Here is a 56,420-nt window from a genome sequence, read left to right on the forward strand (position 1 = left end):
GAACCGCAAACCTTGTTCAGGGTCATGGCCGGTACGGCGTGGGGCAGGCCAGCCTTGATTGCGGCTTGACGTGCCGGGTTCTGGCCAGCGCCAGCGGTGAGCACCTGGCCCATGATCACTTCATCGACCTGCGCACCGTCGAGGCCGGTCTGCTCGAGCAACTGGCGGATCACCGCCGCGCCCAGGTCTACTGCGGATACATTGGCCAGGGAGCCCTGAAAACTGCCGATCGCAGTACGCGTGGCGGCAACAATGACGACGTCTTGCATTTTCGAATTCCTCACTGGGCAGCGAACTGCATTTCCGGTACGTGATCCGGGACGATCAGTTTACCAGCGGTTTTGGCGACGATTTCCTCAACACTGACGCCAGGTGCGCGTTCCTTGAGGACAAAAGCGCCATTTTCGATTTCCAGATACGCGAGGTCGGTCAGCACGCGCTTGATGCAGCCGGCACCGGTCAGCGGCAGGCTGCATTTGGCCAGCAGCTTGGACTCACCATCCTTCGAGGCGTGGGTCATGATGACAATGATGTTGTCGGCGCCGGCCACCAGATCCATCGCGCCGCCCATGCCCTTGACCAGTTTGCCGGGGATCATCCACGAAGCGATGTTGCCTTCGACGTCGACCTCGAACGCGCCGAGCACGGTCAGGTCGACATGGCCGCCGCGGATCATCGCGAAGGATTCGGCGGAATTGAAGATCGACGCGCCGATCCGCGCAGTCACCGTTTGTTTGCCGGCGTTGATCATGTCGGCATCGATGGTTTCTTCGGTCGGGAACGGGCCCATGCCGAGCAGGCCGTTTTCCGATTGCAGCATGACTTCCATGCCTTCGGGGATGTAGTTGGCGACCAGGGTCGGAATGCCGATGCCGAGGTTCACGTAGTAGCCGTCCTGCATTTCGCGGGCGACGCGCTGAGCCATTTGTTCGCGGGTAAGTGCCATGTTGTTGTTCTCCGAAGGCCTGAATTATTTGCGGATGGTGCGCTGTTCGATGCGTTTTTCGAACGTGCCGCAAATGACTCGATCGACGTAGATACACGGGGTGTGGATCTGCGTCGGGTCGAGTTCGCCGGGCTCGACGATTTCTTCGACTTCGACCACGGTGATCTTGCCGGCGGTCGCGGCCAGCGGGTTGAAGTTCTGCGCGGTGTGACGGTAAACAACGTTACCGAAATGGTCGGCCTTCCAGCCTTTGACGATGGCGAAATCGCCGGTGATGGATTCTTCCATCAGGTATTTGCGCCCCTTGAACTCGCGCACTTCCTTGCCTTCAGCAACCGGGGTGCCAACGCCAGTGGCGGTGAAGAACGCCGGAATGCCGGCGCCGCCCGCGCGCATTTTTTCGGCGAGGGTGCCTTGCGGGGTAAGGATGACTTCGATCTCGCCCTTGAGCAGTTGCTCTTCAAACAGTTTGTTCTCGCCGACGTAGGAGGCGATGACTTTGCTGATCTGGCGGTCGGTGAGCAGCACGCCAAGGCCGAAACCATCAACGCCGCAGTTGTTGGAAACCACGGTGAGGTCACGGGTGCCCTTGCGCTTGATCTCGGCGATCAGGTTTTCCGGAATGCCGCACAGACCAAAGCCGCCGGCGATGACGGTCATGCCGTCTTCCAGCCCGGCCATCGCTTCCTCGTAGGAATACACACGCTTGTCGAAACCTGCCATAGGCACCTCTTTTATTATTTGCGGGCGGCTGGCTAGCCGAATGACTGGAGTGTCTCTCTGCTGGATATATTTGTTAAGTTGATTTTTCCGGTTGATTGATTGATAAATCTCACCAATACGCGTTCGGCGATGATCGTTCCCACGCAGGAGCGTGGGAACGATCAGGGCCATCGCATCACGGCTTGCAGCTTGACGCTTGCCGCTCGCAACTGGAGCAAAGCGACATGACCATCAAACAGATCCGGGCCTTTCTCGCCGTGGCTCACAGCCTCAGTTTTGCTGTGGCCTGCGAGCGTCTGCACCTGTCGCAGTCAGCGCTCAGCCTGACCATCAAGGCGCTGGAAGAGGGCCTGGGAGGGCGTCTGTTCAGCCGTAACACGCGTAACGTGGCGTTGACCCCGGAAGGTGAGTCCCTGCTGCCACTGGCGCGCCGCTTGATCGCCGACTGGGACAATGCCGAAGACGAAATGCGCCAGCGTTTCAGCCTGCAGCGCGGACGCGTGACGCTGGCGGCGATGCCGTCGTTTGCCGGCAATCTGCTGCCGCCGATTCTCAAGAGTTTTCGCGCGCGTTATCCGAACGTCAACGTGACGGTCAACGACGTAATCAACGAGCAAGTGCTGGAAATGGTCCGCGATCGTCAGGTTGAACTCGGTGTGGCGTTCGCGCCGATGCAGAGCACTTCGATGACATTCACGCCTTTGTATGTCGATCGCTTTGTCGCCGTGGTGCCGGCCGATTCAGCGCTGGCCGGTCGCGCCGACATCGATTGGCAGACCTTGCTGGAGCAACCGTTCATCACCCTGCAGCGGCCATCGACCGTGCGGGTCATGCTCGAAGAGCATTTGCAGGCGCGCGGAATGAAGTTGCCGGTGGAGTTCGAGAGTCATCAATTGGCGACGGTCGGGCGAATGGTTGCCAGCGGGCTTGGGGTCAGCGCGGTGCCGGCATTGTGCGCGGGGCAAATGCGCGAGCTGGGCGCGCATTGCCTGATCTTGAATGATTCTGTGGAGCGGGCGATTGGCGTGTTGACCGAGCCGGGCAATGAACTGTCGGCGGCGGCGCAGGCGTTGTTCGAGATTCTCAAGGCTGAAGATTTGCAGCGCCAGTTCGATTTCCCCCTCACCCCGGGAGCACGGAAACAGAGCGCCGAACGCTGATTCAGTGTGGGAGCGAGCCTGCTCGCGAAGAAACGATAACGCGGTCTAAACCTTGGCCACGCGCCACAGATACCAGGCCGCGACCGTCCGATAAGGCTTCCACGCCTGGCCAATCTCGATCATCTGTTTGCGCGTCGGCTGCACCTCCAGTCCCTTCAGGCGCCGATAACCCTCGCGCACGCCAAAATCATCCTCCGGCAGGATATCCATGCGCTCGAGGCTGTAGATCAACAGCATCTCCACGGTCCAGCGGCCGACACCGCGCAGGCTGGTCAGGCGTTCGATCAGGGTTTCATCGTCCATCGCCCGTGCAGTCGGGTAGTCGGGGACCACGCCGTCCAGCGTCGCCTGGGCGATCCCTTGAATCGTCGCGATCTTGCTGGCTGAAAATCCGCAAGCGCGCAGTTGCTCGACCTCAGTCGCGAGAATCTGCTCAGGGCGTGGAAACACCTGACCGGGAAACAACCCCACTAAACGCGAAAGGATCGCATCGCCGGCCTTGGCGTGCAGTTGCTGATAGGCAATCGCCCGGACCAGCGATTCATAGGGATCGCGCGCCGGATGTGGCTGATGCAGGCACGGGCCGACGGCGCTGACATGGCGCTGCCAGTCAGTGTCTATCGCGGCCAGAAAAGCGCTGGCCATCTCATACGTGTCAGCCATGTTGCGGTGATTCGAACGTACTCATCGAAATCCCTGTTTGCGCGTGGATTGCATGGCTCAAAAAGCCAATTGTTGAGTCATTTGCAGCGCAGCATTTTCCAGCCTGAGCAGGAATGCCTTGCGCGGTTGTCCGCCACCATAACCGGTCAGCGAGCCGTCTGCGCCGATCACTCGGTGGCACGGGACTACGATCGACAGGCGATTGTGCCCGTTGGCCAGGCCGACGGCACGGCTGGCGCCGGGTTTGCCCAAGCCCGCCGCGATGGCGCCGTAGGTGCTGGTGTGGCCATAGGGAATTTGCAGCAGCGCCGCCCACACCTCACGGGCAAAAGCGCTGCCGGGCAGGTGCAGCGGCACGCTGAACTGAGTGAGTTTGCCGGCGAAATAATCCGCCAGTTGCACCTCGATCTGCTGCAAGTGGGCGTTATGCCCCGGTGCAATCGCGTAGCCGTAACGGTTTTGCAGGGCTTCGACCTCGCGGGTCAGCGCCGGTCGATCGAGAAACTCCAACAACACCAGCCCGCGCCGCTCGGCCATGGCGATCATCGGCCCCAGCGGCGTGGTCAGGCGGGTGAACAGCAACGGCTCACTGTTGGCCGCACGGCCCGGGGTGATGTGGAAGGACTTCTGAAACGCATCGCGAAAACCGCTGAGCGACTCGTAGCCGGAGTCAAACGCCGCGTGATCGATCGATGTGCCTTGCCTGATCCCGCCCAGGGCCATGCCGAGGCGACGTGTGCGCAGCCAGGCGTGGAAGGTCATGCCGAAGTGCTGCTTGAACCAGCGTCGCAGCTTCAGCGGTTCGATACCCTCGGCGAGCAATTGCGCATCGCTCCAGCGCCGTTCGGGATCGGCGTCCACCGCATTGAGCAGGCGCTGCACCCAGTCCGGGGCGATGGCCGCTGCGTCCAGCGGTTTGCAGCGCAGGCAGGCGCGGTAACCGGCGCACAGGCACTCGTCGGCGTGGGCGAAGAATTCGACGTTTTCCGGTTTCGGCTTGCGCGCCGTGCAACTGGGACGGCAAAAGATCCCGGTGGTTTTCACGGCGGTGAAGAACACGCCTTCATAGGCAGTGTCGCGCTCGAGCATGGCGCGAACCATTTCGGCGTGGGGCGGCAGGGCAGCGGCTGGTATGTTCATGGCCAGAGAGTAAATCCGCTTTGTCGATGGCTCCACCGAAAAATCGACAGTGAATTTTTTCCCTTGTGCAGCACAATGGGCGGGTCGCCGCTTTCGAGGAAGCCAACCCATGCATCCGTTTTCCATTCAGCGCATCGATCACATCGTTCTGCGCGTCGCCGACCTGCAACGCAGCATCGATTTCTACGCCAAGGTGTTCGGCGCCGAAGTGGTCAGGCATAACCAGCCGCTGGGGCTGGTGCACCTGCGGGCCGGTACGTCGATGATCGATCTCGTCGATTTGGCGGGCGAACTCGGGCGCAAGGGCGGCGGCGCCGCTGATGCGCACAAGCGCAACGTCGATCACTTCTGTCTGCGCATAGAACCGTTCGACGAAGCCGCGCTCATCGCCCATCTGCAATCGTTCGGGCTGACCGTTGAACAAGCCGCCAGGCGTTTTGGCGCCGAGGGTTACGGCTTGTCGCTTTACTGTTTCGACCCGGATGGCAATCAGGTCGAACTCAAAGGCCCGTCCGAGAGCGATCAGCCAGCGGTTTCCTGAAGCAGCAGCTCGGCCACTTGCCCGAGGGCCGAACGGCCGTTTTGCGGTTGTTCAGACGCCAGGTTGAACATCGCCAGTTGCCGATCGGCGCTGGTGCCGCTGTCGATGATCGTCCGCGCACGTTCGAACAACTGCGCCGCGCCCAATACCTGTGCCGTTTCGGCAAAACGCTGCTCGGCCAGTTCCAGCCATTGCGCGAGCGAACAGTCGCCGTCGATGCCTTCGACCAAAAAGCGCGCATGAATCCCCTGATGTTTGGCCCGCCAGCGATTTTCCTCCAGCATCGAACGCGCGGTCTGGTCGTACAGCAAACCGGGCCGCCGCTGTGCACTGGCATGAGCCACCAATACGCGGAAAAACGCCGCGAGGGTCAGCGCATCATCGACCCGAGGGCAAGCGTCGGTCATACGCAGTTCCAGGGTCGGAAAACGCGCGGCCGGGCGCACGCCCCACCAACACTCGCCGGGCTGGCTGATCGCGCCGATACGCATGAGCAACGCCAAGTGTTCGTCGTAATGGCGCTGATCGGCAAACAGCGGCGGGATGCCCATGCGTGGCCACTCGTCACACGCGGTCTGCCGATAGCTCATGAAACCGCTGGCGGCGCCATCCCAGATCGGCGACGAACAGCTCAGCGCCAGCAGCAGCGGCGTCCACGGCAGCACTTCGTTCATCACGGCGATGCGATCCAGCGGCTCTGCCACCTCGACGTGCACATGCAGGCCCGACAGCACGCTGCGGCGGGCGACATGGCCGTAGCGTTCGAACAGATACTGGAAATGTTCCTCGTCGGTCGGAACCTGCTCGCGCCAGTCGGCCAGCGGATGACTGCCGGCGCTGAGCATGCCCAGAGCAAATGGCTCCAGGGCCGCGCGCAAGGCCTGACGGCTGCCACGCAGAAAATCACTGGCGTGTTCGAAATCGCTGAATACCGGCGAAGCCACTTCGATCTGGCCCTGAAACATCTCCGTGGCAAACCACACACCCAGCGCCGCCCGGCAAGCCTCGATGGCCTGTGGCGGCGGACTGCCGATCATGCGCAGGCTCTGCAGGTCAGTGAGGAAGTACTCTTCCTCAATGCCGAATCGCGGGTGGCTCATGACGGTGCTCGAGCAAGTGTTTCTCTTGAGAACCGTGCGCCGTTGCGGTGGTTCACGCCAGGCGACCAGTGCCCCGCGAATGCACCGTTGGTCTTGTCCATTGCACTTGAGCGGCCAAGGCGTTTCCAAACAAGTCCGATCAACGTGTTCTGGAGGCACACATGAGCAACCCATCCAGCAACGACAAAGCGCTTAACCAAACCGTCAATCCCAACGACGACGGCTTCGCCATCGGCACGGCCGGGCGCGATGAAGACCCCAACGCCACCACCGACTGGGACGTTAGTCGCGATAACGAGGATGTCATGACGCCGGACGATACTCGCGGCCTGCCCGGTTATCCCGGGGCCGAAAAAAACAATCCTTCGAAACCCGTTGTCGACAGCAGCGTACCGGCCAACGGCGATCCATCGGTGCAGAACGACGGCGCTGATTGAGGTGGTCAGCAGTGGCAGGATAATGGCGTCGGTCGAACTTTTCTGATCCGGCGCCACTCTGAACCTGTCATAGGGTCGCAGTTCGACAGAAAAAACGCTTCGGCAGGCAGAAAAAGCCGCGTGGCGTGATAAATTCCCCCCACGTCGAGCCCACCCAGAATGGCCCCTGCCGGGTCCCACCAAGAGCGATCTACATGCAAGCAAAGGCCCGTGAGGTTTATGTGCCACCGGTGCTGCAAGATCTGCGGGCCGGCACAGCCGAACTGCACATCGCACTGGAAAAACGCCTTCCTTTTTTTACCGATACCCTCGATACCCCCGCATTCGAGCGCTTGATGGCGGCCTATTACGGTTTTTATCAGCCGCTGGAACGGGCGTTGCTCGCCAGTGGCGCTGTCCCGGATGATTTCGATCTGACGCCTCGTTTGAAGGCCGAGACCTTGCACGACGACCTGCGCGCACTGGGCGCGACGACCAATGATTTGCCGCTGTGCGAGGACTTGCCGGTGATCGACTCCAGCGCCGCCAGTCTCGGCGTTTTGTACGTGCTCGAAGGCGCGACCCTCGGCGGGCAGATCCTGCGTCGGGAGATCGCCGCGCGGCTGAATCTGGACGCCGACAATGGCGCTGCCTTCCTCGATGTCTACGGCGCGGCCACCGGGCGGCGCTGGCGCGAGTTCATCGAATACCTGAGCAACCGGCCCATGGCGGCCAGCGAACGCGCGGCCGTGGTCAGCGCAGCACAAACCACATTCAGCTGTTTCGAGCAGTGGCTCGAGCGCCAGGAGGTACTGGCATGAACCCGCAAGACCCACAAGCCTTTGAAGAACTGCTGGCCAACTGTGCCGACGAGCCGATCCGCTTTCCCGGCGCTATCCAGCCCCATGGTTTGCTGCTGACTCTGACCGAGCCTGCGCTGCAGATTATCCAGGTCAGCGCCAACGTCGAAACCCTGCTGGCCCGCGCGCCCGAATCCTTGATCGGCCAGCCGCTGCACAGCCTGATCGGCGCCGAACACACCGCGCACGTGCTCGAAGCCTTGCAGCAGGCAGCGTTTTCCGAGGCGGCGCCGCTGCGATTCGAGCTCAACGGCACTGAATTCGAAGGTTTGCTGCACCGCCATCAGGGCGTGCTGATTCTCGAGCTGGAAATTCATGTGAAGAATTTCCAGCCGCGCAACGTCGCCGGGGTCAGCACTCACTTGGGTCGCATGCTCCAGCGCCTGCAAGCGGCGACCACGCTGCAGGCCCTGTACGACATCAGCGTCAAGGAAATCCAGGCGATGACCGGTTACGACCGGGTGCTGATCTATCGCTTCGAGGAAGAGGGCCACGGTCAGGTCATCGCCGAAGCGTCCGATCCGTCGATGGAAGTGTTCAACGGTCTGTTTTTCCCTGCTTCGGACATTCCCGAGCAGGCGCGTGAGTTGTACCGCACCAATTGGCTGCGGATCATCCCCAACGCCGATTATCAGCCGGTGCCACTGGTGCCGAAGCTGCGCCCGGACACGCAGACGCCGCTGGACCTCAGTTTCGCCACGCTGCGCAGCGTCTCGCCGATTCACTGCCAGTATATGAAGAACATGGGCGTGCTGTCGTCGATGAGCATTTCCCTGCTCAAGGGCGACAAGCTCTGGGGCCTGATCAGCTGCGGCAATCGCCAGCCGTTGCACGTGCCGCATGAATTGCGCATGGCTTGCCAGACCATCGGTCAGGTCTTGTCATTGCAGATCAGCGCCATGGAAACCCTTGAGTTGACCCGTCAGCGTGAAGAGAAGGTCGAAGCGCTGGCGCGGCTCAATCAGGCGATGGTCGATTCGCCGCAAAATGTTTTCGACGGCCTCGCCCAGCAGCCAGCGACGCTGATGGCGCTGGTCAATGCCGGCGGCATTGCGATCATCGAAGACAAGCAATTGCACCGTTACGGCAACTGCCCTGAACCGGAAGAGATTCGCGCGCTGCACAAGTGGTTGCAGGCGCGCGGCGAGCCGGTGTTTGCCAGTCATCATTTGTCCAGCGTTTATCCGCCGGCGGCGCAGTATCAGTCTGTGGCCAGCGGTGTGCTCGCCATGAGCCTGCCCAAGCCGGTGGACAACGGTGTGATGTGGTTCCGTCCGGAAGTGAAGGAAAACATCAACTGGAGTGGCGATCCGCGCAAGCCGCTGGATCTGGAAACCTCCGACGCCGGGATGCGCCTGCGTCCGCGTACCTCGTTCGAGATCTGGAAGGTCGAGATGGCCGGGATCTCCACCAAGTGGAGCCACGGTGACCGGTTCGCCGCCAATGACCTGCGCCGTTCGGCGCTGGAAAACGATCTGGCCCGTCAGGTGCGTCGCGAGCAGGCGGCTGTGCAGGCACGCGATGATCTGGTAGCGGTGGTTTCCCATGACCTGCGCAACCCGATGACGGTGATTTCCATGCTCTGCGGCATGATGCAAAAAACCTTCAGTTCGGAAGGCGCGCACACCTCGCGGCGCATCTCCACTGCAATCGACACTATGCAGCAGGCCACGGCGCGGATGAATACGCTGCTGGAGGACCTGCTCGATACCTCGAAAATCGATGCCGGGCGTTACTCCATCACCCCGCAGGCGCTGGAGGTCGGGCACATCTTTGAAGAGGCCCAAGCGTTGCTGTCGCCGCTGGCCCATGACAAGGACATCAGCATTTCCTTCCAGGCCGATCCTGACCTGCGCATCCACGCCGACCCTGAGCGGCTGTTTCAGGTGCTGTCGAACCTGGTGGGCAACGCCATCAAATTCACCCCGCGCATGGGCACCGTGGGCGTGCACGCCAAATCGGTGGGCGACGAGATCGTGTTTATCGTGCGTGACAGTGGCGAAGGCATTCCCAAGGAGCACTTGCCGCATGTGTTCGACCGCTACTGGACGATAAAGGAAGGCAACCCGACCGGCACTGGCCTGGGTTTGTACATCACCCAAGGCATCGTCGAAGCCCATGGCGGCCAGATCGTCGCCGAGAGCGAGCCGGGGCAGGGCAGCGAATTCCGCTTCACCGTGCCGCGCCTGGCCTGAGTGCCCCCTGTAGGTTTTGATCGTTCCCATGCTCTGCGTGGGAATGCCTCTACGGACGCTCTGCGTTCGGCTCTGAATGGGACGCTGAGCGTCCCGGGCTGCATTCCCACGCAGAGCGTGGGAACGATCGGATCAGATTCGCAGCCTCAGGGTCATTTTCTTCAATACTGCAAATCCCCCGCTCGCTACCGTAGCCACCTCGTTCCTCGATTGAAGCAGGTGTGCAATGAGTCTGATTCTTTCCATGGCGGCGTTTGCCCTCGCCGCATCCATCACCCCCGGGCCGGTCAATATCGTCGCCTTGAGCGCCGGCGCGCAGTACGGTTTCCGCGCCAGCCAACGGCACGTGGCCGGGGCGACGCTGGGGTTTGTGCTGCTGCTGGTGCTGATGGGCCTGGGCCTGCATGAGGTGCTGCAATTGTGGCCATTCATGACCCGCGTGGTGCAATGGGCCGGGGTGGCGTTCCTGTTGTTCATGGCCTGGAAACTGGCCAGCGATGACGGCCAACTGAACACCAGCGAGTCCGGCCGTGCGCCGTCGATGCTCTATGGCGCGGTGATGCAATGGCTCAACCCCAAGGCCTGGCTGGCATGCGTGGCCGGCATGGGCGCGTTTGTCGCCGACGGCGAGGCGCGGCTGGTCTGGCAGTTTGCGGCGGTGTATCTGGTGATCTGCTATCTGTCGGTGGGCTGCTGGGCGTATGCCGGGACGTTTTTGCGCGGTTATCTGAGCAATGCCGCCGGGATGCGCTGGTTCAATCGGTTGATGGCGTTGTTGCTGGCGGTGAGTGCGCTTTATTTGCTGTTCACTTGATTGACAGGCCCACCACAACCCCCTGTGGGAGCGAGCCTGCTCGCGAACGCGGTGTGTCATTCAACACTTCACTGACTGATCCACCGCATTCGCGAGCAGGCTCGCTCCCACAAGGGGGGCAGTGTTCAACTTTGAGTATGAAGTCAGCCGCGATACTGCCCCGGCGTTGCCGCCAGATGTTGTTTGAACGCTCGCTGAAAATGCGCCTGATCGGCAAACCCGGCCTGGAGCGCGACATCGGCAATCAATTGGCCGCTGCGCAAGCGCTCGCGGGCGAACTGGATGCGCTGGTTGACCAGGAAGGCATGGGGCGTCATCCCGTAGCGCTGCTTGAACGCGCGAATCAGGTATGACGGCGACAGCTGCGCCGCCGCGCAAATCGCCACGAGGCTGAGCACTTCGGTGCAATGTCCCCGGATGAAATCAGCGGCGCGTTCCAGCTTGAAATTCGGCTCATCGACGGGCTCATCCGCCGGATTCAGGCGGACCTGCAAATCACTGAAAAACTCTACCGCCGCGCTTTGTTTCACCAGCGCCTCCATTTGGTCGTCGAGCAAAACCTCATACAACCCCATCAACTTGCCGAACAGCTCGGCATCAGCCAGATGCGTGTCGCTAAACCGCCGAAATTCCAGCTCCCCGGCAAACCCCAACTGATGTTGCAAATCCGCCAGCCACGGCGTTTCGACATACAACATCACGTACGACCAAGGCTGATCATCGATCGGATTGCAGGCGTGTACATCGCCGGGATTCATCAGCACCACGGTGCCTGCTGCCACTTCATACTGCGCCTGCTCATGCACATAGGTGCTGCGCCCGGCGGTGATTGCGCCGATGGAAAAGTGCGCATGGGAATGCCGCGCATAACAGACTTCACGCCCATCCGCGATGGCCCGCGCTTCGATGAAGGGCAGGGCGTCGTCGCGCCAGAAGCGCGGGGCTTTCTCGGGGTTTTTCGCAGCGGCGTGTTTCATCGTGATTGTCCCGGCAGGTCAGCGCCTGAGTGTATTAGCTCTGGCCGTCGAATGCCCGTTGCAGTGCGGCGACATCAAGTTCTTTCATCTGAAACATCGCCTGCATTGCAGCGCCGACTGTTATAGGCTCTGGGGGGCGTGACACCACGGGCGCGATGGGATTTCTGCCCGCGCTGTGGCTCGTCGGTGTTCAACCGCAGTGTTGATGAGGTCGAGGTGAGCCTCGGCGCGCTGGATGCGCCGGATCAGTTGAAGCCGACCTATGAGAGCTGGATTGTGCGGCGTGAATCGTGGCTGCCGGATTTTCCGCTGGCCAGGCATTACCGTGGTGATCGTGAAGGCGAAGGGCGGGCAGAGGGGTAGGGGATTGATTCAGCCTTCAGCACGCTTGCGATTTCTGTGGGGGCGAGTCTGCTCGCGAAGGCTTGTTGTCAGGCGGTGGGGGTGTTTTTGAGTGGGTACATATCCGTTGCTGCGGTAACGGCTGCTTATGGTTCCGCCCTTACGGCGGGTCACTTTTTCCAAACGCCGAAAAAGTAACCAAAAAGGCTTGCTCCTGCGTTCGGCCCTCGCAGGCTCGGGTTCCTTCGCTCCGGGACTGATCCGGGCGCAGCGGCTCCGGTTTGCTTCGCTGCACCTCCTTCCGCTGAGTCTGGCTGCGCCAGACGGTCGCTGCGCTCCCACGCCCGGATCAATCCCTCCGCTCAGCCTTCCGACGTCGCCGGTGGATCAAGATCAAAAGCAGGCGAGCTGACACTCGACCTAAGGCGAACGCGGAGACTGTAGGAGCTGCCGAAGGCTGCGATCTTTTGCTCTTGCTCTTGCTCTTGCTCTTGCTCTTGCTCTTGCTCTTGCTCTTGTAGGAGTGAGCCTGCTCGCGATAGCTATCTCAAAGATACGAATGAACAGCAGATCTACCCTGATCCCTGTGGGAGCTGGCTTGCCAGCGATGGCGGCCTTCCAGCCGACCAGTCTCTGACGGATATACCCAATCCCAACTGTGGGAGCTGGCTTGCCAGCGATGGCGGCCTTATAGCCGACCAGTCTCTGGCGGATATACCCAATTCCAACTGTGGGAGCTGGCTTGCCAGCGATGGCGGCCTTATAGCCGACCAGTCTCTGGCGGATATACCCAATTCCAACTGTGGGAGCTGGCTTGCCAGCGATGGCGGCCTTATAGCCGACCAGTCTCTGGCGGATATACCCAATTCCAACTGTGGGAGCTGGCTTGCCAGCGATGGCGGCCTTGTAGCCGACCAGTCTCTGGCGGATATACCCAATTCCAACTGTGGGAGCGAGCCTGCTCGCGAAAGCGGAGTGTCATTCGCAGATAATTGGACTGGAGAGACGCCTCGCGGGCAAGCCCGCTCCCACAGGGGATCAGTGTTTGCCAATTGCAGTAAGCCTGATTGAGGCGGTTACCCGCGAATAAACGCCAACAAATCCGCATTGATGGTTTCCGCTTGCGTCGTCGGCATGCCATGCGGAAATCCCGGGTACGACTTCAGTGTGCCGTTGGGCAGCAGTTTCGCCGATAACGGTGCGGAGTTGGCGTAAGGCACGATCTGGTCATCCTCGCCGTGCATCACCAGCACCGGCACGGTGACTTTTTTCAGGTCTTCGGCGAAGTCGGTCTGCGAGAAGGCGACGATGCCGTCGTAATGCGCCTTGGCCCCGCCGATCATGCCCTGGCGCCACCAGTTGGCGATGATCCCTTCCGCCGGCTCGGCGCCCGGGCGGTTGTAGCCGTAGAAAGGTCCGCTCGGCACATCGCGATAAAACTGCGCACGATTTGCCGCCAACTGCGCTTGAAAGCCATCGAACACCGATTTCGGCAAGCCGCCCGGGTTGCTTTCGGTCTGCACCATCAACGGTGGTACGGCGCTGATCAACACCGCTTTGCTGACCTTGTCCTGACCATGTCGGGCGATGTAATGGATCACTTCGCCGCCGCCGGTGGAATGGCCGACGTGGACAACGTCGCGCGTACCCAGATGATTGACCACTGCCAGCACATCGTCGGCGTAGTGATCCATGTCGTGGCCGTCCCAGACCTGGCTTGAGCGGCCATGTCCGCGTCGATCATGAGCAATCACCCGAAAGCCCTGTGCCAGGAAAAACAGCATCTGCGCGTCCCAGTCATCCGAGCTGAGCGGCCAGCCGTGGTGGAAGTGGATCACCGGCGCGTCGCGCGGCCCCCAGTCCTTGTAGAAGATGTCGACGCCGTCTCGAGTGGTGACAAAGCCCATATTCGTTACTCCTGACCTGTGATGGACAACCGCGAGGTTCGCGGGCCGGTTGCGCAGAGATACGACGACTCAGTGCGAGCCGTTATCAACTGTAGGAGCAAAGCCGGGGTCTGCATGACCGCTGGTCACAACGTCTGGCTTGCTGCGCAAATTAGGCTTTGCTGAAAGGGATAAGCGCGGGCGTCCGTAGGTTTTTGCGACCACAGCGACGCCCCTTTGCACCACCGTGAGCCTGAGGAAATCCGCTGATGCTGACCTTGAATATCAATGGCAAGGACCAAGAGCTCGATGTACCCGCCGACATGCCGCTGCTCTGGGTTCTGCGCGATATCGCGCACCTGACCGGGACCAAGTTCGGTTGCGGCATGGCCCAGTGCGGCGCCTGCACCGTGCACGTCGACGGCGCGCCATTACGCTCCTGCATTACCCCGGCGACTGCCGTCGCCCATGGGCAGAAAATCCTCACCATCGAGGGCTTGTCCACCGATGGCTCGCACCCGGTGCAGCAGGCCTGGGCCGAGCTGGACGTGGTGCAGTGCGGTTATTGCCAGTCCGGGCAGATCATGTCCGCCGCCGCATTGCTGGCGAAAATTCCCAAGCCCACCGACAGCGATATCGATCAGGCGCTCTCCGGCAATATCTGCCGCTGCGGCACCTATCCGCGCATTCGTGCAGCGGTCAAACGCGCCGCCGAAATCGGCTGAGTCATTCTCTGGGAGAGGAACGATGAACAGTCCTGTATCGCGTCGCGGGTTTCTCAAGGGCAGCGCACTGTTAAGCGGCGGCCTGATGGTGGGGTTTGTGGTGCCCGGGGCCAACCGCTTTGCCCGGGCGGCAGAAAATCAGAACAAGACCTTCGCGCCCAACGCGTTCCTGCGCATCGCGGCGGACAACAGCGTCACCGTGCTGCTCGGTCATTCGGAAATGGGCCAGGGCATCTGGACCGGCCTGACCATGCTGATCGCCGAAGAACTGGACGCCGACTGGTCGAAAATCCGCGTCGAGCACTCGCCAGCCTCGGCGGCGGATTACGGCTTGCCGGCATTTGGCGGCATGCAGATCACCGGAGGTTCGACTTCGACCTGGATGGAGTTTGACCGCTATCGACTCGCCGGGGCGACGGCGCGGCAGGTGCTCGTGGAAGCGGCGGCGAAACGCTTCGACGTCGCCCCGTCGACAATTCGCACTGAGTCCGGCGTGGTCATCGCCGGGGACAAACGCGCGACCTACGGCGAACTGGCCGATGCCGCCGGGCAACTGCCGGTGCCGGACCCGAAAACCATCACTTTCAAGGAAGCCAAGGACTGGAAAGTCATCGGCAAACCGACCAAGCGCCTCGATACCCCGGAGAAGATCACCGGCCGCGCAAAGTTCGGCATGGACGTGCAGTTTGAAGGCCTGATGACCGCGATGGTCGCCCGCGCGCCGGTGTTTGGCGCCACTGTGAAATCCTTCGAAGGCGCCGCAGCGCTGGCCATTCCAGGCGTACACAAAGTTGTGCAGGTGCCCAGCGGCGTGGCGGTGGTGGCCGAGCATTTCTGGGCGGCGAAGCTGGGCCGTGATGCGCTGAAGGTCGATTGGGACCTGGGGCCGTTGGCCGACATGAGCAGTGAAAAGCTGCTGGAGAGTTTCCGCAAACTGGCAGCGACGCCGGGCACCTCGGCCACGCAGGCTGGAGATGCCAAGGCCAATTTCGGCAAAGCCGCGAAGAAAATCGAGGTCGAATACAGCGTGCCTTACCTGGCCCACGCGCCGATGGAACCGCTCAATTGCACGGTGAAAATCAGCGCCGGCAAATGCGAGATCTGGACCGGTACGCAATTTCAGACGCTGGACCAAATGGTTGCCAGCAAGATCACCGGGCTCAAGCCCGAGCAGGTCGAAATTCACACGGAATTTCTCGGCGGTGGCTTCGGTCGCCGCGCCAATCCGACTTCGGACTTCGTCGCCGAAGCGGTGCAAGTGGCGAAAGCGGCGGACCTGCCGGTGAAAACCGTGTGGGCGCGCGAAGATGACATTCGCGGCGGCTACTACCGCTCGATGTACCTGCACAAGGCGCAGGTCGGACTGGGTGCTGATGGTTTGCCGATGAGCTGGCAGCATGTGCTGGTCGGCCAGTCGATCATGGCCGGGACGATGCTCGAGGCAGCGATGGTCAAGAACGGCATCGATGCCACCTCGGTCGAGGGCGTGGCCGACAGTCCGTACATCAAGGATCTGCCTCATCATCAGGTCGACCTGCATTCGCCGCAGACCGGCATCAATGTGTTGTGGCTGCGTTCGGTGGGCCATACCCACACGGGTTTTGTCATGGAATCGCTGATCGATGAACTGGCGACGGCGGCGGGCAAGGATCCGGTGGAGTACCGACGAACGCTGCTCAAGGCGCACCCGCGCCACCTCGGCGTGCTCAATCTGGCGGTGGAGAAGGCCAATTGGGGCGCACCGTTGCCGGACGGCCATGCCCTCGGCGTGGCGGTGCACGAGTCGTTCGGCAGCTACGTGGCGCAAGTGGCCGAGGTGTCGCAAGACAATCTGGCGATCCGCGTGCATCGGGTGGTCTGCGCGGTGGACTGCGGCATTGCGGTGAATCCGCAGAGCATCGCCGCGCAGATGGAATCGTGCATCACCTTCGGTCTCGGCATGGCGTTGCACAGCAAGCTCACCGTCAAGGACGGCGGCGTCGTGCAGTCCAACTATCACGATTATCAGGTGCTGCGGCTCAACGAAATGCCGGTGGTGGAAGTGCACATCGTCCCCAGCAGTGAAAAACCCGGCGGCATCGGCGAGCCCGGCGTGCCACCGACCGCGCCGGCGGTGGCCAACGCAGTGTTCGCCTTGACCGGGCAACGCCTGCGCGAACTGCCACTGCAATTGTCGGGGGTGTGAGATGAAACGACATCTTGTGTTGGGCACCGTCGTGTTGCTGGGCCTCGGTGGCTATGCCTCGGACCTGTTTGCCGAGGATCAGCAGGCGTTGAAAGCCTTCGCCACGGTGCAGAAAGTCTTTCAGAGCCCGCGCTGCCAGAACTGCCACATCCCCGGCGATTCGCCGTTGCAGTTCGACGCTGGCATCCCTCACGCGATGAATGTAGTGCGCGGCATGGATGGCAAGGGCGCCGCCGGTTTGCCCTGCGCCACCTGTCACGCTGAAAGCAATCCGCCGGCCAGTTATGGCCCCCATGCGCCGCCGGGTGCGCCGCACTGGAGCCTGCCGCCAGCGGCACACAAAATGGCCTGGATCGGCCTGCCCTCGGACAAGCTCTGCGCGATGATCAAGGACCGCGCGAGCAACGGCGATCGGGATTTTGCCGCACTGTTAAAACACGTCAGCGAAGACAAACTGGTGCTCTGGGGCTGGAATCCCGGGGCAGGGCGCGCACCGGTGTCGGTGCCGCACGATATTTTCGTCGCGCAGTTCAAGCTCTGGGCCGATGCCGGCGGGCCTTGTCCGGTGGCGCAAATGTGATGCCCCGACGATTAAGCGCTACGCTGAACGCATGACTGTCTACGGAGTGTGCGCATGCTGGTGCCCGGAAAACCTGCCAATGAAGCTGCACGAATCGACGCCTTGCACGGCCTCAACCTCGACTCGGCGCCGGAGGAGCGCTTTGATCGTCTGACACGCCTGGCCAAGCGCCTGTTCAACGTGCCGATCGCCCTGGTCACGCTGGTCGACAAGGATCGCCAGTGGTTCAAGTCCTGTGTGGGTCTGGATGTCAGCGAGACGTCCCGCGATGTCTCGTTCTGCGGCCATGCGATTTTGCAAAACGAGTTGATGCTGGTGCCCGATGCGCTGGAAGATTTGCGCTTTCATGACAACCCGTTGGTCACCGGCGCACCGAATATTCGCTTTTACGCCGGTTATCCATTGACGGTGCCGGACGGTAACAAAATGGGCACCCTGTGCCTGATCGATACCAAACCCCGCCATCTCGACGACGAAGAGCGTGCCTTGTTGCGCGACCTCGCGGAGATGGCCGAGCAAGAGCTGACGGCGGTGCAGATGGCAAGCATGGATGAACTGACGCTGCTGTCCAATCGCCGTGGTTTCAAGCAACTGGCCCAGCATGCGCTGGATGCCTGCGCACGTTTGAACCGACCGGCGACGCTGTTGTTTTTCGATCTCAACGACTTCAAGCAGATCAACGATCTGTACGGGCATGCCGAAGGCGACAGTGCGCTGAAGACCTTCGCCGATGTGTTGCGCATTGCCTTTCGCGAGAGCGATGTGGTGGGGCGCTTGGGCGGTGATGAGTTCGTCGCGTTGCTGACCGGCTCGAGCCACGTTGAAACCACGCGGATCATGGCGCGGCTCAAGGAAATCCTCGAAGAGCGCAACGCCACGCTGCACCGCGGTTATGCGATTCGTTTCAGCGTCGGCCAGATCGAATACGACCCCAAACGCCACGAAACCGTTGATCGCTTGCTCGCCGATGCGGATGGCGCGATGTATGCGCACAAGCAAGCTCTGAAAGGCTGTTAGTAACGGCCCCATCGCTGGCAAGCCAGCTCCCACAGAGTCCAGTGACGTTAATGAGGTGTGAGTTCACCTTGAATTCCTGTGGGAGCGGGCTTGCCCGCGATGGCGGTGGGTCAGGCAATTTGATGCTGGCTGATGGAATGTCTTTGCGAGCAGGCTCGCTCCCACAGGTCTCGATGGCGCGGAGGATTTTTCAGTTCAGCACCATCTATGTGGGAGCGAGCCTGCTCGCGAACGTGTCAGCCGATCTATCGCCGGATTCGCCAGTGCTCAGCGCTTGGGCGGGCTCAGCTTCTGGTAAAACGCCAGCCATTTCTCGTGACTCGCAGCGGCATCCTCGAGTTCGGGCACGCGCAATGCGTCTTGCAAGGCTTGCGCTTTGAAAGCATCGAACAGATGCCTGACGGCAGTGCTGGCGATGGCGTTGACTGTGTTGGAGGCGAAGGTATCGGGCACGGCGGCGCGCTCCTGTTGCGCCAGGGGGGCGCCCTGAATATCGAGGCGAGTAATGAACGCGTTACAAGTGGCATTCAAGCGAGGCTGGGAGCCGTGCCTGTAGGCTTCGGCGTCGACGGGCAGCGATTTCGCCGCATCATTTGCCCCCGATGGTTTGAGTAATGCAAGGTCGATATCGCGACGCAGCACCACTTCATTCCTGCCAGTGAAAATCTCGAAGACTCTGGCTGGACTCCCACTCAGCAGCGCCAAGATGCCGAATGGCGCAGTGCTGGCGTCAGCCAGCTTGTCCGTGGCTGCCGATACTGGCCGCAGGGCGAGCAGTTCCAGCTCGTGGTCTTCGATGTCGATTCGCTGCGCGAACGGCAAGCGACAGAACGCTTCCTTGAGAAATGCGATATGTGCGTCCTTCATTTGCCTCAGGCGTGCGCTCAGTGCCGCATGGAAGTAGGTCGCCACATTGTGCAGTCTGGGCAACGAGGCAAGCATGGGGGCCAGTTGCAACTGTGCATTGCTCGATTGCCATCCCGCCAGCTTCCCTGTCAGCTTGCCGGCGACATGCAATTCGCTCAGCGAGTAATGCGCTGCAGAGGTCTGCGGGTTGGCGTCTGCAACAAACAGCGCCTTCTCCGTGAGGTAGGGGGAATCGCTGAACACCTTGCGCAGATCGGCCAGGGCAACCGTGACGGGAGTGGGCGGTGTCGAAAGGAACGCCCGCCGATAAAGATCGTTCAACAGGCGATTGTGGTTGCGGAACAGGACATCGGCCTGCTTCAGCGTCGTGGCGTCATAAACAGTCACCGGAAATTCGGCATTGCGCTGGATCAGCCCTCTGGCAACCGCCCAGTCAACGACCAGTGAGGCACAGGAATCCTCGCGCAGAAATTTGTAGAAGTGCGTGGGGGCCGGGCCTTTGGTCAGTTGGTTCAGTTGCTCATAGCTCATCAGGCGTGCCACACCCGGCATTTGGCTTTCGATATACAGCACGACCTGCTTCAGCCTGACCCAACGCGAACAACTCATGTAACAGAGTGATGGCGGAATATGCCGGGTCAGAAACTCCGGCGCTATACCGGACAACAACAGATGGGTCGCCAGCGTTTTGTTTTTTACCGATGCAAGAGCGGGCTGCCGATCAATGAAGCGGCGTACCTCGTCATAGCTGTCGCCCCAGAAATCACGCCCCTCCAGACGTTGCACGACAATACGGTTCAAATCCTCACCCGCGTTCGGCTCCAGGCTGAGAATCAATGCAGCGAGCAACAGGCGATCGCGGTTGGTGGCCAGCAGGCGTTTCTCCTGCGCCGGAGCGCCCAGATTCTTCACCAGCAGATTGCCCAGCGTTTGCGCGAGCGGTGTGATCAGAATACGACTGATCAGGTAGTCGGCTTTTGCCTGGAGCGTTTTGAGCGGCAGATCGGTATCGACACCCTCACTGAGGTAGTCGATCAACGGCGGCGAGTCTACGGGTAAAAACGCCTGTGTGGTGTCGATGATGCTCTGACGCTGTTGCGCCGTGAACCGCTCGGTCTGTGTCCAGGGCTGGCCCAGCAGATACCAGTGATTCATATGTCCGGGACGGGTGTGCAGATTGATCCTGAACCATTTCACCAGCGCGAGGGCTTGCTCGACAGTGTTCGGCAAAAGCAGATTGTAGAAGCGCAACATTTGCCCAAGGGTGACTTTACCGCTTGAACGCAAGGCGCCGCCGGCTTTGCTTGCCTTGGCCTTGAGCTGGTCGCGAAAGAGTTTCAGATCAGCCTGTTTTTCCACCTGCGCCGTCAGGGTGACCCAGCCTTTTACGCTGGCAGTACCGACATGACCGGATTCAGTGACGAGCAATTGACTGTCGGCGGGCAGTCCGTGCTGCTGCAGGATGGCTTGAAAATCCTCATCGGCGCTGAGTGTCTGCAATTGACGCTGGCCATACTTCATCCGTCCCGCCAGCGCAGAATCCGGATGGGGCTCGCTGATTTCCTCGTAATCGATCTTGGCCTTGGGCGCTTTGTTCCAGCTCAGCGCTTCAAGGCGTCGCACGATGTGCCGGTTATCTTCCAGAGCGCCAAATTCTTCACGATAACTGCGGATGGGGTCGTTGCTTTGCACGTAATCGCTGACGTAGGGCAGCGCCGGCCAGCTTTGCTGGCGCAGGCGTTGCGCAAGTGCCCTGGCTTCGCGAGCATCTTGCGGCAACGCAAACTCATAGCGGCCCAGAAGCTCGCCCAGTTTGAGGCGCGGCCCTCTGGCGGGTGCAGAAACAGAGGCCGAAGTGAGGGTTACCGGCGTGTCGAGAAAGCCTCGCTGCTCGAAAGGGTCGCTCGCCAGCAACACTTCATCGATTCGATCGGCGATCGCCCGAAAGTCTTCCAGTTGCGCGTTGCGTTCCTTCACTAGCGCCGACGTGCTCTGGCCGTTTTCATCGATGGCCGCCAGCCCGGTTTTCTTCAGCTCGGCGAGGATGACTCGGGCCTGAATCTGGTTTTGCGGCTCCGGGTAACCGTAGAACGCCAGCACCACTTGCCGTGGAAACCGATACAGCGGGTTGGCGGATTTACCGCCGATGTAGGGCAGGCCCAGCCCCGCAGGATCGATACGCTGGGAAATCGACAGCAGCATCGGCGCCATCTGCCACCAGCCTGAATCATCTTCCAGCGTGAACGTGCGAACGCCGTTGGAGCCGTTCGAGGGTGTCTGCGCTTGCAGGGTATCGCCCTTGATCTGCAGGGTGTCCAGATCGATGTTAAAGCCACTGGCCCAATCGAGAAATTCAGGGCGTTCGAGGGCGCTCCAGTAAAGCTCCATCCATTCGCGCAGCCGGCATGCACGGGGAACCTCCAGCGTGCGCGCCGGTGTGGCGGCGCTGACCACCGGTACGGCGGTCAATTCTGCGATGAGATTGTGAATCAGCGTCTGTTCGTGTACCGGTGTGTCGTCCATCTGCGCCTCCCTGGCGGCTGATAAGCATCGAGCGCCGAGTATCAAAGGCAGGGCAGGGTGGTTGGCGGTACATATGTAGTTGGACGAGCTTTTCTGCAGGCATAAAAAAACCCGCCGGATCCGGCGGGTTTTTCTATTGGCTACAGGAAGATCACTCTTCGATGTTGCCCATCGCGGTGGTGTTGAAGCCGCCGTCGACGTACATGATTTCACCGCTGATGCCCGACGCCAGGTCGGAGCACAGGAAGGCGCCGGCGTTGCCGACCTCTTCGATGGTGACGTTGCGGCGCAGCGGAGTCTGCGCTTCGTTGGCGGCCAGCATCTTGCGGAAGTTCTTGATACCGGAAGCGGCCAGGGTGCGGATCGGGCCAGCCGATACGCAGTTGACGCGGGTGCCGTCCGGACCGAGGGAACCGGCCAGGTAACGGACGCCGGCTTCCAGCGAGGCCTTGGCCATGCCCATCACGTTGTAGTTCGGCATGGTGCGCTCGGCGCCCAGGTACGACAGGGTCAGCAGGCTGCCGTTGCGGCCTTTCATCATTTCGCGACCGGCCTTGGCCAGGGCCACGAAGCTGTAGGCGCTGATGTCGTGAGCAATGCGGAAACCTTCACGGGTGGTGGCTTCGGTGAAGTCGCCGTCCAGTTGGTCGCCCGGGGCGAAGCCGACGGAGTGCACGATGCAGTCCAGGCCGTCCCACTTCTTGCTCAGCTCTTCGAAGACCTTGGCGATTTCTTCATCGCTGGCCACGTCGCACGGGAAGCACAGCTCAGGGCTCGAACCCCAGCCTTGTGCGAACTCTTCGACGCGACCCTTGAGTTTGTCGTTCTGATAAGTGAAGGCAAGCTCAGCGCCCTCGCGATGCATGGCGGCAGCGATGCCGGATGCGATGGACAGCTTGCTGGCGACACCGACGATCAGTACGCGCTTACCGGCGAGAAAACCCATGTGTTGCTCCTCTTTCAGGTTATTGCGCAGTGGCTGGTGCCAGAAAAGCGGCTTCCAGCAACTGCTGTGTATACGGATGTTGGGGGGCGGCAAAGATACTTTGCGCGTCTCCCTGTTCGACCACTTGGCCATGCTTGACCACCATCAGCTGGTGGCTCAGCGCTTTGACGACAGCCAGGTCATGGCTGATGAACAAATACGTCAGGTTGTACTTGGCTTGCAGTGAACGCAACAGCTCCACCACTTGCCGCTGCACCGTGCGGTCGAGCGCCGAAGTCGGCTCGTCCAGCAGGATCAGCGCCGGTTTCAGCACCAAGGCCCGGGCAATGGCGATTCGCTGCCGTTGCCCACCGGAAAATTCGTGGGGGTAGCGGTGCCGGGTTTCCGGATCCAGACCTACCTCCTTCAATGCCGCAATGATCGCCGCTTCCTGTTCGGCTGCGGTGCCCATTCTGTGTATCCGCAGGCCTTCGCCAACGATGTCGTTGACGCACATGCGCGGGCTCAGGCTGCCGAACGGGTCCTGAAACACCACCTGCATCTCCCGCCGCAGCGGGCGAATCTCGTTCTGCGTCAGGCAGTCTAGCTGCTTGCCTTCAAAGCGGATCGCGCCTTTGCTGCCGATCAGCCGCAAAATCGCCAGACCGAGGGTGGATTTGCCGGAACCGCTTTCGCCGACGATCCCCAGGGTCTGGCCCTGAGGCAGGCTGAAATTGATGCCGTCCACTGCCTTGACGTAATCCACCGTGCGTTTGAGCAGGCCTTTCTTGATCGGGAACCAGACTTTCAGGTCCTCGACTTCGAGCAGCGGGGCGCCGATTTCATTGCTCGCCGGGCCGCCGCTGGGCTCCGCGCCGAGCAATTCCCGAGTGTACGGATGCTGCGGCGAACGGAACAGCTCTGCGCACGATGCCTGTTCGACGATGCAACCGCGCTGCATGACACATACGCGATGCGCAATTCTTCGCACCAGGTTCAAATCGTGACTGATCAGTAGCAGCGACATGCCCAATCGAGCCTGAAGATCCTTGAGCAAATCGAGGATTTTCAGCTGAACGGTCACGTCCAGCGCGGTGGTCGGTTCGTCGGCGATCAGCAATTCCGGCTCGTTGGCCAGGGCCATGGCGATCATCACGCGCTGGCGCTGGCCGCCGGACAATTCATGGGGCAGCGCCTTGAGACGCTTGTGCGGCTCGGGGATGCCGACCATTTCCAGCAGCTCCAGCGTGCGTTTGGTCGCGACTTTGCCGCTCAGGCCCTTGTGGATGCCGAGCACTTCGTTGATCTGCTTTTCGATCGAATGCAGCGGATTGAGCGAAGTCATCGGCTCCTGAAAGATCATGGCGATGCGGTTGCCACGAATATGGCGGATGGTCTTCTCGCTCAAATCCAGCAGGTTCTGCCCGGCGTAATTGATGCTGCCGGCCGGATGGCGCGCCATGGGGTAGGGCAGCAGGCGCAGGATCGAGTGCGCCGTGACCGATTTGCCCGAGCCCGATTCGCCGACCAGTGCCAGGGTCTCGCCGCGCTTGATGTCGAAGCTCACGCCCTCGACCACGCGGTGGACGCGCTCGCCGAAACCGAATTCGACGGCGAGGTCGCGCACTTCGATGAGATTGTCCTGATTCATTTCACTTCCTCGGGTCGAAGGCATCGCGAGCGGACTCGCCGATAAACACCAGCAGACTCAACATCAGCGCCAGCACGGCAAACGCGCTCATGCCCAGCCACGGCGCCTGCAAATTGGATTTGCCTTGCGCGACCAGTTCGCCCAGCGACGGACTGCCGGCCGGCAAGCCGAAGCCGAGGAAGTCCAGCGCGGTCAGGGTGCCGATGGCGCCGGTGAGGATGAACGGCATGAAGGTCATGGTCGAGACCATGGCGTTGGGCAGGATGTGGCGGAACATGATCGCGCCGTTCTGCATGCCCAGCGCGCGGGCGGCGCGCACGTATTCCAGATTGCGGCCACGGAGGAACTCGGCGCGCACCACATCGACCAGGCTCATCCACGAGAACAGCAGCATGATGCCCAGCAACCACCAGAAATTCGGCTGGACGAAACTGGCGAGGATGATCAGCAGATACAGCACCGGCAGCCCCGACCAGATCTCGAGAAAACGCTGCCCGGCGAGATCGACCCAGCCGCCATAAAAGCCCTGTAGCGCCCCGGCAATCACGCCAATGATCGAACTCAGCACGGTCAGCGTCAGCGCAAACAACACGGAAATGCGGAAACCGTAGATCACCCGCGCCAACACGTCGCGGCCCTGATCGTCGGTGCCCAGCAGGTTGTCCGCCGAGGGTGGCGCCGGGGCCGGGACTTTCAGGTCGTAGTTGATGCTCTGGTAGCTGTAGGGGATCGGCGCCCACAGAATCCACGCGTCCTTGGCCTTGAGCAGTTCGCGGATGTACGGACTCTTGTAGTTGGCTTCCAGCGGGAATTCGCCGCCGAACGCGGTTTCCGGATAGCGCTTGATCGCCGGGAAATACCAGTTGTTGTCGTAATGCACGACCAGCGGTTTGTCGTTGGCGATCAGTTCGGCGCCCAGACTCAGGCCGAACAGAATCAGGAACAGCCACAGCGACCACCAGCCACGCTTGTTGGCCTTGAACAGTTCGAAGCGTCGGCGGTTGAGAGGGGACAGGTTCATCTCAATGCTCCCGGCTGGCGAAGTCGATGCGCGGATCGACAAAGGTGTAGGTCAGGTCGCCGATCAGTTTCACCACCAGCCCGAGCAGGGTGAAGATGAACAGCGTGCCGAACACCACCGGGTAATCGCGATTGATCGCCGCTTCGAAACTCATCAGGCCGAGGCCGTCGAGGGAGAAAATCACTTCCACCAGCAACGAACCGGTGAAGAAGATACCGATGAATGCCGACGGAAAACCGGCAATCACCAGCAGCATGGCGTTGCGGAATACATGCCCGTAGAGCACGCGATGGCGGGTCAGGCCCTTGGCCTTGGCGGTGACCACATACTGCTTGTTGATTTCGTCGAGAAAGCTGTTCTTGGTCAACAGGGTCATGGTCGCGAAGTTGCCGATCACCAGTGCGGTGACCGGCAATGCCAGGTGCCAGAAGTAATCGAGGATCTTGCCGCTCAGGCTCAGCTCATCGAAGTTGTTCGAAGTCAGCCCGCGCAGGGGGAACCAGTCCAGATAGCTGCCGCCGGCAAACACCACGATCAGCAGGATCGCAAACAGGAACGCCGGGATCGCATAGCCGACGATGATCGCCGAACTGGTCCAGACGTCGAAGTGGCTGCCGTGCCGCGTGGCCTTGGCGATGCCCAGCGGGATCGACACCAGATACATGATCAGCGTGCTCCACAGCCCCAGCGAGATCGACACCGGCATCTTTTCCTTGATCAGGTCGATGACCTTGGCGTCGCGGAAGAAACTGTCGCCGAAATCCAGCTGCGCATAGTTCTTGACCATGATCCACAGACGTTCCGGGGCCGATTTGTCGAACCCGTACATGTGCTCGATTTCCTTGATCAGCGCCGGATCCAGCCCCTGCGCGCCACGGTAGGACGAGCCGGCCACCGCCACTTCGGCACCACCGCCGGCAATCCGGCTCGTGGCGCCTTCGAAACCTTCGAGCTTGGCGATCATCTGCTCGACCGGCCCGCCGGGCGCGGCCTGGATGATCACGAAGTTGATCAGCAGAATGCCGAACAGGGTCGGGATGATCAGCAGCAGTCGCCGAAAGATATACGCCAGCATCTGATTACTCCGTGCCCGCAGGGTCGGCTTGCAGTTGGGTTTCGACTTCTACGGCAGGCTTGGCGTCAGGCTTGACCCACCAGGTGTTGATGCCGATGTCGTACTTGGGCGAGGTTTTCGGGTGGCCTATATGATTCCAGTAAGCCACGCGCCAGCTCTTGATATGCCAGTTGGGCACCACGTAGTAGCCCCATTGCAGAACACGATCCAGCGCGCGAGCGTGGGCCACCAGGCTTTTGCGCGAGTCGGCGTTGATCAGGCTTTCCACCAGTTGGTCAACGGTCGGGTCTTTGAGGCCCATGCTGTTGCGGCTACTCGGTTTGTCGGCGGCGGCGCTCATCCAGTACTCGCGTTGCTCGTTGCCCGGCGAGTTGGACTGGGGAAAACTGCCGACCATCATGTCGAAGTCCCGCGAGCGAACGCGGTTGATGTATTGCGAGACGTCGACGCGGCGGATCACCAGATCGATGCCGAGGTCGCTGAGGTTGCGCTTGAACGGCAGCAGCACCCGTTCGAACTCGGTCTGGGCGAGGAGGAATTCGATCACCACCGGTTTGCCAGTGGCGTCGACCATTTTGTCATCGACGATTTTCCAGCCGGCCTCTTGCAGCAGTTGATACGCCTCACGCTGCTGGGTGCGGATCATGCCGCTGGCGTCGGTCTTGGGATTTTCGAAGGCTTCGCTGAACACCTGGGCCGGCAGTTTGCTGCGAAACGGTTCGAGGATCGTCCGTTGCTCGGCGTCGGGCAGGCCGGTGGCGGCCATTTCCGAGTTCTCGAAGTAACTGCGGGTGCGCACGTAGGCGCCGTTGAACAATTGCTTGTTGGTCCATTCGAAGTCGAACAGCAGCCCGAGAGCCTGACGCACGCGCACATCCTGGAACACCGGGCGGCGCAGGTTGAAGACGAAGCCCTGCATGCCGGTCGGGTTGCTGTTGGGGATCAGTTCCTTGATCAAACGGCCCTCGGTGACCGCCGGAACGTTATAGGCGCTAGCCCAGTTCTTCGCGGTCATCTCCAGCCAGTAATCGAACTGCCCGGCCTTCAGCGCTTCGAGGGCGACGGTGTTGTCGCGGTAATAGTCGGTGGTCATCGTGTCGAAGTTGTAGAAGCCACGGTTGACCGGCAAGCCCTTGCCCCAGTAATCCTTGACCCGCTCGTAACGTACCGAACGGCCGGCCTTCACTTGGGTGACCTTGTACGGGCCGCTGCCCAGCGGGATTTCCAGATTGCCCTTGTTGAAGTCGCGACTGGCCCACCAGTGTTTCGGCAGGACCGGCAACTGGCCGAGGATCAGCGGCAGCTCGCGGTTGTTGCTGTGCTTGAACTTGAACAAGACTTTCAACGGGTCTTCGGCGATGGCTTCGGCGACGTCGTTGTAGTAGCCGCGAAACATCGGCGAGCCTTCCTTGGTCAACGTCTCGAAGCTGAACACCACGTCTTCGGCGCGCACCGGGTGGCCGTCGTGGAAACGCGCTTGCGGGCGCAGGTAGAAGCGCACCCAACTGTTGTCGTCGGCTTTCTCGATCTTGCTGGCAATCAGGCCGTACTCGGTGAACGGCTCGTCGAGGCTGTGTTTGGTCAGGGTGTCGTAGATCTGGCCGATGTCATCGGCCGGCACGCCTTTGTTGATGAACGGGTTGAGGCTATCGAAGCCGCCGAAACCGGCTTGGCGGAACACGCCGCCCTTGGGCGCATCAGGGTTCACGTAGTCGAAATGCTTGAAATCGGCCGGGTATTTCGGCGGCTCGTTGTACAGGGTCACGGCGTGTTGCGGGGCGGCCCAGGCCAGCCCGGCGAACAGCAAGCCGCCGGCCTGCACGAGCAGGGTGCGAACAGCGTTCATCGATCTTTCTCCGAAGACTTCAGCCACCATGCGCTCAGGCCCAGGGTGTAGGGCGGCGTGGTGACAAAGGCCAACCGGTTGCGGTAGGCCAGACGGTGATAATTGAGGTACCAGTTGGGAATGCTGTAGTGCTGCCAGAGCAGCACGCGGTCGAGCGCTTTGCCGGCGGCGACCTGCTCGTCGCGGGTGCGAGCGGCGAGCAACTGTTCGAGCAGGTGATCGACCACCGGATTGGCGATGCCCGCGTAATTCTTGCTGCCCTTGACGTTCACCTGGCTGGAGTGGAAGTACTGCCACTGCTCAAGGCCCGGGCTCAGGGTCTGGCCCAGTGTCATCGAGATCATGTCGAAATCGAATTGGTCGAGGCGCTGTTTGTACTGGGCGCGATCGACGGTACGCAGGCGCGCGTCGATGCCGATGCTGTTGAGGTTTTCGATGTACGGCTGATAGAGCCGCTCCAGGCTCGGGTTGACCAGCAGCAGTTCGAAGCGCAGCGGTTGGCCGTCTTTGTCTTGCAGGCGCTGGCCGTGGAGCTTCCAACCGGCCTCGGCGAGCAGGGCGAGGGCTTTGCGCATAGTCTCGCGCGGAATGCCACGGCCGTCGGTTTTCGGCAGGGTGAACGGCTCGGTAAACAGCCTGGCCGGCAGTTGCTCCTTGTAGGGTTTGAGCATCAGCCATTCATGGCCGACCGGCAGGCCGGACGCAGTGAATTCGCTGTTGGGGTAGTAGCTGCTGGTGCGTTTATAGGCATCGCTGAACAGCGCGCGGTTGGTCCATTCGAAATCGAACATCAGACCCAACGCTTCGCGCGTCCTGACATCGGCGAAGGTCGCGCGGCGGCTGTTCATGAACAGGCCCTGAGTCTGGGTCGGGATCTGATGCGGGATCTGCACCTTGATCACTTCGCCACGACGTACAGCAGGGAAGTTGTAACCGTTGACCCAGTTCTTTGCCTGATGCTCGATGTAGATGTCGAACTCACCGGCCTTGAACGCTTCGAAGGCGACATCGCTGTCGCGGTAGAACTCGACTTCCATGCGATCGAAATTGTACTTGCCGCGATTGACCGGCAGATCCTTGCCCCAGTAATCCTTGACCCGCTCGAAAATCAGCTGTCGGCCTGGCGTGACCGACGTGATGCGGTACGGCCCGCTGCCCAGCGGTGGTTCGAACGTGGTGGCTTTGAAGTCGCGGTCTTTCCAGTAATGCTGCGGCAGCACCGGCAACTCGCCCAGGCGCAGGATCAGCAGCGGATTGCCCGAGCGCTTGAACACAAAGCGAATGCGCTGCTTGTTGAGGATGTCGACTCGCAGCACTTCCTGCAGGGCCGTGCGATACAGCGGATGACCGTCCTTGAGCAGCGTTCGATAGGAGAACGCCACGTCGTAGGCGGTGATCGGCGCGCCGTCGTGAAAGCGCGCTTCGGGGCGCAAATTGAAGACGACCCAGCTGCGATCTTCGCTGTACTCCACCGATTGTGCGATCAACCCGTAACTCGACGCCGGCTCGTCGCCGGACGGCGAATACTGTCCGGTACCGACCATCAGCGGCTCGTTGAGCTCGTTGATGCCGTACTGGAGAAAATTGGCGGTGGTAACCGGGCTGGTGCCCTTGAAGGTGTACGGATTGACCGTATCGAAGGTGCCGAACGCCATCACCCGCAACGTACCGCCCTTGGGCGCTTGCGGGTTGACCCAGTCGAAGTGGGTAAATCTGGCCGGGTACTTGAGCGTGCCGAACTGCGCATAACCGTGACTTTCGGTAATCGTCGCGCTTGCGGGTGAGCTCAAGGCCAGGCTGATCAGGAGCAGGGATAGGGCACGCTTCAAGTCAGATCCGATCCAGCGGCTTGGGCTTTGTGGGCCGTACAGTAACAGCTTGTCTGGACAGGAAAAAGATGCGGGTTAATGCCGGGTTAATCGTTTGCGCGAAGAGCCCCTCACCCTAACCCTCTCCCGGAGGGAGAGGGGACTGATCGTGGTGTCTGGGCGAATTGCACCGAGGTGCGATACCGAGTCGAAGTCAGTTTCTGAAAAGCCCCCGATCGGCTCCCTTTCCCCCTCTCCCCCCTGGGGGAGAGGGCTGGGGTGAGGGGGATGGATCTAAAGCACACCACAAAAACTTCATCCAAAAAAAGCCCCTGAAATATCAGGGGCTCTTCAATCAGTGCGGCTGATAAACCGTAAGCATCTGCCCCGGCTTCAACGCCTTGCCAGCACCCGGATTCCAGCGCTTGAGATGTTGCATCTCAACGTTGAAGTGCTTGGCCACCACGTACAGGGTGTCGCCGCGCTTGACCTTGTACTGGGTCTGCTGCTTGCTCTCGTCCTTGCCTTTGGTCTTGGTATTCGCCGCGACCACGGTGTTGACCCGGCCGGACTTGCGCGCCGGGGCACGCTTGGTGTTGTCCTGCATGACCAGGGTCTGGCCGACCTTGAGATTCTTGCCGGTCAGCTTGTTCCAGCGCTGCAGATCCTTGACTTCGACCTTGTTGGCCTTGGCGATGGAGCCGAGGTTGTCGCCACGCTTGACCCGATAAGCACGTTTGAGCTGCGCCACTTCCGACGGATCGGCACCTTCGAACACCGGTTTCAGCGAGCGCGGGCTGATCAGTTCGTCCGGGCGCATGGTCTGCAGACTGGCGGTCAGCAGTTGCGCCTTGGACGTCGGCACCAGCAAGTGCTGCGGACCGTCGATGGTGGTGCGCTGTTTGAACGCGGGGTTGAGCTGGAACAGTTCGTCTTCATCGATGTTCGCCACCGCAGCGACCTTGGACAGGTCCATGCGCTGGTTGATTTCGACGACCTGGAAGTACGGTTCGTTGGCGATCGGGTTGAGGTTGACGCCGTAGGCTTCAGGCGCCAGTACCACTTGTGACAGTGCCAGCAACTTCGGCACATAGGCCTGGGTTTCCGCCGGCAGTGGCAGGTTCCAGTAGTCGGTGGGCAGGCCGAGCTTTTCGTTGCGCTCGATCGCCCGGCTTACGGTGCCTTCACCAGCGTTGTAGGCTGCCAGCGCCAGCAGCCAGTCGCCGTTGAACATGTCGTGCAGGCGGGTCAGGTAATCCATCGCGGCCGTGGTCGAGGCGGTAATGTCGCGACGACCATCATAAAAACGCGTCTGGCGCAGGTTGAAATAACGCCCGGTGGACGGAATGAACTGCCACAGGCCCACCGCATCGGCGCGGGAATAGGCCATCGGGTTGTAGGCGCTCTCGATCACCGGCAGCAGGGCCAGTTCCAGCGGCATGTTGCGCTCTTCGAGGCGTTCGACAATGTAATGAATGTAGAGGCTGCCGCGTTCACCGGCATTCTCGAGGAAGGAGGGGTTACTGGCGAACCACAGGCGTTGTTGCTCGATGCGCGGATTGACGCCAAGGCCTTCCTGCAACTGGAAGCCCTGACGCATGCGTTCCCAGATGTCCTGGGGCGCCACGGGAGTGGGCTTCTCGGTCAGCCAGATCGGCTTCTGCTTGGCTCGCGCAGCAATGTTCGGCGTATGCGTCGCTTCAGTCTGCGGAGCGTGGCTGGAGCAACCCGCCAGCGTGGCGGACACAGCCACCGCGATGGCTTGCGCCAGGCGGGTCAAAGCATCTGAATTGACGGACTTACGTATGGATGACGACATTGGCTGGAAGTAAGTTCCGGGCAAAAATGTCGGGCGATTCTAGAAAGCGCACCCCCTGCGGTCAACCATTGAGAATTTTTGTCCCGGCCGGCGCGCTTGTCAGAACTTGTCTTTCCATGCCCGCAGAGCCGCAAATACCTCGCTCGGCTCCCGGTTTTGAGCGCCTTCCCGTTCGTCCACTTTTTGTGTAACCAATGTTTCAGAAGTGCGTAAAAACGGATTGGTCAGCTTTTCCAGGGCCAAAATCGACGGCAATGTCATCACGCCGTTCTGCCGTTGCTGCGTGACCTTTTCCAGACGGGCGGCGACTTCCGGGTTGCCCGGCTCGACGGCGGCGGCAAATTTCAGATTGCTCAAGGTGTATTCATGGGTGCAGTAGACCAGCGTATCTTCCGGCAGGGCCGCAAGACGGCTGAGCGAGCGGTACATCTGCTCGGGTGTGCCTTCGAACAGCCGGCCGCAACCGGCGGCGAACAGGGTGTCGCCGCAGAACAGCAGACCATGGTGGTAATAGGCGATGTGCCCCAGGGTGTGACCGGGTACCGCATAGACGTCGAAGTCCCAGCCGAGCACGCTGACGCTGTCGTTGTCCTTGAGCGCTACGTCGCGCGCCGGGATGCTTTCGCTGGCCGGGCCGTAGACCTTGGCGCCGGTCGCGGCTTTCAGGCGCTCGACGCCGCCGACATGGTCATGGTGATGGTGAGTGATCAGAATATCGCTGAGCACCCAGCCCGGATGCGCGTCAAGCCACGCCTGCACCGGGGCGGCGTCGCCCGGATCGACCACCGCGCAACGCTGGGTCTGGTGATCCTGTAACAACCAGATGTAGTTGTCGGTGAACGCGGGCAGGGCACTGATCTGTATCATCGTCGGAATTCGCCAAGCAGAAAACATTGGCGCATCTTAGTAGTTCCTGGCGCGTTGGAGAATGACATGACCGATAAAGCGTTCGCTCAGGCCGATCCCGACTGGCTGGCATTGATCAGCGCCGCCCGCGAATGGCTGTCGGGGCCGCTCGGGCAATTTCTGCTGGATGAAGAGCGGCGCATGCTCGATGACGAGCTCGGCCGGTTCTTCGGCGGTTATCTGGTGCATTACGGGCCGTCCGCCGAAACCCCGCCGGCCGCGCCGCAAGTGCAGCGCAACGTGCGTCTTGGCGCGCCGTTGCCCGGGGTCGAGATCGTTTGCGAAGAGCAGGCCTGGCCGTTGAGCGAGCACGCTGCCGACGTGGTGGTGATGCAGCATGGCCTGGATTTCTGCCTGTCGCCCCACGGTTTGCTGCGTGAAGCAGCGAGCAGCGTGCGCCCCGGCGGACATCTGCTGATCATCGGCATCAACCCCTGGAGCACTTGGGGGCTGCGGCATTTCTTCGCCAATGATGCCCTGCGCAAGGCGCGCTGCATCTCGCCGTCGCGGGTCGCCGACTGGCTCAATCTGCTGGGCTTCGCGCTGGAGAAACGCCGCTTCGGGTGCTATCGTCCGCCGCTCGCATCACCCAAGTGGCAGAACCGTCTGGCCGGCTGGGAACGCAAGGCCGGTGACTGGCAATTGTCCGGCGGGGGCTTCTATCTGCTGGTGGCGCGCAAGATCGTGGTGGGGCTCAGGCCGTTGCGCCAGGAACGCCGCGAGCCGATGGGCAAGCTGATTCCGCTGCCGATGGCCAAGGTCAACCGCCGCCGCATCGAACCGTAAATCTTCTTTTATTTGTGGCCGGGCTTGTCCCGGCCGCGGTCATTGTCGATCCGTGATTGGCAGGACAGGCATTTTTTCTGGAAAGACTGGCATGAGCGAAAGCGTGGAAAGCGTCGACACCGTAGAACTGTTCACCGACGGTGCCTGCAAGGGCAACCCCGGTCCCGGCGGCTGGGGCGCGCTGCTGGTGTGCAAGGGCGTCGAAAAGGAACTGTGGGGCGGCGAGGCCAACACCACCAACAATCGCATGGAGCTGCTCGGCGCGATTCGTGGCCTGGAAGCGCTCAAGCGCCCCTGCGAAGTGCTGCTGGTCACCGACTCGCAATACGTGATGAAAGGCATCAACGAGTGGATGGCCAACTGGAAGAAGCGCGGCTGGAAAACGGCTGCGAAAGAGCCGGTAAAGAATGCCGACCTGTGGAAAGAGCTGGACGAGCAGGTCAACCGCCACAAAGTCACCTGGAAATGGGTGCGCGGGCACATTGGCCATCACGGTAACGAGCGGGCTGACCAACTGGCCAATCGTGGCGTTGACGAAGTGCGTGGTTACAAGCAGAGCTGATTTCGCTTATAAACCGTGGCGCTGCCATTCGCGAGCAGGCTCGCTCCCACATTGGAATGCATTCCCCTGTAGGAGCTGCCGAAGGCTGCGATCTTTTGATCTTGTTGTAGGAAAAATCAAAAGATCGCAGCCTTCGGCAGCTCCTACAGGGTTCGAGTCCAGCGTGTTAACATCCGCGCTTTTGCACGATTGACCCGTTGAGAGCTGAGCACTGATGGCCACCAGATCCGTTGTACTCGATACCGAAACCACCGGCATGCCGGTGACCGATGGTCACCGGATCATTGAAATCGGTTGCGTCGAACTGATCGGTCGGCGCCTGACGGGCCGGCACTTTCACGTTTATCTGCAACCGGATCGCGAGAGCGACGAAGGCGCGATCGGTGTGCACGGCATCACCAACGAATTCCTCGTCGGCAAGCCGCGCTTTGCCGAAGTCGCCGACGAGTTCTTCGAGTTCATCCAGGGCGCGCAACTGATCATCCACAACGCGGCGTTCGACGTTGGCTTCATCAACAACGAATTCGCCTTGATGGGCCAGCACGATCGCGCCGATATCACCCAGCATTGCACCATCCTCGATACCCTGATGATGGCCCGGGAACGTCACCCGGGGCAGCGCAACAGCCTCGACGCGTTGTGCAAACGTTACGGCGTCGACAACTCCGGCCGTGAACTGCACGGCGCCTTGCTCGACTCGGAGATTCTCGCCGACGTCTACCTGACCATGACCGGCGGCCAGACCAGCCTGTCGCTGGCTGGCAACGCGTCTGACGGCAATGGCACGGGCGAGGGCGCCGACAACTCGGCTACCGAAATCCGCCGCCTGCCGGTCGATCGCCAGCCAGCACGCATCATCCGGGCGACCGAAGAAGAACTGGCGGCGCATCTGGTGCGGCTGGAAATCATCGCTAAATCGGCGGGAGCGCCGGCGTTGTGGACGCAGATTGCCGAGGCTGATGCGCAGGTCTGAAACCTGAAGATCAAAGATCAAAGATCAAAGATCAAAGATCAAAGATCAAAGATCAAAGATCAAAGATCAAAGATCAAAAGATCGCAGCCTTCGGCAGCTCCTACAGGGATTGCATCCCATAGTAGGGACCAGGAAGGCAGCGATTTTTTGCATTTGGCGACATGGAGCCAAGTTGCCACTCTCGCCACATTCGTCGCAACCCTCTACCCTGAGTGCACTGGTCAGGTGCAAATCTGCCGCCTCAGGACACTGAGCCTCATGTACAAAGAGTTGAAATTTGCGCTGGCAATCATCCATCGCGACGGTAAGGTCGACACCGTCGGCTGCGTCAAGGAATGAGGACTTTTCCCAGTATGCAACCGGTCATGAATCCGAAATACCCAGGGTTGTCGGTGCGGGTCGCCGACGAAGGTTTTGCGCCGTATATCTGGGGCAGCGACTTCAGTTTCGAGGTCGCTGCCTACGGCGCTGCCGTGATCGGCAAACCGGTCGAGCAGTGGCCGGTGACGCCGATCGTGCCGTACCGCAAGTGCTACGGTATTGATCCCGAAGAATTCAGCGCCTTTCACAACGCGCCCGACAGCGCGATTTTTATGGCGTATCTGGACGACGAACCGGTCGGTCACCTGGTGATCAGCACCAACTGGAACGGCTTTGCCCACATCGATGAGCTGGCGGTGCATGCCCCGGCCCGTCGCCACGGCGTGGCCAAGGCGTTGCTTGATGTCGCGCAGTTCTGGAGTCGCAAGAAGAAGCTGCCGGGCATCATGCTCGAAACCCAGAACAACAACCTCGGCGCCTGTCGTCTGTATGAGCGTTGCGGTTATGTGATCGGCGGCATCGACCAGTTACGCTATCGCGGCATCGATCCGCATACCGCTGAAGTCGCGTTGTTCTGGTATCGCCTGTTCGATAATCCACTGGAAAAACCACTCAGCTCGACAACATCGCCTCGGCTTGTTCCGTGACGATCGCCAGCAAGGTCTGAATCGCCGCCGACGGCGCGGCATGTTTGAAGGTCAGGGCGTAGAGGCTGATCGGCACCGCCGGTGACAATGGGCAGACGTCCAGGCCACCGGCGCGGGCGCCCAGAGCGGTGAACGGATCGACGATGGCCAGACCTTCGCCGGCCTCGACCATGCTGCGCATCATCTGATGGGTCTGCACGCGGGTCTGAATGCTCGGTGCCGGGCGCAAGGCCTGAAGTTTGTTTTCCAGCGCCGGGCTCAGTGGATCCTGACCTTCGAGACCGACCATGGCCTGACCGGCCAGATCCACTAGGGAAATGTATTTCTGTTTCGGCTGCAGCCAGCCGTGCGGAGCGAGCAATTGCAGCTTGCCCTGGGCCAGCGGCTGGCAGTGGATATCGGGGTGTTCGGGATCGTGCAGGCTCAGGCCCAGATCGCTTTCGCGCAATAACAGGCTGCGGACGATGTCGCGAGTCGGCGCGCTGAGCAGGCTGCAAGGTGCGTCCGGCAAGCGCCGACGCAGAGTCGCAAGGCTTTGTGGCAGTAATTGTTGAGCCAGCGGCGGGGTGCCGATGATGCGCAGGGGTGGGGCGAGGTATTGCTTGAGGCTGCTGGCCAGACGCTGCACCGGCTCAAGCGCCTCATAAACGTGTGCGATTTCCACTTGCAGGGCGCGCGCTTCGGGGGTCGATTGCAGGCGACCGCGAACGCTGGCGAACAGCATGAACCCCAACTGACTCTCGGCTTCGCGCAAACGCTCTTCGACCTCGGTCACCGGCAGTTGCAGCCATTCGGCGGCGGTGCCCAGGTGACCGGTCTGCAAGAGCGCCTGAATCACTTCGATGTGGCGTAAACGCATGCGTGAAGTCCATGTTCAGCAGGTGGGGTCAGACGCTGAATCCTACCCCAAGTCCGCTCGCATGACTTCTGCTCATAATGCAGGGTTATGAAGCAACGGTTGGCTCGGGTTCGCGGATCAGGGTAATGCCTGATTGAACCAGGAGAAACTCGCTGTCACTGACCTTGTTGACCCGATCGCCAATGGCGAGTTTGTAAATGGGCTCCGAGCCAGTGGATCCGTCTGCAGACGGGTTCGATTCCTGGAATTCATGCACGGAATAAACGCGGCCTTCCGCATCTCTTGCATGAAACTGACCGACGAGTACTGCTGCCATCTGCTTAGAACCTCTGGAGATAAAACGCTTGATTTGCGGCTTTGTAGACCGTCAGCAAGCTCGGTAAGTTTTCCTACATGAAAAAAATATTCCTCGCGCAGGAAAAACCAATGACCACTGGTGAAAATGTCACTGGATCATCTATAACTAGCGATTCTTCCCACGGACCATCGAGAGTCATCCATGAGCAATGTCTACAACGTCGCTGTAGTGGTCGGTAGCCTGCGCAAAGCATCGATCAATCGCAAAGTCGCACTGGCCCTCGCCGAACTGGCACCGGCCAATCTCAAGCTCGAGATTGTCGAAATCGGTGAACTGCCGCTGTACAACGAAGACATCGACGGCGATTCTCCGCCGGCAGCCTACAGCACTTTCCGTCAGAAAGTGGCGTCATCCGACGCGGTGCTGTTTGTCACCCCCGAGTACAACCGCTCGATCCCGGCACCGTTGAAGAACGCCATCGACGTTGGTTCGCGCCCTTATGGCCAGAGCGCGTGGAGTGGCAAACCCGGCGCGGTGATCAGCGTATCGCCAGGCGCCATCGGCGGCTTCGGCGCCAACCAGCACCTGCGCCAGACCTTTGTTTTCCTTGATATCCATTGCCTGCAACAGCCGGAAGCCTACCTGGGCGGCGCCGGCAACGCGTTCGACGAAGCGGGCAAACTGAGCGACTCGGTGAAACCGTTCCTGCAGAAATTCATCGATGCGTACGGCCAGTTCGTCGAGCAACACAAGAAATAAACTTACCGAAACTCACTGTGGGAGCGAGCCTGCTCGCGAAGGCGGACTGTCAGATAACAATTTCGCGTCTGACACACCGCTTTCGCGAGCAGGCTCGCTCCCACATTTGTTCGATTTCCACCCGTTTCGCTATTTGAAGGCTTCTGCGAATGCTCGCTGCGTCACTGATTTTCCTGCTGACCATCACCCTCGTCATCTGGCAACCCAAGGGGCTCGGCGTCGGCTGGAGTGCAACGTTGGGCGCCGTGCTGGCGTTGATTTTTGGCGTCGTTCACCTCACGGACATCCCGCTGGTCTGGCAGATCATCTGGAACGCCACCGGCACCTTCGTCGCGCTGATCATCATCAGCCTGTTGCTCGACGAGGCTGGCTTTTTCAATTGGGCGGCGCTGCACGTGGCGCGTTGGGGGCGGGGCAGTGGGCGCAAATTGTTTGCCTTCATGGTGCTGCTCGGCGCGCTGGTCTCTGCGCTGTTCGCCAATGACGGCGCGGCGCTGATTCTCACGCCGATCGTGATTTCGATGCTGTTGGCGTTGCGCTTTTCACCGGCGGCGACGCTGGCATTCGTCATGGGCGCCGGGTTCATTGCCGACACGGCGAGCCTGCCGCTGGTGGTATCCAACCTGGTCAACATCGTTTCGGCGGACTTCTTCCACATCGGCTTCAACCGCTATGCAGCGGTGATGGTGCCGGTGAACTTCGTCAGCGTGGCGGCGACGTTGGGCATGTTGCTGTGGTTTTTCCGTCGCGACATCCCGGCCGCTTACGATCCGGAACAGCTGGAAAACCCGCACACCGCGATCCACGACAAAGCGACGTTCTACGCCGGTTGGGCGGTGTTGGTGATCCTGTTGATCGGCTGCTTTGCCCTCGAACCGCTGGGCATTCCGATCAGCGCAATTTCGGCGGTGTGCGCCGCGCTGCTACTGGGTATTGCCGCGCGCGGCCACAAGATCTCCACGCGCAAGGTTATGAAAGAAGCGCCGTGGCAAATCGTGATTTTCTCGTTGGGCATGTACCTGGTGGTGTACGGCCTGCGCAATGCCGGACTCACCGGTTACCTCGCCGGGTGGCTGGACGTATTCGCCGGTCACGGCGTGTGGGGCGCGGCGATGGGCACCGGGGTGCTGACGGCGCTGCTGTCGTCGATCATGAACAATCTGCCAACGGTACTGATCGGCTTGCTGTCGATCGACGCCAGTCAGGCCAGCGGCGTGATCAAGGAAGCGATGATCTACGCCAACGTGATCGGCAGCGACCTGGGGCCGAAGATCACTCCGATCGGCAGCCTGGCGACCTTGCTGTGGCTGCACGTGCTGGAGCGCAAAGGCATCCATATCGGCTGGGGCTATTACTTCCGTGTCGGGATTGTGTTGACGGTGCCGGTGTTGCTGGTGACGTTGGCGGCATTGGCGGTGCGGCTTTCGCTGTAGACCGGGGTGGGCCCAATCGCTGGCAAGCCAGCTCCCACAGATTTGTATTCATCGCGAAACCTGTGGGAGCTGGCTTGCCAGCGAAGGGGCCAGTTCAGGCACTACAAATCTCAGGCTTGGCCGGGGACATTCGGCCAAAGATCCGCCACCAGAAACAACCGCTCCGCCTCTTCCCATTCGCCCTGGGCATTCTCGGTCAGGCGTACCATCAACTGCGCCGGGGCCAGTGCTGGCAGGTCTTCAAGCCACAAACGCAGGTGCTCATCTGTCCAGACCTGATCCGCCGGGTAATGCGCCGGCGCCAGCCACGCATGGCGGGGCAGGGGTTGCCAGCGGCCCGGCGGGCTTTGGTCGACAAACGCCGGCCAGTCCTTCTGATGCAGCCAACTGCCACGCAGATGTTGTGGATGCGCGCCTTGCGGTGAGTCGGCCTGCCCGGGCCACGGATACAGCAGATAACCGCCCAGCCACAGCTGCGCGCTGAACGTTTCGATATCCAGTGCCGCGAGCACCTCGCGGCTTTCCGGGCGCGCCGAGATCGGCAATTGATGCTCGGCCAGATGTGCCAGTTTGCGATCCAGCCGGTCATGACAACCCGGCCCTAGCCACTGCGCGGGATCGCGGCCATCGCCATCCTGCGGGCCAAGGTAGAGCTTGATCGCCAGTTCCAGATGATGCACGCCGTCGCGGTCACGCAGCAGCATGTCGAGTTCGCCGAGGGTGTGCCCGGCGCGGCGAATCGGCAGGTTGGCGGCGATCAGTTCGATGCCCGGCGCATGCGAGACGGCGAACTGCCAAAGACGCTCGTAATACAGACCCAGACGCCGGGTGCGCGCCTGCGACAGCCATTGCAGCAGGCCGTAACTGTCGCGGTCGAGCTGGTGCAGCCAATGTTCGAGGCGCTGCGGGTCGTGCACCCAGTCGCTGCCGGCAAGCGGATGGCGCTGGGGCCACGGCGTGGCGGCGAGCATCGGCGGCGCGAGGATCACCCACGCCAGGTCCCGCACTTCGGGATGGCGTAATCGATGGGGCAATTGCAACAAGTCGGGGAACAGGATCATCTTGCGAGCATAGCCTTAAACCTGAGCGCACCCTTGAGGCTGAAAGGATTTTGTCTATCTGGCGCTTTCGCCCATAATCGGCTTTTCGCGTTTTCGATTGTCCGCAGAGGTCCCATGGAGCAATTTCGTAATATCGGCATCATCGGTCGCCTGGGCAGTTCCCAGGTGCTGGATACCGTCCGCCGACTGAAACGCTTTCTGCTCGACCGTCACCTGCATGTGATCCTCGAAGACACCATCGCTGAAGTCCTGCCCGGCCATGGCCTGCAAACCTCGTCGCGCAAGATGCTCGGCGAAGTTTGTGACATGGTCATCGTCGTCGGCGGTGACGGCAGCCTGCTCGGCGCCGCGCGGGCGCTGGCCAGACACAATATTCCGGTGCTGGGCATCAACCGTGGCAGCCTTGGCTTCCTCACCGATATTCGCCCCGACGAGTTGGAAATCAAGGTCGCCGAAGTGCTCGACGGCCACTATCTGGTAGAAAACCGCTTCCTGCTGCAAGCCGAAGTGCGTCGCCATGGCGAGGCCATCGGCCAGGGCGATGCGCTCAACGATGTCGTGCTGCACCCGGGCAAATCGACGCGGATGATCGAATTCGAGCTGTACATCGACGGCCAGTTCGTCTGCAGCCAGAAGGCCGACGGCCTGATCGTCGCGACGCCGACCGGCTCCACTGCCTACGCGTTGTCTGCCGGCGGGCCGATCATGCATCCCAAGCTCGACGCTATTGTGATTGTGCCGATGTACCCCCATACCTTGTCGGGACGGCCGATCGTGGTCGATGGCAACAGTGAGCTGAAAATCGTCGTGTCCAAAGATATGCAGATCTACCCGCAGGTGTCCTGCGACGGCCAGAACCACTTCACCTGCGCACCGGGCGACACCATTACCGTGAGCAAGAAAGCGCAGAAGCTGCGCCTGATTCATCCGCTCGATCACAATTACTACGAGGTGTGCCGCACCAAGCTTGGCTGGGGCAGCAAGCTGGGGGGCGGAGGCGACTGATGCTCGATCCCGCGCGCAGTTACGACCTGATCGGTGACGTGCACGGATGCGCCATGACCCTTGAACACTTGCTGGACCGTCTCGGTTATCACAAGCAGGGCGGGGTCTGGCGGCATCCGTCACGCATGGCGGTGTTCGTCGGCGACATCATCGACCGTGGCCCGCGCATTCGCGAGGCGCTGCACATCGTTCACGACATGGTCGAGGCGGGGCAGGCGCTGTGCATCATGGGCAACCACGAATTCAACGCGCTCGGCTGGGTCACCCCGGCGCCACCGGGCAGCGGCAAGCAGTTCGTGCGCGAACACACCAAGCGCCATGCGCGGCTGTTGCAGGAAACCCTGAGCCAATTCGAGGACCATCCCGGTGACTGGCATGACTTCCAGCAGTGGTTCTACGAGTTGCCGCTGTTCGTAGATGCCGGGCGGTTTCGCGTCGTCCATGCATGCTGGGATGCCGGGCTGATCGAGCCGCTGCGGGCGTTGTTCCCCAATGGCTGCGTCGATGAGCATTTCCTCCAGGCCTCGGCGGTGCCCGGCAGCTTCGCCTGCACTGTGTTCGATCGCTTGCTGCGTGGTACCGACATGCGTCTGCCGGGCGGCCTGACCATGACCAGTGGCGACGGTCTGGTGCGTTCGTTCTTCCGCACCAAGTTCTGGGAAGACGACCCGAAAACCTACGGCGACATCGTGTTCCAGCCCGACGCACTGCCCGAACCTGTCGCGCAGACGCCGCTGACGTCCACTGAAAAGAATTCCCTGCTGCGCTACGGCGTCGACGAGCCGTTGCTGTTCGTCGGCCACTACTGGCGCAGCGGCAAACCGGCGCCGATCCGCCCGAACCTCGCGTGCCTGGATTACAGCGCCGTGCTCTACGGCAAACTGGTGGCCTATCGTCTGGACCAGGAAACGCGCCTGGATCCGCAAAAATTCGTCTGGGTCGATGTCGAGCGGCCGGAGGTGCTGCAATGAGTGCGGTAGCGGTATTGCGCCTGCCGTTGGCGGTGGATCTGAGCGGTTTTGTCAAACTGCTGCAACGCATGAAAGTGCCCCATCGCGTCAGCGAAGAGGCGGGCGAACAGGTGCTGTGGGCGCCAGAAGAAATCAGCGAAGACGTGCGTTCCTTGTACGAGCGCTTCCCGGCCGGCGACCCGGATCAACAACTGGACATTCCCGTAGGCCAGACCTTCAAGCGCCCGAGCTTCGCCGAGCAGCTGAAACACGCCAAAGCCACCGGGTTGATTCTGCTGTTGAGCCTGATCGTCGGTGGTCTGACCTTCCTCGGCGAAAACCTAGAGACCTTACGCTGGCTGACCTTCCTCGATTTCCGGGTGATCGGTGAGTACATCCACTTCACGCCGCTGGCCGATAGCCTCGCGGCGGGGCAGTGGTGGCGGCTGGTGACGCCGATGCTGATCCACTTCGGCATCCTCCATCTGGCCATGAACGGTATGTGGTACTGGGAGCTGGGGCGGCGCATCGAGTCGCGCCAGGGCAGCATCAACCTGATCGGCCTGACGCTGCTGTTCAGTCTGGTGTCCAACTACGCCCAGTTCGTCTGGAGCGGCCCGAGCCTGTTTGGTGGGCTGTCCGGCGTGCTTTACGGCTTGCTCGGGCATTGCTGGATCTTCCAGCTGCTGGCGCCGAACCCGGCCTATCGTTTGCCGCGCGGCGTGCTGGTGATGATGCTGGTGTGGCTGGTGGTGTGCATGTCCGGGCTGATCTCGCTGATCGGTTTCGGCCAGATCGCCAACGCCGCGCACCTGAGCGGGTTACTCATCGGATGCTTTACCGGTTTGTTGGGCGGTTTGTATAACCGCCGTAAACTGGCCGCCTAACATTTTTGTTTCAGCAAAGAGCACGGAGACCCTGATGTCCTCTTTCAACGACATGATCAACAACATCACCCCGGACATCTACGAAAGCCTGAAGCTGGCCGTGGAAATCGGCAAATGGTCCGACGGCAACAAACTCACTGTCGAACAGCGCGAGCTGTCGTTGCAGGCGATGATTGCCTGGGAAACCCAGAACCTGCCTGAAGACCAGCGCACCGGTTACATGGGCCCGCAAGAATGTGCGTCGAAGTCGATCGAAGTGCCGAACATCCTGTTCAAGTCGGATGCCATCCATTGATCGAGATTGGCCGCGGTGCAATCAGCAAAATGTCGGCGCGTCTGGACGGGTCGAACGTGCAGTACGCCTTTCGTCTGGATGACGTCGAGGTGCCGGTCAATCCGTTGATCGGCAGCACGCTGCGTCTGGAATTTTTAGGGGCGATCCACTGCACCCATTGCGGGCGCAAAACCAAAACCAGTTTCAGTCAGGGCTATTGCTACCCGTGCATGACCAAACTGGCGCAGTGCGACCTGTGCATCATGAGCCCGGAACGCTGCCACTTCGACGCCGGCACCTGCCGTGATCCGGTGTGGGGCCAGCAGTTCTGCATGACCGACCATGTGGTTTACCTGGCCAATTCGTCAGGCATCAAGGTTGGCATCACCCGTGCTACGCAGTTGCCGACCCGCTGGCTCGACCAGGGTGCGAGTCAAGCCTTGCCAATCATGCGTGTATCGACACGCCAGCAATCGGGGTTTGTCGAGGACCTGTTCCGCAGCCAGGTGGCGGACAAGACCAACTGGCGCGCGCTGCTCAAAGGTGATGCGGCGGCGGTGGATCTGGCGCAGGTGCGCGATCAGTTGTTCGAAAGCTGCGCCGAAGGCCTGCAAGGGTTGCAGGAGCGATTCGGCCTACAGGCGATTCAGACGATTGCCGATGTCGAACCGCTGGAAATCCGCTATCCCGTCGAGCAATACCCGGCGAAAATCGTCAGCTTCAACCTGGACAAGAACCCGATTGCCGAAGGCACGCTGCTGGGGATCAAGGGCCAGTACCTGATCTTCGACACCGGCGTGATCAACATTCGTAAATACACGGCGTACCAGCTCGCCGTGCATCAATAAGGATTCCAGCATGCGCACCGAACAACCGAAGATGATTTACCTCAAGGACTATCAGGCACCCGAGTACCTGATCGACGAAACCCACCTGACCTTCGAGTTGTTCGAGGACCACAGCCTGGTTCACGCGCAACTGGTGATGCGCCGCAACCCGGAACGCGGCGCCGGCCTGCCGCCGCTGGTGCTCGACGGCCAGCAACTTGAGCTGCTGTCGGTGACGCTGGCGGACCAGGAGCTGAGCGCCGCTGACTATCAAGTCTCGGACAGCCACCTGACTCTGCAGCCAACCAGTGAAACCTTCACCCTCGACACCAGCGTGCGCATCCATCCGGAAACCAATACCGCGCTGGAAGGCCTGTACAAGTCCGGCACGATGTTCTGCACCCAGTGCGAGGCCGAAGGCTTCCGCAAGATCACCTATTACCTCGACCGCCCGGACGTGATGAGCAAGTTCACCACCACCGTCGTGGCCGAACAGCACAGCTACCCGGTGTTGCTCTCCAACGGTAACCCGATCGCTTCCGGCCCCGGCGAAGACGGCCGGCACTGGGCGACCTGGGAAGATCCGTTCAAGAAACCGGCGTACCTGTTTGCGCTGGTCGCCGGTGATCTGTGGTGCGTCGAAGACACTTTCACAACCATGAGCCAGCGCAACGTCGCGCTGCGCATTTATGTCGAGCCGGAAAACATCGACAAGTGTCAGCACGCGATGAACAGCCTGAAGAAATCCATGCGCTGGGACGAAGAGGTCTACGGTCGCGAGTACGATCTGGACATCTTCATGATCGTCGCCGTCAACGATTTCAACATGGGCGCGATGGAGAACAAGGGCCTCAACATTTTCAACTCCAGCGCCGTGCTGGCCCGCGCCGAAACCGCGACCGACGCCGCGCACCAGCGGGTCGAGGCGATCGTCGCCCATGAATACTTCCACAACTGGTCGGGCAACCGCGTGACCTGCCGTGACTGGTTCCAGCTGTCGCTCAAGGAAGGCTTTACGGTGTTCCGCGATGCCGGTTTCTCCTCGGACATGAACTCGGCGACGGTCAAGCGCATTCAGGACGTGGCGTACCTGCGTACCCACCAGTTCGCCGAAGATGCCGGGCCGATGGCCCACGCCGTGCGCCCGGACAGCTTCATCGAGATTTCCAACTTCTACACCCTGACCGTGTACGAAAAGGGTTCGGAAGTGGTCGGCATGATCCACACCCTGCTGGGCGCCGAAGGCTTCCGTAAGGGCAGCGATCTGTATTTCGAACGCCACGACGGTCAGGCCGTGACCTGCGACGACTTCGTCAAGGCCATGGAAGATGCCAATGGCGTTGATCTCAGCCAGTTCAAACGCTGGTACAGCCAGGCCGGCACACCGCGTCTGGCTGTCAGCGAGTCCTACGACGCTGCGGCGAAAACCTACAGCCTGACCTTCCGCCAGAGCTGCCCGCCGACCCCGGACAAGGTAGAAAAACTGCCGTTCGTGATTCCGGTCGAGCTCGGCCTGCTCGACAGCCAGGGCAATGAAATCGCTCTGCGTCTGGCTGGCGAAGCCTCGGCACAAGGCACCACTCGGGTGATTTCGGTAACCGAAGCCGAGCAGACCTTCACTTTTGTCGACATCAACGAACAGCCGCTGCCGTCGCTGCTGCGTGGCTTCTCGGCGCCAGTGAAATTGAGTTTCCCGTACAACCGCGACCAACTGATGTTCCTGATGCAGCACGACAGCGACGGCTTCAACCGCTGGGATGCCGGTCAGCAACTTTCGGTGCAAGTGCTTCAAGAGTTGATCGGCCAGCATCAGAAAGGCGAGAGCCTGAAGCTCGATCCGCGTCTGGTGTCGGCACTGCGCACGGTGCTGTCCGACGAGTCGCTGGATCAGGCGATGGTTGCCGAAATGCTCTCGCTGCCGGGTGAGGCCTATCTCACCGAGATCAGCGAAGTGGCTGACGTCGAGGCGATTCACGTCGCTCGCGAGTTCGCCCGCAAGCAACTCGCCGAAGGCTTGTTCGAAGCGCTGTGGCTGCGTTATCAGGCCAACCGCGATTTGTCGAAAAAGACTCCGTACGTGGCCGAAGCCGAGCACTTCGCCCGTCGCGCCTTGCAGAACATCGCCCTGTCGTACCTGATGCTCAGCGGCAAGCCGGAAGTGTTGGCAGCGGCGCTGGAGCAATTCGAGGCTGCCGACAACATGACCGAGCGCCTGACCGCGCTGGCGGTGCTGGTCAACTCGCCTTTCGAAGAGCAGAAGGCCCTGGCTTTGGCCAGCTTCGCCGAGCACTTCAAGGACAATCCGCTGGTCATGGATCAGTGGTTCAGCGTGCAGGCCGGTAGCACCTTGCCGGGCGGTTTGGCGCGCGTTAAGGCGTTGATGCAGCACCCAGCGTTCAACATCAAGAACCCGAACAAGGTGCGGGCACTGATCGGCGCGTTCGCCGGGCAGAACCTGATCAACTTCCACGCGGCGGACGGTTCCGGTTATCGCTTCCTTGCCGATCTGGTGATCGAACTGAACGGCTTCAACCCACAGATCGCCTCACGTCAATTGGCACCGCTGACCCGCTGGCGCAAATACGACAGCGCGCGTCAGGCACTGATGAAGGCCGAGCTGGAGCGGATTCTGGCGTCCGGGGCGCTGTCCAGCGATGTGTATGAAGTGGTGAGCAAAAGCCTGGCGTAACGCCGATTAAATGTTGGGGCCTTTAATTGATCGTTCCCATGCTCTGCGTGGGAATGCCTCTCTCCACGCTCTGCATCGGCTTTGGGACGCAGAGCGTCCCTTGCTGCATTCCTTTGCTGCGCGTGGGAACGATCAACAAAAAAATGCCGCTCAACGAGCGGCATTTTTATTGGCACAACAAACAGCTATTTACGCAGATCAAACCGATCCAGATTCATCACCTTCGTCCAGGCCTTGACGAAATCGTTGACGAACTGCGCCTTCGCGTCGGAACTGGCATAGACCTCGGCCAATGCGCGCAATTGCGCATTGGAGCCGAACACCAGATCCACCCGCGTCGCCGTCCACTTTGGCGCCCCGGTCTTGCGGTCACGGCCTTCAAACTCATCGGCATCCCGTGACGTTGGGGTCCACTCCACACCCATGTCCAGCAGGTGGGTGAAGAAGTCATTGCTCAGCGTTTCGGTTTTATCGGTGAACACGCCATGCCGCGTCTGGCCGACATTGGTGTTCAATACCCGCAAACCACCCAGCAGCACGGTCATTTCTGGTGCCGTGAGAGTCAGCAACTGCGCCTTGTCGATCAGCAGGGTTTCTGCCGCAACCGTGTATTTGCTTTTGCTGTAATTGCGGAAGCCATCGGCAATCGGTTCGAGGAAGCCGAACGATGCGACATCGGTCTGCTCCTGCGAAGCATCGACGCGGCCCGGTGAAAACGGCACCGACACCGAATGCCCGGCGTTCTGCGCGGCTTTTTCCACCCCGGCATTACCGGCCAGGACGATCAGGTCCGCCAACGAGATCTTCTTGCCATTGGCAGCAGAACCGTTGAACTCGTTCTGAATGCTTTCCAGCGTGCTCAGCACTTTGTCCAGTTGTTCGGGCTGGTTGGCCTGCCAGAACTTCTGCGGGGCCAGACGCAAGCGTCCGCCGTTGGCGCCACCGCGCTTGTCCGAACCGCGGAAGGTCGATGCAGCAGCCCACGCGGTCGAAACCAGTTGCGACACTGACAACCCTGAAGCCAGCACCTTGTTTTTCAGCGCCGTTGCGTCGCTGTCATCGATAAGCGGGTGCGTCACATCGGGCAGCGGGTCTTGCCAGAGCAGCTCCTCTTGCGGCATTTCCGGGCCGAGGTAGCGAGAGAGCGGACCCATGTCACGATGGATCAGCTTGTACCAGGCGCGGGCGAATGCGTCGGCGAGCTGATCGGGATTGGCCAGGAAACGCCGCGAGATCTGCTCATAAGCAGGATCGAAGCGCAGCGCCAGGTCAGAGGTGAGCATGGTCGGCGAGAGCTTCTTGTTCGGATCGTGAGCGTGGGGAACGGTGCCTGCACCCGCGCCGTTTTTCGGTTGCCACTGATTGGCGCCCGCCGGGCTTTTGGTCAGCTCCCACTCGAAGCCGAACAGGTTTTCCAGATAGTTGTTGCTCCACTGCGTTGGCGTGGTGGTCCAGGTCACTTCCAGACCACTGGTGATGGTGTCGGCGCCTTTACCGGTGCCGAAGGCGTTTTTCCAGCCCAGACCCTGTTGCTCCAGACCGGCCGCTTCCGGCTCTGGGCCGACATTGTCGGCCGGGCCGGCGCCGTGGGTCTTGCCGAACGCGTGGCCGCCGGCGATCAGCGCCACGGTTTCTTCGTCGTTCATGGCCATGCGGCCGAAGGTTTCGCGAATGTCCTTGGCCGAGGCCACCGGATCCGGGTTGCCTTCCGGGCCTTCAGGGTTGACGTAGATCAGGCCCATCTGCACGGCGGCGAGGGGATTTTCCAGATTGCGTTCGCCCTGATCGGTGCGGCTTTCTTCACGGCCATGCAAATCGGGCTCAGCCACCAGCGTGCCGTCACCGGGCTCTTGCACTGGGCCATTGCTCTTGCCGTAACGGTTGTCGCCGCCCAGCCACTCGGTTTCCGAGCCCCAGTAAACATCTTCATCCGGTTCCCAGACATCGGCGCGGCCCCCGGAAAAACCGAAGGTCTTGAAGCCCATGGATTCCAGCGCGACGTTGCCGGTGAGCACGATCAGGTCGGCCCAGGAAATGTTGCGGCCGTATTTCTGCTTTATCGGCCACAGCAGGCGGCGGGCCTTGTCGAGGCTGACGTTGTCCGGCCAGCTGTTGAGCGGGGCGAAGCGTTGCTGACCGGAGCCGGCGCCGCCACGGCCGTCGGCGGTGCGATAGGTCCCGGCGCTGTGCCAGGCCATGCGCACGAACAGTGGGCCGTAATGGCCGAAATCGGCTGGCCACCAGTCCTGAGAATCAGTCATCAGTGCTTTGATGTCTTGTTTCAGCGCCTGGAAGTCGAGGCTTTTGAAGGCTTTGGCGTAGTCGAAGTCCTGGCCCAGCGGATCGGACTTGGGGGAATGCTGGCTGAGGATTTTCAGATTGAGTTGATTCGGCCACCAGTCACGGTTCGTCGTACCGCCGCCGGCGGCGTGGTTGAACGGGCATTTCGATTCGTTTGCCATGTTCGGATCCCTATCAGGTCTGCGGCCGGCTCGTGCCGACTTCGGACTGGTAAGGCTAGACCCGAGTTGGCAAGTCGGCTAATAGCCGCAGTCTTGGCAGGCGATAGGCAGGCTCTTTTGCTACCTCGATATCGTGATGCAAAAGCGGCGTTATTTCGAAGCGATCTTAAAAACTGTCAGCTTTGACAGTGGTTGCTACCACGCAATCACAATATGTTGGAGTCAACGCAACGTCACCTTTACCTCAAGGGAATATCGACATGTCTCAGGACGAAACAAGTGACCTTCTGAACAAACGAAATGCTACCGGTAGCTTTGTCGCGTTTCTCGATGACGTTAAATTTCTGGAGAGCAAGTTATGTGTTTATGCAGAGACCGAGACGGAATTTATCATCATCGGAACTGACGATTTTATACACACGGTCGAGTTGTCTGTGCCGAATGCGTTGGAGGGAGATGGTCCTCACACAGTGACTTTTCCAACCATGGGACGGTATTGGAAGGTTATGATCAATCATTTTGACCAACCCATTATTGAGGGTGAACTCATCGTCACCTTTGCCAATTTTCGCAAAAACGTAGCAGGCACTTTTGCTCTGGATCTGGGAAAAGCCAGGAAAGTGACAGGCAAATTCGATCTTACACTCGATACCCCGAAGCAAAGTGACAGGCGAGTGCAGCCTTTATAAATAAAGACGTCAACTCGATTGCGCGGTGTCGTCCTCGGGCACGTCATCAAGAATGTCATCCTGCCCAGGCAGTTCAGTGATCACGCTGAAGTCCGATACTTCAACCGCGCCATTGCCGTAGCCCAGCAAATGAAACGAGAAGGCTTTGCGCGGCTGCGGGTTTTCAAAGCTGAAATCCATCTCCAGCGGCTGATCCGCCGTGGCGACCATTTCTGCTGGCAGGCCCAGTTGCACGTCCTGTTCAAATTCCTTGGCCTTGAGCTGAATGTACGCCGCCTGCTGCGGATCGACCGAGCGCACGGTCAGGCGCACGCGGGTGTGCGAGCCTTTGGGCATTTCCAGGTATTGCGCGCCGATCAGGTTGTCGGCCCAGTCATCCTTTATCTGCGCTTGCAGAGGGATGATGTTGTTGCTGCCGAACTGGTAGCGATGATTGAGCGGTGTGCGCAGCAAGGACAGGTCCAGCGCATCGGCGCGCGCGGCGATCTGCCGGGCCGGGTGGCCGCTGTAGGTGCCTTTGTATGTGGCACTTTCGGCGATGAAGCCGGTGCTTTGGTAATAGCGGCAGCGGCGCGGCAGATCGCACTCGGAGAAGATGCCCTGACCGTTGTGGTAGCGCAGTTTGCCGTTGGTGAACGACATGATTTCTCGCCCCGAATCGTAGTCGCGAAACAGCGACCGCCCGCTCAGCGCAGTCGGCACCGGCAGGTCGAAATAGTCGAGGATCGAGGTGCTCAGATCGACGTGGCCGTAGACCCCGGCATTCAGACGCGGCAGTTGCGCCTGCTCCGGTGCCAGCGTCAGGTTGAAACCCCACGAGGAGGCCAGCCGCACGCCGTCGATGCCATGGGATTCATCCGAGGTGATCACCACCAGTGTGTCCTTGAGAACGCCCTGGCGCTCCAGCCCTGAAAGAAACTGATCCAGCGCATCGTCGAGATAACCGACGGCAGCCTGCTTGGGCGTCTCATAACGCTGCAGATAATCCTCCGGTGCGGAGTAGGGCTGATGGGTGCCGACCGTCAGCAGAGTCAACATCCACGGCTGCTTTTGCTTTTTCAACTGGCCGACGTAATCCAGCGCACCTTCGAAAAATGCCCTGTCATCCTTGCCCCACGGGAACTCCAGATAGTTGCTGTTGCTGAACCATTCCAGGCCGTGGGTCGCATCGAAACCGATGTGCGGCATGATCTTGTCTTTGGCCATGAAGCGCAGGCCGGCGCCCTGCAAATAATGAGTGCTGAAGCCGTGTTCGCGCAGCTGCGCCGGCAGGCAGGCCTGATTGCGTTCGTTGAGGGTGAGCATTTCCACGCCTTTGGGCGTGCCGTTGTTGAGCTTGTCGTAGTCACCGCACAGCATGGCGTACAGACCGCGAATGGTCTGATGGGTGTGCAGCACGTAATCCGGAGTGTTCATGCCGCGCTCGGCCCAGCGGCTGAGGTTGGGCATCAGGTCTTCCTGGTAATGACTGCCGATCGCTTCGCGGTTGGCGCGGATGTAGGCGCCGGGGATTCCTTCCAGGGCAATGATCAACACATTGCGCGCCTGACCCGGCGCGGCGAGCAGCTTCTGGCCAATGAGATCGACATCGGTGAGCCCGGCCATCGCCGGTGTCGGTTCTTCGACGTCGCCGTCCAGCCACTCCTCGGCCTGGATCTGCAAGTCGGCCACTTCGCTAGCGAGCAATTGATGCGGCAGGTTGTACAGGCGCCAGGCGTCGCCGTCATTCGGCCACAGGTTTAGCGCGCCCCAGTGCGCGGCGAACAAAACGATCGGCGCTGCCCAGGCCGCGCGCGGCAATGCCGGACGAGCCAGACCGCGCCCCACAAATTGGGCCAGCAGCCAGAAAACCAACGCACCCAGCAAGGCAATGGCCAGGGCAGGGTGCGCAAGTCCGCCGCCAGTGGAGTTCTCGACGAACTGCGGGTCGATCAGGTAGTGAACATCCGAAGGCGTCGGCAGGCGGCCGACGGCGCTGACCAATTCTGCCGTGGCGATCGCCAGCAGCGCCCAAATCACCAGCACCGGCAAGGCCAGCCACCACGTACGGCGATGCAGCGCTACCACCAGCAGACTACCCACGGCCAGATCCGACAAAAAGCCCAGCGGTGTCGACCAGCCCAACGCTGCACGCAGGCACACCGGCACGATCATTACCAAAACGATTAGAGAAAGAAGGCGGGCATTCGGCCGCCGCAGCCAGTTGAAAAGAGCGCTCACAAAAAAGGCCTGCTTGTCATCAAAGGGTCAAAAAAGTGTGGGTGATGATACCAAGGGCAGGAAGGCTGATCGGCTTTTTAAAACCTGCGGCCGGCGATCCCCGAAACGGCGCGTGCCCATAGCGGGCGTGGGTTGTGGGACGCAGTGCCATTTTCCCGAGGGGCAGTTTTTTGTTTCAGACTGTTGTAGGTCCATCCACTGCTCCTGAATTCCAGCAGCAGACGTCAAATCGCTCAGTGCTATCGATATGCGATAAAGATATTTAATTTCAATTTTTTATAGCTATAAAGTCAGGCCTTTCAGCCCACCCCCATGCTGCGAGGTTGTCATGGCCACACCGTTCAAACGTTCTGCGCTGACTCTGTTGGCCGCTACTCTGGCAGCGGGTGCGCTGTTCAGTAGCGGCGCCCAAGCCGAGGGCAGGATCAGCATCGCCCAGCAATTCGGCATTGGTTACCTGATTCTCGATGTCGTACGCGATCAACAGCTGATCGAGAGACACGGTAAGGCTCAGGGTCTGGACATCAAGGTCGACTGGAACAGCATTTCCGGCGCCACGGCGATGAACGAGGCGCTGCTGACCGGAGCGCTGGATGTGGTCTCGGCCGGCGTGCCGCCAATGCTCACCGTGTGGGACCGCACCAAGGGCAAGCAGAATGTCAAAGCCATCGCCGCGCTGGGCTCGATGCCCAATTACCTGCTGACCAACAACCCGAACATCAAAACCCTCAAGGACTTCAGCGACAAGGACCGTATCGCCGTGCCGGCCGCAGGCGTAGGTTTTCAGTCGCGCACCCTGCAGATTGAAACCGCCAAGGAGTTCGGCGACGACCAGTTCAAGAAATTCGATAACATTTCAGTCAGCCTGCCGCACCCGGACGCCACCGCCGCGCTGATCGCCGGCGGCTCGGAAATCAATTCGCATTTCTCCAGCCCACCGTTTCAGTACCAGGCTCTGCAAAACCCGAACGTGCATAAAGTGCTGAGCTCCTACGACATCCTCGGCGGCCCGGCGACGTTCAACGTGCTCTACACCACGGAAAAATTCCACGACGAAAACCCGAAAACCTACAAGGCGTTCTACGACGCACTGGCCGAAGCCGAGCAGATCATCAAAGCCGACAAACCCGCGGCTGCCCAGGCCTACATCCGCGTCGAACAATCGAAACTGCCGCTGGCTCTGGTCGAGCAAATCGTCAAAGACCCGGAAATCGACTTCACCGTCGTGCCACAACGCACGTTTATATATGCCGAAAAATTGCAGGAACTGGGTGTGTTGAAAAACAAGGCGGCGAGCTGGAAGGATTACTTCTTTGAAGAGGCGCATGGTGGTGCGGGGAGTTGAGGGATTGGGCATCAGCCGGAACTACTGTAGGAGTGAGCTTGCTCGCGAAAGCGGAGTTTCAGCCACAGATGAGTTGACTGACCTGACGCCTTCGCGAGCAAGCTCGCTCCCACAGGTTTAGCCGCGTAAACCCTCTTCCGGGCAAAAAAACGGGGCGGCCCGATCATCGATCAGGCCGCCCCGTTTATGTGTCGGGCGAACAGTCTTTCCGTCAGCGATCAATGCATCTTGCTGTGATCGTGGCCGCCCATGTTGGTCAGCGCGCGGACCGGTGCCTTGACTTCAATGGTTTCTTTCTCGCCCTTGACGTTTTCCACGGTCAGGGTCAGCGGCACGCTGTCGCCTTCCTTCAACTGACCGGTCAGGCCCATCAGCATGACGTGGTAGCCGTTCGGGTCGAAGCTCACGGCTTTGCCGGCAGGCAGCTCAACGGACTTCACCGGGCCCATGGTCATCACATCGTTCTTCATGCTCATTTCATGAATCTGAACGTCCTTGGCCACTGGCGAGGCAACGCTGAGCAGCTTGCTGTCGCTGTCGGCAGTGACGGTCATGAACGCGCCGCTGGCGGACTGGGTCGGCACGGTGGCACGGACCCAGGCATCGTCGACTTTGGTCTGCGCCGACACCTGGAAGGCCAGGCCGAGCAGGGACAGTGCACATACGGTGCGTTTGAGGTGATTCAGAACGGGATGCATCAGCAGACCTCCATAACAGTAAGCAAATCTTCCGTGCACTCTTGGGCTGTCAGCGAAGTGGACAGGCCCAGGCGCAACTCACCACGCGAGTCGTAGACGTAGCTGGTGGACGTATGGGAGATGGTATAGGTGTCGCCGGCCGGGACTTTCTCGTAGAACACGTCGAATTCCTTGGCGGTGGCCTTGGTTTCCTCAAGTGTGCCGTACAGCGCGACGAAGCTCGGATCGAAGGCTTTGACGTAGGCGTCGAGGATCTGCGGCGTGTCGCGCTCAGGGTCGAGGGTGATGAACACCACTTGCAGACGGTCGCCGTCGCGGCCCATGAGTTTCTTGATCTGCGCGGCGCGGGCCAGGGTGGTGGGGCAAACGGCCGGGCATTGGGTGAAGCCGAAAAAGATCATCGGCATCATCCCGCGAAAGCTCGACAGCGACATGGTTTCGCCTTCGGGATTCTTCAGCTTGAAGGTGCGTCCGAGGATCTTGTCGCTCAGATCCTTGCCGTACTTGTACGACAGTTGGCCACGGGTATCGCAACCGGCGAGCAGGCCGAGCCCGAGCACGCCCATTCCCGCAAGTACCTTGCGGCGAGTCAACAAAGCCGTCATCTAATACCGCCTTTTGCAGCCCGCGAGTCGGCAGGACTGGCGGGGGGTTAACCGTAAAAGCGCCGCATGATAGCAAACTGAGGCTGATCGCCGGCTGCCGATCGCCGCGCGATGCGGGATCGGACGACAAAAGGTGTAAGAAGAAATGACGAATAAGCGATGCGTTCGCCGCGACCAAACTTGATTTAAATAGTATGACGATTGGACGCGAGCGCAGAAACACGTACTCTTGCCGCTGCGCTGCAAAGACCAAAACAACAACAGGAGTCTGTAATGCAACCGATTCGTCTCGGCCTGGTGGGCTACGGCAAGATCGCCCAGGATCAACACGTTCCCGCCATCCTCGCCAACCCGGCGTTCCAGTTGGTGGCGGTCGCCACCCAGGGCAAACCTTGCGCCGGGGTGGAAAACTTCCAGTCGCTGGGCGAGCTGCTCGAGAACGGCCCGACTGTCGACGCAATTGCGTTCTGCACGCCGCCACAGGGGCGCTTCGCACTGGTGCAACAGGCGTTGGCGGCCGGCAAGCACGTGCTGGTGGAAAAACCGCCCTGTGCGACATTGGGCGAGGCTATGGCCCTGGTCGATCAAGTCGCCGATCAAGGCGTCAGCGCTTTGTTCGCCTGGCATTCACGCTACGCACCGGGCATCGCCGCCGCCCGCGACTGGCTGGCCAGCCGCACCCTGCAAAGCGTACAGATTGACTGGAAGGAAGACGTGCGCAAGTGGCATCCGGGTCAGGCATGGATCTGGCAACCGGGCGGCCTCGGCGTCTTCGACCCGGGCATCAACGCCTTGTCGATCATCACCCACCTGCTGACGCTGCCGCTGTTTGTCGAAGCCGCCGAACTGCGCGTGCCGAGCAACTGCCAGTCGCCGATTGCCGCCTCTATCAAAATGTCTGATGCACATCAGCTCGACGTACGCGCCGAGTTCGACTTCGACCATGGCCACGACGAACTGTGGAGCATCGAAATCCGCTGCGTCGAAGGCGTCCTGCGTCTGGACAATGGCGGCGCGGTGCTAAGCATCGACGGCGTGAAGCAAAGCGTGTCGGAGGAGGGCGAGTACGCAGCGGTCTACCGCCACTTCCAGCAATTGATCAGCGACAAGGCCAGCGACCTCGACCTGCAACCGTTGCGCTTGGTAGCGGACAGTTTCTTTGTCGGCAGCCGGGCGTTGGTTGAGCCGTTTTACGATTGAAGTGGATTGTCCGGTTTGAGTGGACGGTGTAACCCTTTTCAAGCGATTTATCCCTTTGCTGTGCGTCAGTAATCTGTACCCAACTTGAACGCAACAACAAAACTCCAAACTTGAAAAGGGACGCACACCATGACCACTCCAACCTACAACCGCCTGAAC

The 56,420-nt window shown here is 60.6% G+C and carries 49 protein-coding genes and 1 pseudogene (1 of these 50 only partly in view); 26 read left to right on the plus strand and 24 right to left on the minus strand.

Annotation, left to right across the window (positions count from 1 at the left end; translation table 11 throughout):
* The 3 genes in view from CKW30_RS01060 to CKW30_RS01070 are tightly spaced (at most 24 nt apart) and all read right to left on the minus strand, a layout consistent with a single transcriptional unit that may run on beyond the window.
* A protein-coding gene (locus CKW30_RS01060) for an acetyl-CoA C-acetyltransferase (RefSeq protein ID WP_095179559.1) crosses the window boundary here: on the minus strand, positions 1–269 show its beginning. Its footprint begins 913 nt before the window's first position; only the first 269 of its 1,182 coding nucleotides appear in the window; it begins with the start codon at positions 267–269; its stop codon lies beyond the left edge, outside the window.
* Between the two features lie 11 nt (positions 270–280).
* Complete coding sequence (locus CKW30_RS01065; protein WP_016774134.1) at positions 281–946, minus strand: CoA transferase subunit B; 666 nt, start codon at positions 944–946, stop codon at positions 281–283.
* A gap of 24 nt (positions 947–970) precedes the next feature.
* The gene (locus tag CKW30_RS01070) at positions 971–1,669 is read right to left on the minus strand and encodes a CoA transferase subunit A (protein ID WP_095179560.1); all 699 of its coding nucleotides are present in this window, start codon (positions 1,667–1,669) and stop codon (positions 971–973) included.
* 224 nt (positions 1,670–1,893) lie between these two features.
* Between CKW30_RS01070 and CKW30_RS01075 the strand changes: the two genes are divergently transcribed.
* Positions 1,894–2,829, plus strand: a complete 936-nt coding sequence (locus tag CKW30_RS01075; RefSeq protein WP_095179561.1) for a LysR family transcriptional regulator — start codon at positions 1,894–1,896, stop codon at positions 2,827–2,829.
* Between the two features lie 45 nt (positions 2,830–2,874).
* Here the strand turns inward: CKW30_RS01075 and CKW30_RS01080 are convergent, their stop codons facing one another.
* Positions 2,875–3,492, minus strand: a complete 618-nt coding sequence (locus tag CKW30_RS01080) for a DNA-3-methyladenine glycosylase (protein ID WP_095179562.1) — start codon at positions 3,490–3,492, stop codon at positions 2,875–2,877.
* Between the two features lie 57 nt (positions 3,493–3,549).
* The gene (locus CKW30_RS01085) at positions 3,550–4,632 is read right to left on the minus strand and encodes a bifunctional transcriptional activator/DNA repair enzyme AdaA (RefSeq protein WP_076567500.1); all 1,083 of its coding nucleotides are present in this window, start codon (positions 4,630–4,632) and stop codon (positions 3,550–3,552) included.
* Positions 4,633–4,741: 109 nt separating this feature from the next.
* Between CKW30_RS01085 and CKW30_RS01090 the strand changes: the two genes are divergently transcribed.
* Entirely contained in the window at positions 4,742–5,173 is a 432-nt protein-coding gene (locus tag CKW30_RS01090; RefSeq protein WP_071171832.1) for a VOC family protein, read from the plus strand.
* On the opposite strand, the gene CKW30_RS01095 is transcribed toward CKW30_RS01090, so the two are convergent.
* On the minus strand, positions 5,155–6,273 hold the full coding sequence (locus CKW30_RS01095; RefSeq protein WP_095179563.1) for a carboxylate-amine ligase: 1,119 nt from the start codon (positions 6,271–6,273) through the stop codon (positions 5,155–5,157). The two genes, CKW30_RS01090 and CKW30_RS01095, sit on opposite strands and share 19 nt — an antisense overlap.
* A gap of 161 nt (positions 6,274–6,434) precedes the next feature.
* On the opposite strand from CKW30_RS01095, the gene CKW30_RS01100 reads away from it, so the two are divergent.
* The 4 genes from CKW30_RS01100 (at position 6,435) to CKW30_RS01115 (ending at position 10,558) form a co-directional block, all read left to right on the plus strand.
* Positions 6,435–6,710 carry a hypothetical protein gene (locus CKW30_RS01100; protein WP_071171834.1) on the plus strand — a complete coding sequence of 92 codons (276 nt, stop codon included), beginning with the start codon at positions 6,435–6,437 and terminating at the stop codon, positions 6,708–6,710.
* 194 nt (positions 6,711–6,904) lie between these two features.
* Positions 6,905–7,510 carry a biliverdin-producing heme oxygenase gene (locus tag CKW30_RS01105; RefSeq protein WP_095179564.1) on the plus strand — a complete coding sequence of 202 codons (606 nt, stop codon included), beginning with the start codon at positions 6,905–6,907 and terminating at the stop codon, positions 7,508–7,510.
* Positions 7,507–9,744, plus strand: coding sequence for an ATP-binding protein (locus tag CKW30_RS01110; protein WP_095179565.1), 2,238 nt, complete (start codon positions 7,507–7,509; stop codon positions 9,742–9,744). The genes CKW30_RS01105 and CKW30_RS01110 overlap by 4 nt, the downstream gene beginning before the upstream one ends.
* 226 nt (positions 9,745–9,970) lie before the next feature.
* On the plus strand, positions 9,971–10,558 hold the full coding sequence (locus CKW30_RS01115; RefSeq protein WP_095179566.1) for a LysE family translocator: 588 nt from the start codon (positions 9,971–9,973) through the stop codon (positions 10,556–10,558).
* 143 nt (positions 10,559–10,701) lie between these two features.
* Here the strand turns inward: CKW30_RS01115 and CKW30_RS01120 are convergent, their stop codons facing one another.
* Positions 10,702–11,535: an AraC family transcriptional regulator gene (locus CKW30_RS01120; protein WP_095179567.1), complete on the minus strand. Its 834-nt coding sequence runs from the start codon at positions 11,533–11,535 to the stop codon at positions 10,702–10,704.
* Between the two features lie 162 nt (positions 11,536–11,697).
* Between CKW30_RS01120 and CKW30_RS01125 the strand changes: the two are divergent.
* Positions 11,698–11,898 (plus strand): annotated as a pseudogene (locus CKW30_RS01125) (GFA family protein); the annotation flags it as partial.
* Between the two features lie 1,055 nt (positions 11,899–12,953).
* Here CKW30_RS01125 and CKW30_RS01130 read toward each other — a convergent pair.
* Positions 12,954–13,784 carry an alpha/beta fold hydrolase gene (locus CKW30_RS01130; protein WP_095179568.1) on the minus strand — a complete coding sequence of 277 codons (831 nt, stop codon included), beginning with the start codon at positions 13,782–13,784 and terminating at the stop codon, positions 12,954–12,956.
* A gap of 248 nt (positions 13,785–14,032) precedes the next feature.
* On the opposite strand from CKW30_RS01130, the gene CKW30_RS01135 reads away from it, so the two are divergent.
* From CKW30_RS01135 to CKW30_RS01150, 4 genes are read left to right on the plus strand one after another with little or no spacing between them, the layout of a single operon-like run.
* Positions 14,033–14,488: a (2Fe-2S)-binding protein gene (locus tag CKW30_RS01135; RefSeq protein ID WP_041478642.1), complete on the plus strand. Its 456-nt coding sequence runs from the start codon at positions 14,033–14,035 to the stop codon at positions 14,486–14,488.
* A 22-nt stretch (positions 14,489–14,510) separates the two neighbouring features.
* Positions 14,511–16,673, plus strand: coding sequence for a xanthine dehydrogenase family protein molybdopterin-binding subunit (locus CKW30_RS01140; RefSeq protein WP_095179569.1), 2,163 nt, complete (start codon positions 14,511–14,513; stop codon positions 16,671–16,673).
* Position 16,674: 1 nt separating this feature from the next.
* Complete coding sequence (locus CKW30_RS01145; RefSeq protein WP_095179570.1) at positions 16,675–17,253, plus strand: hypothetical protein; 579 nt, start codon at positions 16,675–16,677, stop codon at positions 17,251–17,253.
* A 54-nt stretch (positions 17,254–17,307) separates the two neighbouring features.
* Positions 17,308–18,270, plus strand: a complete 963-nt coding sequence (locus CKW30_RS01150) for a sensor domain-containing diguanylate cyclase (RefSeq protein WP_095179571.1) — start codon at positions 17,308–17,310, stop codon at positions 18,268–18,270.
* Between the two features lie 267 nt (positions 18,271–18,537).
* Here the strand turns inward: CKW30_RS01150 and CKW30_RS01155 are convergent, their stop codons facing one another.
* From CKW30_RS01155 to gloB, 9 genes are all read right to left on the minus strand, one after another.
* Positions 18,538–21,660: a hypothetical protein gene (locus CKW30_RS01155; protein WP_095179572.1), complete on the minus strand. Its 3,123-nt coding sequence runs from the start codon at positions 21,658–21,660 to the stop codon at positions 18,538–18,540.
* Positions 21,661–21,811: 151 nt separating this feature from the next.
* Positions 21,812–22,606, minus strand: coding sequence for an enoyl-ACP reductase FabI (gene fabI / locus CKW30_RS01160; protein ID WP_003202751.1), 795 nt, complete (start codon positions 22,604–22,606; stop codon positions 21,812–21,814).
* Positions 22,607–22,625: 19 nt separating this feature from the next.
* Positions 22,626–24,236 (minus strand): ABC transporter ATP-binding protein, encoded by a 1,611-nt coding sequence (locus CKW30_RS01165; protein WP_041478647.1) that lies wholly within the window; start codon positions 24,234–24,236, stop codon positions 22,626–22,628.
* Position 24,237: 1 nt separating this feature from the next.
* Positions 24,238–25,257, minus strand: coding sequence for an ABC transporter permease (locus CKW30_RS01170; RefSeq protein WP_016774153.1), 1,020 nt, complete (start codon positions 25,255–25,257; stop codon positions 24,238–24,240).
* 1 nt (position 25,258) lies between these two features.
* On the minus strand, positions 25,259–26,332 hold the full coding sequence (locus CKW30_RS01175; protein WP_095179573.1) for a microcin C ABC transporter permease YejB: 1,074 nt from the start codon (positions 26,330–26,332) through the stop codon (positions 25,259–25,261).
* Positions 26,333–26,336: 4 nt separating this feature from the next.
* The gene (locus CKW30_RS01180) at positions 26,337–28,178 is read right to left on the minus strand and encodes an extracellular solute-binding protein (RefSeq protein WP_095179574.1); all 1,842 of its coding nucleotides are present in this window, start codon (positions 28,176–28,178) and stop codon (positions 26,337–26,339) included.
* Complete coding sequence (locus CKW30_RS01185; protein WP_095179575.1) at positions 28,175–30,007, minus strand: extracellular solute-binding protein; 1,833 nt, start codon at positions 30,005–30,007, stop codon at positions 28,175–28,177. The genes CKW30_RS01180 and CKW30_RS01185 overlap by 4 nt, the downstream gene beginning before the upstream one ends.
* A 334-nt stretch (positions 30,008–30,341) precedes the next feature.
* Positions 30,342–31,805, minus strand: coding sequence for a transglycosylase SLT domain-containing protein (locus CKW30_RS01190; protein WP_095179576.1), 1,464 nt, complete (start codon positions 31,803–31,805; stop codon positions 30,342–30,344).
* A gap of 99 nt (positions 31,806–31,904) precedes the next feature.
* Positions 31,905–32,672, minus strand: coding sequence for a hydroxyacylglutathione hydrolase (gene gloB / locus CKW30_RS01195; protein WP_095180276.1), 768 nt, complete (start codon positions 32,670–32,672; stop codon positions 31,905–31,907).
* Positions 32,673–32,738: 66 nt separating this feature from the next.
* On the opposite strand from gloB, the gene CKW30_RS01200 reads away from it, so the two are divergent.
* The 4 genes from CKW30_RS01200 (at position 32,739) to CKW30_RS01215 (ending at position 36,000) form a co-directional block, all read left to right on the plus strand.
* Positions 32,739–33,497, plus strand: coding sequence for a class I SAM-dependent methyltransferase (locus CKW30_RS01200; RefSeq protein WP_041480625.1), 759 nt, complete (start codon positions 32,739–32,741; stop codon positions 33,495–33,497).
* Positions 33,498–33,588: 91 nt separating this feature from the next.
* Positions 33,589–34,059 (plus strand): ribonuclease HI, encoded by a 471-nt coding sequence (gene rnhA, locus CKW30_RS01205; RefSeq protein WP_007910572.1) that lies wholly within the window; start codon positions 33,589–33,591, stop codon positions 34,057–34,059.
* A gap of 214 nt (positions 34,060–34,273) precedes the next feature.
* Positions 34,274–35,032, plus strand: coding sequence for a DNA polymerase III subunit epsilon (dnaQ, locus tag CKW30_RS01210; protein WP_041480624.1), 759 nt, complete (start codon positions 34,274–34,276; stop codon positions 35,030–35,032).
* 353 nt (positions 35,033–35,385) lie between these two features.
* Positions 35,386–36,000 carry a GNAT family N-acetyltransferase gene (locus tag CKW30_RS01215; protein WP_016774208.1) on the plus strand — a complete coding sequence of 205 codons (615 nt, stop codon included), beginning with the start codon at positions 35,386–35,388 and terminating at the stop codon, positions 35,998–36,000.
* Here CKW30_RS01215 and CKW30_RS01220 read toward each other — a convergent pair.
* The gene (locus CKW30_RS01220) at positions 35,966–36,859 is read right to left on the minus strand and encodes a LysR substrate-binding domain-containing protein (protein ID WP_041480623.1); all 894 of its coding nucleotides are present in this window, start codon (positions 36,857–36,859) and stop codon (positions 35,966–35,968) included. The genes CKW30_RS01215 and CKW30_RS01220 overlap by 35 nt on opposite strands.
* Positions 36,860–36,944: 85 nt before the next feature.
* Positions 36,945–37,175 (minus strand): hypothetical protein, encoded by a 231-nt coding sequence (locus CKW30_RS01225; RefSeq protein ID WP_041480622.1) that lies wholly within the window; start codon positions 37,173–37,175, stop codon positions 36,945–36,947.
* A 183-nt stretch (positions 37,176–37,358) separates the two neighbouring features.
* On the opposite strand from CKW30_RS01225, the gene CKW30_RS01230 reads away from it, so the two are divergent.
* Complete coding sequence (locus CKW30_RS01230; RefSeq protein ID WP_039763234.1) at positions 37,359–37,916, plus strand: NADPH-dependent FMN reductase; 558 nt, start codon at positions 37,359–37,361, stop codon at positions 37,914–37,916.
* Positions 37,917–38,065: 149 nt separating this feature from the next.
* Entirely contained in the window at positions 38,066–39,349 is a 1,284-nt protein-coding gene (locus tag CKW30_RS01235; RefSeq protein ID WP_095179577.1) for an arsenic transporter, read from the plus strand.
* 110 nt (positions 39,350–39,459) lie between these two features.
* On the opposite strand, the gene CKW30_RS01240 is transcribed toward CKW30_RS01235, so the two are convergent.
* Complete coding sequence (locus CKW30_RS01240) at positions 39,460–40,410, minus strand: DUF1853 family protein (protein ID WP_095179578.1); 951 nt, start codon at positions 40,408–40,410, stop codon at positions 39,460–39,462.
* Between the two features lie 114 nt (positions 40,411–40,524).
* On the opposite strand from CKW30_RS01240, the gene CKW30_RS01245 reads away from it, so the two are divergent.
* From CKW30_RS01245 to pepN, 6 genes are read left to right on the plus strand one after another with little or no spacing between them, the layout of a single operon-like run.
* Positions 40,525–41,415 carry an NAD(+) kinase gene (locus CKW30_RS01245; protein WP_041480619.1) on the plus strand — a complete coding sequence of 297 codons (891 nt, stop codon included), beginning with the start codon at positions 40,525–40,527 and terminating at the stop codon, positions 41,413–41,415.
* On the plus strand, positions 41,415–42,386 hold the full coding sequence (locus CKW30_RS01250; RefSeq protein WP_095179579.1) for a metallophosphoesterase: 972 nt from the start codon (positions 41,415–41,417) through the stop codon (positions 42,384–42,386). The genes CKW30_RS01245 and CKW30_RS01250 overlap by 1 nt, the downstream gene beginning before the upstream one ends.
* Entirely contained in the window at positions 42,383–43,252 is an 870-nt protein-coding gene (locus CKW30_RS01255; protein WP_095179580.1) for a rhomboid family intramembrane serine protease, read from the plus strand. The genes CKW30_RS01250 and CKW30_RS01255 overlap by 4 nt, the downstream gene beginning before the upstream one ends.
* A 34-nt stretch (positions 43,253–43,286) precedes the next feature.
* Positions 43,287–43,547: a YeaC family protein gene (locus CKW30_RS01260; RefSeq protein WP_095179581.1), complete on the plus strand. Its 261-nt coding sequence runs from the start codon at positions 43,287–43,289 to the stop codon at positions 43,545–43,547.
* A complete protein-coding gene (locus tag CKW30_RS01265) occupies positions 43,544–44,374 on the plus strand; it encodes a DUF2797 domain-containing protein (protein WP_016774216.1) in 831 nt (276 codons plus the stop codon). The genes CKW30_RS01260 and CKW30_RS01265 overlap by 4 nt, the downstream gene beginning before the upstream one ends.
* A 10-nt stretch (positions 44,375–44,384) precedes the next feature.
* The gene (pepN, locus tag CKW30_RS01270) at positions 44,385–47,042 is read left to right on the plus strand and encodes an aminopeptidase N (protein ID WP_095179582.1); all 2,658 of its coding nucleotides are present in this window, start codon (positions 44,385–44,387) and stop codon (positions 47,040–47,042) included.
* Positions 47,043–47,227: 185 nt separating this feature from the next.
* Here the strand turns inward: pepN and katG are convergent, their stop codons facing one another.
* Positions 47,228–49,504, minus strand: a complete 2,277-nt coding sequence (katG, locus tag CKW30_RS01275; RefSeq protein WP_095179583.1) for a catalase/peroxidase HPI — start codon at positions 49,502–49,504, stop codon at positions 47,228–47,230.
* Positions 49,505–49,764: 260 nt separating this feature from the next.
* On the opposite strand from katG, the gene CKW30_RS01280 reads away from it, so the two are divergent.
* Positions 49,765–50,193, plus strand: coding sequence for a hypothetical protein (locus CKW30_RS01280; protein ID WP_095179584.1), 429 nt, complete (start codon positions 49,765–49,767; stop codon positions 50,191–50,193).
* 9 nt (positions 50,194–50,202) lie between these two features.
* Here CKW30_RS01280 and CKW30_RS01285 read toward each other — a convergent pair whose 3' ends face one another.
* Positions 50,203–52,413: an LTA synthase family protein gene (locus CKW30_RS01285; RefSeq protein ID WP_095179585.1), complete on the minus strand. Its 2,211-nt coding sequence runs from the start codon at positions 52,411–52,413 to the stop codon at positions 50,203–50,205.
* Positions 52,414–52,741: 328 nt separating this feature from the next.
* Between CKW30_RS01285 and CKW30_RS01290 the strand changes: the two genes are divergently transcribed.
* The gene (locus CKW30_RS01290; RefSeq protein WP_095179586.1) at positions 52,742–53,758 is read left to right on the plus strand and encodes an ABC transporter substrate-binding protein; all 1,017 of its coding nucleotides are present in this window, start codon (positions 52,742–52,744) and stop codon (positions 53,756–53,758) included.
* Between the two features lie 218 nt (positions 53,759–53,976).
* On the opposite strand, the gene CKW30_RS01295 is transcribed toward CKW30_RS01290, so the two are convergent.
* Together CKW30_RS01295 and CKW30_RS01300 are read right to left on the minus strand one after the other, a co-directional pair.
* On the minus strand, positions 53,977–54,456 hold the full coding sequence (locus tag CKW30_RS01295) for a copper chaperone PCu(A)C (protein ID WP_095179587.1): 480 nt from the start codon (positions 54,454–54,456) through the stop codon (positions 53,977–53,979).
* Positions 54,456–55,061, minus strand: coding sequence for an SCO family protein (locus tag CKW30_RS01300; RefSeq protein WP_016774221.1), 606 nt, complete (start codon positions 55,059–55,061; stop codon positions 54,456–54,458). The genes CKW30_RS01295 and CKW30_RS01300 overlap by 1 nt, the downstream gene beginning before the upstream one ends.
* A 273-nt stretch (positions 55,062–55,334) precedes the next feature.
* On the opposite strand from CKW30_RS01300, the gene CKW30_RS01305 reads away from it, so the two are divergent.
* Positions 55,335–56,261 (plus strand): Gfo/Idh/MocA family protein, encoded by a 927-nt coding sequence (locus CKW30_RS01305; RefSeq protein WP_095179588.1) that lies wholly within the window; start codon positions 55,335–55,337, stop codon positions 56,259–56,261.
* Positions 56,262–56,420: the final 159 nt, after the last annotated feature.

The organism is Pseudomonas sp. Irchel 3F6, from assembly GCF_900187595.1.
Taxonomy (GTDB): Bacteria; Pseudomonadota; Gammaproteobacteria; order Pseudomonadales; family Pseudomonadaceae; genus Aquipseudomonas; species Aquipseudomonas siliginis.

Bases quoted from the DNA above. Each gene is read 5' to 3' on its own strand.
- CKW30_RS01070 (WP_095179560.1), bottom strand. From the start codon at position 1,669: ATGGCAGGTTTCGACAAGCGTGTGTATTCCTACGAGGAAGCGATGGCC.
- gloB (WP_095180276.1), bottom strand. From the start codon at position 32,672: ATGATACAGATCAGTGCCCTGCCCGCGTTCACCGACAACTACATCTGG.
- CKW30_RS01095 (WP_095179563.1), bottom strand. From the start codon at position 6,273: ATGAGCCACCCGCGATTCGGCATTGAGGAAGAGTACTTCCTCACTGAC.
- CKW30_RS01225 (WP_041480622.1), bottom strand. From the start codon at position 37,175: ATGGCAGCAGTACTCGTCGGTCAGTTTCATGCAAGAGATGCGGAAGGC.
- CKW30_RS01130 (WP_095179568.1), bottom strand. From the start codon at position 13,784: ATGGGCTTTGTCACCACTCGAGACGGCGTCGACATCTTCTACAAGGAC.
- CKW30_RS01190 (WP_095179576.1), bottom strand. From the start codon at position 31,805: ATGTCGTCATCCATACGTAAGTCCGTCAATTCAGATGCTTTGACCCGC.
- CKW30_RS01115 (WP_095179566.1), top strand. From the start codon at position 9,971: ATGAGTCTGATTCTTTCCATGGCGGCGTTTGCCCTCGCCGCATCCATC.
- CKW30_RS01235 (WP_095179577.1), top strand. From the start codon at position 38,066: ATGCTCGCTGCGTCACTGATTTTCCTGCTGACCATCACCCTCGTCATC.
- CKW30_RS01290 (WP_095179586.1), top strand. From the start codon at position 52,742: ATGGCCACACCGTTCAAACGTTCTGCGCTGACTCTGTTGGCCGCTACT.
- CKW30_RS01220 (WP_041480623.1), bottom strand. From the start codon at position 36,859: ATGCGTTTACGCCACATCGAAGTGATTCAGGCGCTCTTGCAGACCGGT.
- CKW30_RS01075 (WP_095179561.1), top strand. From the start codon at position 1,894: ATGACCATCAAACAGATCCGGGCCTTTCTCGCCGTGGCTCACAGCCTC.
- katG (WP_095179583.1), bottom strand. From the start codon at position 49,504: ATGGCAAACGAATCGAAATGCCCGTTCAACCACGCCGCCGGCGGCGGT.
- CKW30_RS01170 (WP_016774153.1), bottom strand. From the start codon at position 25,257: ATGAACCTGTCCCCTCTCAACCGCCGACGCTTCGAACTGTTCAAGGCC.
- CKW30_RS01120 (WP_095179567.1), bottom strand. From the start codon at position 11,535: ATGAAACACGCCGCTGCGAAAAACCCCGAGAAAGCCCCGCGCTTCTGG.
- CKW30_RS01105 (WP_095179564.1), top strand. From the start codon at position 6,905: ATGCAAGCAAAGGCCCGTGAGGTTTATGTGCCACCGGTGCTGCAAGAT.
- CKW30_RS01250 (WP_095179579.1), top strand. From the start codon at position 41,415: ATGCTCGATCCCGCGCGCAGTTACGACCTGATCGGTGACGTGCACGGA.
- pepN (WP_095179582.1), top strand. From the start codon at position 44,385: ATGCGCACCGAACAACCGAAGATGATTTACCTCAAGGACTATCAGGCA.
- rnhA (WP_007910572.1), top strand. From the start codon at position 33,589: ATGAGCGAAAGCGTGGAAAGCGTCGACACCGTAGAACTGTTCACCGAC.
- CKW30_RS01200 (WP_041480625.1), top strand. From the start codon at position 32,739: ATGACCGATAAAGCGTTCGCTCAGGCCGATCCCGACTGGCTGGCATTG.
- CKW30_RS01295 (WP_095179587.1), bottom strand. From the start codon at position 54,456: ATGCATCCCGTTCTGAATCACCTCAAACGCACCGTATGTGCACTGTCC.
- CKW30_RS01155 (WP_095179572.1), bottom strand. From the start codon at position 21,660: ATGGACGACACACCGGTACACGAACAGACGCTGATTCACAATCTCATC.
- dnaQ (WP_041480624.1), top strand. From the start codon at position 34,274: ATGGCCACCAGATCCGTTGTACTCGATACCGAAACCACCGGCATGCCG.
- CKW30_RS01135 (WP_041478642.1), top strand. From the start codon at position 14,033: ATGCTGACCTTGAATATCAATGGCAAGGACCAAGAGCTCGATGTACCC.
- CKW30_RS01240 (WP_095179578.1), bottom strand. From the start codon at position 40,410: ATGATCCTGTTCCCCGACTTGTTGCAATTGCCCCATCGATTACGCCAT.
- CKW30_RS01065 (WP_016774134.1), bottom strand. From the start codon at position 946: ATGGCACTTACCCGCGAACAAATGGCTCAGCGCGTCGCCCGCGAAATG.
- CKW30_RS01260 (WP_095179581.1), top strand. From the start codon at position 43,287: ATGTCCTCTTTCAACGACATGATCAACAACATCACCCCGGACATCTAC.
- CKW30_RS01100 (WP_071171834.1), top strand. From the start codon at position 6,435: ATGAGCAACCCATCCAGCAACGACAAAGCGCTTAACCAAACCGTCAAT.
- CKW30_RS01110 (WP_095179565.1), top strand. From the start codon at position 7,507: ATGAACCCGCAAGACCCACAAGCCTTTGAAGAACTGCTGGCCAACTGT.
- CKW30_RS01140 (WP_095179569.1), top strand. From the start codon at position 14,511: ATGAACAGTCCTGTATCGCGTCGCGGGTTTCTCAAGGGCAGCGCACTG.
- fabI (WP_003202751.1), bottom strand. From the start codon at position 22,606: ATGGGTTTTCTCGCCGGTAAGCGCGTACTGATCGTCGGTGTCGCCAGC.
- CKW30_RS01305 (WP_095179588.1), top strand. From the start codon at position 55,335: ATGCAACCGATTCGTCTCGGCCTGGTGGGCTACGGCAAGATCGCCCAG.
- CKW30_RS01215 (WP_016774208.1), top strand. From the start codon at position 35,386: ATGCAACCGGTCATGAATCCGAAATACCCAGGGTTGTCGGTGCGGGTC.
- CKW30_RS01085 (WP_076567500.1), bottom strand. From the start codon at position 4,632: ATGAACATACCAGCCGCTGCCCTGCCGCCCCACGCCGAAATGGTTCGC.
- CKW30_RS01255 (WP_095179580.1), top strand. From the start codon at position 42,383: ATGAGTGCGGTAGCGGTATTGCGCCTGCCGTTGGCGGTGGATCTGAGC.
- CKW30_RS01145 (WP_095179570.1), top strand. From the start codon at position 16,675: ATGAAACGACATCTTGTGTTGGGCACCGTCGTGTTGCTGGGCCTCGGT.
- CKW30_RS01245 (WP_041480619.1), top strand. From the start codon at position 40,525: ATGGAGCAATTTCGTAATATCGGCATCATCGGTCGCCTGGGCAGTTCC.
- CKW30_RS01300 (WP_016774221.1), bottom strand. From the start codon at position 55,061: ATGACGGCTTTGTTGACTCGCCGCAAGGTACTTGCGGGAATGGGCGTG.
- CKW30_RS01090 (WP_071171832.1), top strand. From the start codon at position 4,742: ATGCATCCGTTTTCCATTCAGCGCATCGATCACATCGTTCTGCGCGTC.
- CKW30_RS01280 (WP_095179584.1), top strand. From the start codon at position 49,765: ATGTCTCAGGACGAAACAAGTGACCTTCTGAACAAACGAAATGCTACC.
- CKW30_RS01080 (WP_095179562.1), bottom strand. From the start codon at position 3,492: ATGGCTGACACGTATGAGATGGCCAGCGCTTTTCTGGCCGCGATAGAC.
- CKW30_RS01165 (WP_041478647.1), bottom strand. From the start codon at position 24,236: ATGAATCAGGACAATCTCATCGAAGTGCGCGACCTCGCCGTCGAATTC.
- CKW30_RS01175 (WP_095179573.1), bottom strand. From the start codon at position 26,332: ATGCTGGCGTATATCTTTCGGCGACTGCTGCTGATCATCCCGACCCTG.
- CKW30_RS01150 (WP_095179571.1), top strand. From the start codon at position 17,308: ATGCTGGTGCCCGGAAAACCTGCCAATGAAGCTGCACGAATCGACGCC.
- CKW30_RS01180 (WP_095179574.1), bottom strand. From the start codon at position 28,178: ATGAACGCTGTTCGCACCCTGCTCGTGCAGGCCGGCGGCTTGCTGTTC.
- CKW30_RS01230 (WP_039763234.1), top strand. From the start codon at position 37,359: ATGAGCAATGTCTACAACGTCGCTGTAGTGGTCGGTAGCCTGCGCAAA.